Below are 55,235 nucleotides of genomic sequence, written 5' to 3'. Positions count from 1 at the left end.
TGGTGGCGGTCCCCGGTTCGATGGCCGCCTACGCGCGCGAGCCGTACGGGTTGCTGCGCGAGCTCGACCAGCAGGGGTGCGCCCTCATTGTCGCGTCCTTGCCGGGACCGGTCCCATCGCAAAGGGCCGCGACCACGGGCGGAAGGGCCTGTGGTCGCGGCGCCGTCCGTCTCCCGGCGTCCGCCGACGGCATCCCCGGTCCCAGGGCTGAGCGGGCGCCGGTCCGGGCCGAGCGGCCCTGTCACCGGTGCACGGTGAGCGGGATCGTGTCGACGGTGACTGGCTTGCCGTCCTTCGGTGAGTTGAAGTACGCCGTCAGCTGGCCGGGGCCGGTGCGTGCGGCCTTGAAGGGGAACGTCACGTCGAACGTGCCACGGGTCCCGGTTCCGGACGTTGCCCGTACCCGTACGTCGGCGGCCGTACGGCCGCTTGTGTCGGTGACCTTGAGCCGGAACACGGCCTCGAACGTGTTGGCGGTGCCCCACACGCGCAGTGGGGTGCGGACGGTGTCGCCGATGAGCGGGGATTCGATCAGGACGGCTGGGGTGAGGTCCTCGAAGTCGGCGCGGCCCAAGGGATGGTCGAGGACGATGCCCTCCCCGCCGAAGTGCTTCACCGGCTTGCCGTCGATTTCGAACCGCACCTTCTGCAGGGTGGAGAACCGGGTCACAGTGAACACGACCTGGGCGAGCCGCGCTCGCAGGGACAGGGTGCCGCCGCCGTCGTCGTACCGGCCGGACAGGTCGACGGTGGCGAGGTGGTCGCGGACCACCACGGAGTGCAGGGTCGTCCCGGACGGGATGGCCGTGCCGCGGCCGTTGTCCCGCTCGGAGCGGTTCGGTCCCGCCAGCAGGGCGCGGACGGCCCCGGAGACGGTCGAAGGGGCGGCGACGGTGCGCGGGGCGGCGGAGATGTGCTCCCCGTGGAGGAAGTACACGGCGGTGTGGATGCTCCGCGCCTGCGGCGCCGACGAGGCGCTCGTCGAGGGCGCGGTACCCGTCGTGGTGCTGGTGCCGCCTCCGGCGCCGGTGGACGGCGAGGGCGTTTGCGAGGTGCCTTGTGAGTTACCTCCCGCCGTGCCCCGCGAGGGTCCGGTTCCGGTCGTGGATTCGGTCGGTCGGCTGCTGCCATCCGGTGCCGTGGTGCCGTTGCCGGTCCCGCACGCCCCGACGACGAGGAGCGGCAGGCTCAGTGCCGCGACGTACATACGTGAACGGCGCCCGCGCAGGCGGGCAGCCGGGATCGTTCTGCTCATGGTGACCTCCTCCGACACCTCCAGCTAAGCGCCGCAGCAAGCCGCCCGCCAGGGACCGCACGGCACAGATGCGGAGGCCGTACGGCTCCATTGATCCGCGCGGTGGGATCGGCTCGCTCGCCGCGCCGGCGTCGGCCCGCGAGTTGGTCGACAGGGATGGCCCCCTTGATTCCGAGTCTGCGCAGACAAGCGCAGAAGGAGCGCGCCGAGTAGCCCTTGTCCGCCACCCCCCGCTCCGGGCTGATGCAGGGCCGGCGCGGGCCCCTTCAGACGTGGGCCAACATCGGTGACGTCGAGATGCCGTTCGGCGCGCTGGGTCTTTCCTTGCAGGCCTGGCCGGCCGCTGCGTCAAGGGCGCTCCGGACGACGCTCCGGCCCGGCCAGAACCTGCGCCGCGCCCTGCGGCCGAGGCCGGAGTCGTGCTCTCGGACGAACGCGGAGAGGCCGACCGCATCGGCGGACGACGTGCCGGACGCCACGACGGCTTGTCTCACTCCAATCGGCATCTGCTGCCCGGTCATGCTCTTGATCGACGATCACCGATACCCGCCTCTCCTCGCTCGTCTCCTGTCAGCAGCCGCGGGGCCAGAGGGTGAATGCGCCCGGTGTGTTCGTCCAGTCGAAGGTGGTGGCGCTGGAATGGCGTTGCTGGGCGAGATACCGGACGCATTGGGCTGCGGCGGTGGGATCGGGGTCGGTGTCGTCGAGTGTGGGGACGACGCTTTCGGCTGCCCCTTCGACAGTGAGGTAGCGGCCGCGGCAGTACCACGACATGGTGTAACCGTCGTTCAGCCAGTGGGTGGGCTTGGGTGTCGAAGATGGCAAACCAGGGACGCAGGGCGGCATCGTAGACGTGGCGGGGGTCGCCGTTCGGCTTCGTCTGGTCATAGCAGGCCACATCGAGGCCTGTTCGAGCCGGCCGGCTGCCGAGAGGTCGGCCAGGTGCTGGGCGTATTCCTGTTCGGTGGAGAGGTGGTCCAGGTCGTAGCCTGCGAGCCTGTTCTCTATGGTGCCGGTGATCGGAAAGACGATGAACTTTCCTCGGAGCTGGTTCCAGGTGGGCCAGGCTCCGGCCTTCGCCGTCGCGTCGAGGGTCGGGTAGGTGGTCCCGAGCATGTCCGCGGGGGTGAACAGGTTCTCGGAACCGAGGGTTCGCCATCCGCCGGTCCAGTTGGTCCGGTCCCATTCCCGCCTTGGCGCGGAAGCCCCATTTGAGCTCGAGTTTGAGGTAGACGGGGTCGTGACGGGGGTGCGCGTCACTCCAGGCCTTGAGATCGTCGAAGCAGGTTCTCAGGCTGCCGTTCTCCCATGTGGTCTTGAAGACGCCTGATCCGGTGGTGTAGGTGCAGTTGTTGTCGTTGACCAAGGGATCGGAATGGCTGACGGCCCATCCGCCGGGATTGTCGTACGTGCTGTAGGCGTCGATCTCCAGCAGGTGCGCTTCGAGGTCGAGGCCCCTGGTGATCGACTTGGACTTGCTCTTGTCGTAGGCGTTGTGCAGTCCGGATACGGAGATCTGGTCCATGGGAACACTGTTGAACGCGGAAGTGTCTGCTGCCGGCTTGACTGTGGCGGCGTGTCCGGGCGTCGTCCAGGCCCACGGCGAAGCCAGGCCGAGCAGTACGGTGGCGGCGAGACCACAGGCCTTGCGGCGCCATGAACGGGCTTCCGCGGGAGCGGAGGGCATGGGAGAACTCCTTACGTCTGGAGGAGTCGTGCGCGGGAGAGTGCCGGTGGCGCGCGATCTGCGGGCGGCGCTGCGGGGGACGTCAGCAGTACGCGCCTTGGGTTGCGGTGCCCATGCCATGCGGTAATTCATGGCGCCCAGCCATCGCGCGCCTGCTGACCAGTCGTCAGGTCAACGTCAGTACGACGGTGATGACGAGCTGCTGCGACGCCGAGCCCACGGCAGTGACGGACCCAGTCGGCGCCCGGCCCTGCGGCTCCGGCCGGTGCTGCCCCGCACGATCGGCCGGCGTCTGGGGCCATGCCCCGGCTGGTGGGGCTGCCGTGCCCCGAGCCGCTCGGCTGTCGTGCGACGGCCGTCCCGACGCGGCAACAGGTGCTGCCTGCCGTCGGCGATGCAGGGGGCAGGGCTTGCCACCGCACCGTTGTCGTGACTCGGCGGCGACCCAGGTGAAGATGCCCTGGGCCATCAGGGAGGACTCGGACTCGGCACGCGCCTGGCTGATGTCAGCGCGTGCGGCGTGCACCATGGCGTCGTCGGGGGCAGCCTGTACCGCGAACTCCGCGAGGTGGCCGGCGACCCTCAGCTCGCCCGCGTCGGCGTGGCGTCGGGCCGCGTCCGACAGGGCGTGGGCACCGCCTGCGAGGTCCGCCAACGCGGTGGCGAGTCGGCCCTCCCGAGCCGGTTTGAGGTGCGCAGGGTTGCCGTCGTACCACCCGGCATAGCGCCGCCACAGGTTGCGCACGATGAACTCCGGTTCGTCGTACTTGGCCTGCAGGTAGACGCGGTCGGCCAGATGGGCGGGCGGGCGTACGGAGTGGATCAGGTCGTCCAGCCGGGCACCGGAGTTGAGTCCGTCCAGCGTCTGCTGGACCAGACTCTCCAGCCATTCCGCGGTCTCGGCGAGGGCCCAGGTGGATCCGGTCGGCGCCGCAGACCGGTGCTCCGTGCGAGGGCAGCATGATCTCCGCGCCCAGGGCCGCCATGCGGCGCAGTGCGAGCGCCCACTCGCGTGGGTAGCGCTGAACCTTCTGGGGGTTGCCGCAGTTGGGGGTCACCCAGATGAACATGTCACCGGGGCACAGGATGCGGTGTTCGGGAATCCAGGCGACGGTCGCGTCGTCGGTCTCGCCCTTTACGTGGAAGAGCTCGAAGGTCAGCTCACCGCGCGTCAGGGTGAGAGCCTCCCGGTAGGTCAGGTCGGGCCTGCGGTACTGGGTCGGCCAGATCAAATCAGGTGCCTGGAACTGCCGTTGGTTGATGACGGCGTTGTAACCACTCGTCAGTGCGTAGCGGTCGAACCTTTCCCCGACCCTCTCGTGGGCGAGCACGGTCGGGCGTGGCGCGCTCTCCGCGTCGAAGGGACCCATCCCGAAGACATGGTCGATGTGACCGTGCGAGAAGACGGCGGTGGTCACCGGAAGCCGGCTCCATGCACGGACGGCCTGGTGGAGTCTGCCGGCGGCCAGCGGGTTGCTTGTGTCGAACAGGATGATCTCGCCGTCCGTGCGGAAGGTGATGACGTTGCCGTAGGCGGGGTGCCAGCCGACGCCGTCGACCACCTCGATGACGCCGGAGCCCGCCTGCCCGGCATGGACGATGCTGTCGTCGACGGCGCCGTGCCAGACCCGGTCTGCGTAGTCGGTGAGGGAGAAGCTCATGGTCCCCATGCCACCGTGAACCCATGCCCGGAGCAATCGGCCGCGGGGCCACCGACACTGCTCTTCCTCGCCATCGCGCTCATGGAGTCCTTCGGCACCACCGCTTCCGCCCGCTGATCCCACCTCTTCAGCAGAACCCGCACATGCGCGCTCATGAGCTGACCGGAGGCCGTACCTTCGGCGTCACCTTCGACCACGGAGAGGACTTCTTCGAGGCGCTGTCCTCCTTCTGCCGGGACAACGGCGTACGACAGGGCTACATCCCCTCGTTCATCGGAGCCTTCGCGGAGGCCGAGATCGTGGGCGCCTGTGAGAAGCTGGCGGACCCGGACGCGCCGGTCTGGGCGAAGACGTACGTCACCAACGTCGAGGCGTTTGGCGCGGGTACCCCCGCCCAAGACCCCGCCACCGGCGAGATACTTCCGCACATCCACATCTCCGCAGGCCCGAAGGCCCAGTCGGCCGACGGCAGGACGAGCCACCTCCTCAACGCCAAGGTCCAGTTCCTCAGCGAGCTGTGGATCGTGGAGGTCACGTCGCCCACGATGACCCGGCCTCGCAACCCCGACCTCTCCGACGTTCCGCTGATCACGTTCGGATGACCGGCTGGAGTCTGCGAAGCCACGGGTGGCTGGCCGCGATCACCTTGATCGCGCCCGCCAGCCAGGCGCGTGCCGGAGCGTCCAGCAGCGGCAGTACCGCCTCAAAGTCAGCCTCGTCCTTCTCCCGGGTCGCCTTCGCCTTGTAGAAGAGCTGCACCTCGGGCGCCAGATACGGGATACCCGTCTCGCTCGTCCGCCCGAGCCTGCCGATCGGGAGCCGGATCGCGGAGTGACGCCGCGAGACCCACTGGGTGCCCTCGGCCTCGTCCAGCATGATCTGGATGGACCAGGGCGCCACCGGCGTGCGGCGGCACCAGATGTCGTGGAGTGGCGACTGAAGGACCTCTCCGGGACGCCACGGTCGCAGCTCCCCCTGGCCGGGCGGGTCCGCCACGTACAGGTCCCAGCCGGCCAGGAGATCAGGTACGAGCATCTGGTCGCGGCGGAGGACCAGGACGTCAAGATAACTGTGCGGGCGCAGCTCGCGGCCGACCGCAAGCTCGATCGCGTATCCGCCGGCGATCCACCATGGGAAGTCAGCCCTGGCGAAAACTGCGGCCAAATCCTCGGGGCGATCAGGCACCCAATGCCCCAGTGCGTCTTCACCGGGTTCCTCCGAGGATGCCCCGGCCTTCAGGCCGGGGAGGAATCGGACTCCTGCGGAGCAGGGCAGGGATAGCCGGATCGCCGTCAGGGCGATCCGGCGTCCACCCCGCACGGCGGTGATGCCGCCCACGATGATCGAGAGCTCTCAACTGTCAGTCCTCTCGGGTAGGTTCGGATGCATGACGACAGAGGCGACCACGAAGGACACCGGGCATGCCCGGTACACCTTCCGTGTGCGCCTGTCGAACACGGCCAGGCGCCGGCTCGAAGCCGAGTGGGATCGCTGCCGCTGGATCTGGAACGAATGCGTGGCCAAGTCCCGGCAGGTCCACGTGCAGGGCAAAGCGGGTGGCGAGAAGCTGACGTGTGGTCCGGCTCAGCTCGACAAGATGCTGACCGAGGCCCGCAGGGTGACGCCCTGGCTCGCTGAAGGCGCGAGCGTGCCTCAGCAGCAGGTGATACGCGACTTCGCCACGTCCCGCGCGAAGGCCTTGAAGGACATCAAGGACCGGCTTCCGGCGCACCGCCGGGCCGGGATGCCCAGGTGGAAGAAGAAGCGGGAGGCGCGGTGCAGCCTCAACTACACGAAGCGCGGTTTCCGCCTCAGGGACGGCCGCCTGCACCTTGCGGGCCAGATCGTGCTGACGGTGGTGTGGTCGCGGGACCTGCCGGCCGACCCGTCGAGTGTGCGCGTGTACCAGGACAGCCTTGGCCACTGGTATGCGTCCTTCGTCGTTCCCGCGCAGAGCGAACCGCTCGCCCCCACGGGGCGCGTGCTCGGGGTGGACTGGGGTGTGAAGGAGACCGCCACCACCACCGACGACGCCTACGATCTCCCGCATGCCGAGCACGGCAAGCGGGCCGCGCAGCGGCTGGCGAGGTACCAGCGGATGATGGCCCGGCGCCGGCCTCCGAAGGGACAGCCCGCATCCGCCGGCTACCGCAAGGCCCAGGCACAGGCGGCGAAGCTGCACAAGAAGATCGCGAGGCAGCGGGAGGACACCGGCCGCAAGTGGGCCAAGCGGGTGATGCGCGGCCACGACGGGGTTGCGGTGGAGGACTTCAGGCCGAGGTTCCTGGCGAAGACCACCATGGCCCGCAAGGCGGCCGATGCCGCCATCGCCGCGACGAAGCGTGCCCTGTGCGAGATGGGCCGCAAGCACGCACGGGACGTCCGTCTCGTGCACCCGGCGCACACCACGATGGACTGTGCCACGTGCGGAGCGAGAACCAAGCACGCACTGCCTCTGTCGATGAGAACGTATACCTGCACCGCGTGTGGAGCGGTGTCCCCCAGGGACAAGAACTCCGCCCGCGTGATGCTGGTCCGGGCAGGTTGGAACCCGGACGGTGCCGAGGGCGTAAGACCACCTGAGCCGCCGGCTCCGGTGGCGGCCTGAGCCGTAAATCCCCGCACAGCCCTGAAGGGTGACGCATCCCCTCCCTCCAGGGAGGGGAGCCTTCAATCACCCGCCCATGTTCCCAGTAATCGGCGGGCGTAGGCGAAGGCCGGTGACAGTGCGGCGGTCTGTCCGGGGCGCCTTGTCCGACGCCCATAAACGCCCATGAGCATCAGGAGCACTGGCGGCCATCGTGGAATGCGTGACTCGCGTCCGGCCTTCTGGCTGGGACTTGAGACACCGTCCTCCCGGGACCACAGGGAACAGACGGTGCTCATCGGCCCCGAGCTCCTTGCCCGGGGCCGACAGGCGGGGGAACACCATCCGATGGACGGCTCAGTCCTTCACGCCGCCGCGGAGGTCGCCGAGGAAACCGTCGACCAGGGCGTCTACGTCGGCCGCTCCGGCCGCCGCTCCGTAGGCGTAGAAGTCCGGGCGGATGAGCACGGTGGTGGCCCCTGCATCACCGAGCCAGGCTCGGTAGTCGCCGTTCAGGTCGACGATGCCACCAGGGCCCGGCTCGTCGGCCAGCTCGAGCACGTGGATCCCGACTGCCGCCAAGGCGTCGCGACGGCTCTGGCTGAGCGACTCGGCGTCGCGAGGATCGCCGAGCAGGAGCACCCCGCCGCCACCGGTCACATCGTCCAGGAGGCCCGTACCGGAGTGGCCACGAACCATCGCCTGGATGCTGAGCAGGCCGGCCGCTTCCTGATCCCGGTACAGCCCGGGGCCGAGCCGTGGCATCGGCCGATCCGGCTCGATCCCCGTCTCCAAAGCGGCGCGCATCCGGCGGTCGCGCTGCTCGGCCTCGTCGGGATCGGTCACACAGATGACTTCACCAAGGAACATCGATGCCTCGACGAACTGCCGCACGTGCATGGCACGCTCGGGGCCGTATGTGTCGAGCAGTTCCTCGCCGGCCTTGCCCGCCAGCACCAGGTGAAGCTTCCACTCGAGATTCACGACATCGCGCAGCCCGGCGCACATGCCCTGCCCCATGAAGGGCGGCATCAGATGGGCCGCATCACCGGCCAGGAGGAGGCGTCCGCGGCGCCATTCGTCACACCATTGCGCCTGGAACGTGTACACCGTGTGGCGCTCCAGGGTCGCGTTCTGGGGCGTGATGTCCCACCGTTTGAGCAGACGCCAGGCGGTCGCTTCGTCGTTGAGCTCCTCCAGGGTCTCGTGCGGAAGACGCATGAACTCGAAGCGACGACGCCCCGGACCGCCGGGGACCAGTGTCGTGGGCCTCGCCGGGTCGCAGTGCTGCCAGGCCTGTGGCTCTGCCGCCGTCGTTCCGTGCGGGATGAGATCGACGACGAGCCAGTCGTGGAAGTAGCCGAGATCGGTCACGCCGCCACCGATCCAGGAACGCACCACACTGTTGGCGCCATCGGCGCCGATCACGTACCGGCCCTCGACGACGGCGCGGGTTCCCTCGGCGTTGCGCAGCTCGACGACGACCCCATCGTCCTGCTGCTGGTGTGACACCGCCTCCCAGTCCCGCATGATCGTGACGGAGTCGAGGCCGGCCACCTTCTCGTGGATGGCCGCCTCCAAGGAGGGCTGGTGGATGAAGTTGGCGACGTTCCAGCCCGAAGGCCCCGCTCCTGACCAGCTCAGCCGCAGAATCGTCGTTCCGTCAGCAGCCCGCCATTCGTAGTCGTCGTCGTAGGGTTCGTACAGGTGGGGAAGGTCTGCTGGGCCGACGCCCACGGACTGCAGGATGCGCGCGGTTTCGTCGTCGACGTGCACAGCGCGCGGCAGGGAGTACGTCGTCTTCTGACGCTCGACGACGAGGACGCGATGTCCTCTCCTGCCGAGCTTGAGCGCGAGCATCCGCCCCACCGGCCCGTACCCCACGACGACGACGTCGTAGGCATCGGGAGACGGTTGTGTCTGTGTGCCATGGTCCAGTACGGGCTGGGCCGAGGTTATCCCGCTTGTCATGGAAGTGTCCTGAAATCAGTCGAGGTTTGCGGGTGGGTGTGCTGCCACGTCCTACAGCGACGCGGCAGTGGAGGGATCTCGCACCACGAACCACACACCGGTCGCGGCGCGCTCGGTCTCGTTGACGCAGAGGTGGGGTCTTTGCGAGTCGAAGCGCAGCACGTCACCGGCTCGCAGAATGCAGGTCGCCTACTCCAGATGGAGCTTCAGCTCGCCCTTGATCAAGTAGCCGTACCGGACGTGAGGCGACATGAGCTGACGATCAGTCGAGCTGGGTCCGCCGGGGTGGTACGTGGACAGAATCGGATCCACGTACCCGTGACCACCCACCGCCAGCCGCTCCCGGACGATGCCGTGCTCCATGGTGAGCTTGCGGTTCTCGGTCGCACGCTGCACGACTGGGAAGGTGTCCTCGTGCGGGAACTCTTCTGACGCGTGTCCTGGTTGGGCATGTCGTCGAGGGAGATGCCGAGTTGCTGCACCAGCGAACAGAGTGGTGTCCCCACCGAAGGCTGCTTCTTCCCGTTCTCGATCCGGGACGGCAGGCTCGGGGAAATGTCTACCCTGACGGCCGGTGCACGCAGATTCACCCGGTCCCACGCGGGCGCGGCCCGGAGCCCAGTGCCGATCTCGGCGGGGTCCATCGCCGTCCTCCCCGTTCCCGGCAACCCACGAGCGAGCCTCAGGAACGCTCCTCGTCCAGGCGCCGCTTGAGCCAGTCCGCGCTGGGGCCGATGTGTTCGACCGCGCGGTTCGTCACACCGTGGTTCCCGTCCTCGAACATCCACAGTTCGCCGCGGGCAAGCGCCTCCGCCGTCCGTCGTCCGTGCGCATCCGCGTCCAGGAGGACGTCCGCCCCGCCGAAGATCACCAATGCCGGCACGCCGACGTCCTGGGCGACGCCGTCGAGGGTGAAGGGGCGGGCCTTGGCCACGGCGTCCGCCTCGTCGCGGGCGCGCAGTCCCCAGATGTACTTGTTGGCATACAGCGGCGGGAGGTGGCCGGCCTCCCACCACTCACCCAGGCTCCAGGGGCCGCAGTTGGCGACGACCGCCCGGATGCGCGGCTCGGCGGCCGCTGCCCGGATGACGTAGTAGCCGCCGAGACTGATGCCGGTGGCGCCGATCCGCTTGTGGTCGATGTCGGGCCGGTCGGCCAGGGCGTCGAGGAACGGGCTCACCGCCGCCTCGTAGTCATGGCGCATCGGCAGGCTCAGCCCCGTCTCGCCTTGACCAGGGCCGTCGATCGAGAGAGTCGCCATCCCGCGGCTGAGGAACGTCTGCTCCCAGAACGGGAACTCCTCCTTGGTGGACTCCGTTCCCGGGATCAGCAGCACCAGCGGCGGGCGCTCGACCCCCGCGGGCCGCCGCAGATTGCCGTGGAGTTGACCTCCGGCACTCGGGACGACGAGCCGCTCGAATGTCGGGTCGAGCGTCTGCAGACCGTGCCGGACCGCCTCCACTGAGCGGGTCGTCAGGTCGCGGTAGGACTCCGAAGACGCGACGGCCAGCGCCTTGCCGAAGTGGAAGGCCACGCCGGCTCGCAGGGCGAGCTCGCCCGCGCTGGTGTCGAAGCCCGACTTCCGGGACTGTTCCGACAACGACATGAACCGTTCGCCCAGGTGCGTCCAAGCCGACAGCCAGGACCCCCAGCTGTCGATGGCGTCGGACAGCCGGTCAAAACTCGGTTGGTCGATGCCCCGGAGAAGGCATCGGAAGCGCATCATCTCGTAGGCGGCTCGCGCCGGCATGCCGTGGGCGGCAGCCTCGGGGTCGTGTGTCTGCATGGCCGCCAACGTAGGAGGGGCACCACAGGCTGTCAACCATCACTGAACACTTTTGTTGAGCGTCTATGAACAGAGTGGTCACCAGGAAGGAACTTGCCGTGATCCGGCTCATCAGGCAGGACGGCATCGCCCTCCTCACGTTGGAGCCGCCCCCCGCGCAACACCAGGCGGCAGGCGGCTGCTCCGGTTCCACGGCCTCGTTGACGATCCCCGCTCGGCACCGCGGTCGGCGCAGAAGGGCTCGGCGGTCATGCTGTTCTCCAGCGCGTGTCTCGGGTGGACCAGCGGGTCGAACGGATCACGCGAGCCGCGCGGGCGGTATCGGCGCGCGGACGTCGAGCCGCGTACCGGGTCTTCGGAATGCCGTACGATGAGGGGCTGAAGAGCGCACTCGGAGAGGTCGTCGAACTGATTTCATGACGTCTTCATCGATCCCCGAAGCTCCGATGGGGTCACCGGAGCGAGCGGTCAAGCGAGCAGGCTCGCACACAGCGAGCGAAGCGGCGCAGCCGCTGGACACCCTGGGAAGGGCGCTTCGTCGACGCCGCAAGAGCTCCGGCCTGAGCCTGCGGGCACTCGCCGAGCGCGTCGGGATCTCTCCGTCGGCGTTGTCGCACATCGAGAACGGGCGGTCTCAGCCGTCGGTCACCACCTTGTTCGCGCTCGTGCGCGAGCTCGGCACGTCCCTTGACGAACTGTTCGCGGTCGGCCCCGCACCGGCACGACGAGAGCGTGCACCCTCCGTCGGCACCACCGTCGTCCAGTACGCCGACACCCGTGCGGCGGTCGGACTCCAGTCGGGAATCACCTGGCAGCCACTGGCGAGCGACGAGGAGCTGCAGTTCATTCAGCTGGCCTACGAACCCGGCGCGGCCTCCTGTCCCGACGGCTCGTATGTGCGGCACGCGGGCCGGGAGTACGGTCTGGTCCTGCGGGGTCGGCTGCGGATCACCCTGGGGTTCGAGGAGTTCGACCTCGGTCCGGGCGATTCCATCCGCTTCGATGCCCACCTCCCGCACCGCCTGGAGAACGTCGGTGACGAACCTCTCGAGGCGGTGTGGGTGATGGTCGGCCGTAACGGCGCGTCGCCGGCTGACGCGTGCTGAAGCGGAGCACGACGTCGGCGCCGGCGAGGGCCCTGCGGCTACCCCGAGCCCTCCGCGGCCAGGACGGCGTCGAGGAGCGACTTGGCGCCGGCCTGGCCGGTGAAGCCGCCGTCCACGGCGATCTCCGCACCTGACAGATACCGGGACTCGTCGCTGATCAGGTAGACGACCAAGTGCGCCACGTCTTCCGGCTCGCCGAGTATGCCGAGCGGATTGGCAGCGAGCTGGGCCTGCCGGAACGTGGGTGGAGCGTCGGCCACCATCGGGGTCTGGATGTAGCCGGGATGGATCAGGTTGGACCGGATGCCCAGCGGTCCGAGCTCGAGGCCGGCCACCTTCGCCAGCCCGCGTACGGCCCACTTGGAAGCGGTGTAGGCGGCCGTGAAGTTCGGCGTGAGCGCCGCGACGCTGCCGATGGTGACGATCGAGGCGCCGGGCGGCATGAGCGGGGCCAGCGCCTGGATGCCGAGCAGCGGGCCGGTGGTGTTGACGCGGAAGATCCCTTCCCAGTCGGCCAGCGTGACCTCCATCAGCCGCGCGAGGTGCGTGCGTCCCGCGTTGTTGACCAAGCCGTGCACGTGTCCGTACCTCGTGCGCAGCTCAGCCGCCAGCCGTGCCCAGCCCGCGGGGTCGGACACATCGAGTTGCCGGTAGACGACGGAGTCTGCGTGCCCGTCGAGTTCGCCGGGCGCGAGCGCGTCCGCGGCGACGATATCGGTCGCCACCACGGTCGCCCCTTCGGCGGCAAGCGCCCGCGCCTGGGCCGCCCCCTGCCCCCGCGCCGCGCCGGTGATGACGACGACCTTGCCCGCGACGCGGCCGACGGGTGCCGTGCCCTGCGGCGCGGGCCCGTGGATGCCGGAGCTGTCCGATTGCATGGGTCCTCCTGCGGTTGCTGTCGGGATGACGTCCCGGGTGTACGACGCCACCGCTCCGGGTGAGGCGGCCGCGAAGGGGTCACGGATCACGCGGTGAAGGCCGCCGCGAGCGCGTCGCTGCGCGCGGTCACCATCTGCCGGGTCTCCGGGTGGGTGAACACATGGAGACGCCCCGAGCGCATGGCGTCCACCACCATGGCGCCGACCTGGGTGGGCTCCAGCACCGTCATCGTCGGCAGGAAGTCCTCGGTGCGGGAGCCGCTCTCCCGGTGGCCGGGGCGCTTGACGGCGTTGGCGTTGATGTTCGTGCGCACCAGCCCGGGCAGCAGGATCGAGACGCCGACCTGCCCCGCTTGGTCCAGTTCGGCGGCCAGCACCTCGCTGACCGCGACCACTGCGGCCTTCGACGCCGCGTATGCCGTCGTTCCGGGGGCGGCCACGACGGCGGCGACCGAGGCCGTGTTGACGATGTAGCCGCCTTCCGGGTTGGCCTGGAGCAGGGGCAGGAAACTCTTCAGGCCGTGGACCACGCCCCAGAAGTTGACGTCCATGACCCAGTGGAAGTCGGCCGGCAGCAGGTCGTCGAACGTCGCGAGCGGGCCGACGCCGGCGTTGTTCACCACCACGTCGACCCGGCCGTGGCGCTTCACGACGCGATCGGCCAGCGCCTGGACGTCGGCAGCGTCGGTGACGTCGACCACCTCCGCGATCGCGCCGATGTCGGCGGCCGTCCGGCGCGCGGCCGCGGCGTCGACGTCGGCCACCACGACGGTGGCTGCGGCGGCCAGCAGGTTCTCCGCGATGCCGCGGCCGATACCGGAGGCGCCGCCGGTGACGACGGCGACCCGGCCGTCGAACCTGTCGATCCTCTTCACGTGTTCCTGCTTTCTCGCGAGGGTGCCGCATGCTTTGTGGCGGGCCGGTCCCGGGTGAGGGGAGGCCGGCCCGGCTCGATCCCGCTCGACGGCGGCTGGTCGATGAGGGGGGCGGGGATCTGCCCGGCCTGTTCGGTCGGTGTGGCCCCGCAGGGGGTGACCGACAGGTGCCCCTGGCTTCGCCGACGGCGGGAGACCCGGTCGGCGGCGGCGTCCGTTCCGGCGCGTAGCACTCCGACGATCCCGTTGGGCGCCACCACGATGACGGCGATGACCAGAACACCGCTGAGCAGGGCCTGCAGCACGGGCTGGTCGGCCAGCGCACGGTCGACGAGGTAGTAGATGACGAACGCTCCGATGATCGGTCCGGCGACCGTGCCCATGCCGCCGACGACGACCATGACCAACGCGGTGACCACCCAGTTCAGGTCGAACATCGAGTTCGGCTCGATGGCGACCTGGTTGAGGGCGATGGCACCGCCCAGCAGGCCGGTGAGGAACGCGCTGAGCACGAACGCCCGACGCTTCACCGAGCGGGTCGGCACTCCCAGCGCCGCAGCGGCCGACTCGTCGTCGCGCACCGCCATCAGGCGCAGGCCGAATGTCGAGCGAAGCACGACGGAGGTGACGGCGCAGGCGACGACGGTAAGCACCGCGATGACCTCGAACGCGGTCGCCCGGTCGGGGACGGCGTCGAGCGGGATGGCGAGACCCCGGCTCTCGCCGGTCCACGTCCAGGTGACCATCCAGGCCTGGGCGATCAGGGCCACCGCGGAGGAGCCGATGGTGAAGTAGACACCGGACAGGCGCAGCAGCAGATGGGACAGCAGCCAGGCGAGCGTGCCGGAGAGCACCCCACCGGCCAGCAGCGCGGCCGGCCATGGCGTCCCCGCCTTCAGGACGCACATCGCCAGCGTGTACCCACCGGCGCCGACGAAGGCGGATTGGCCGAGCGACAGTTGGCCCCCGATGCCGCCGATGAGGTTCCACGCCTGGGCGATGCCGACCCAGAGGATCAGGTTGAGCAGGATCTCCTGGGTTCCGCGGGTCACGTTGCCCGGCACCAGGAGGAGGACCACCAGGACGACCACCCAGCCGGCGATGCCGAGCCAGGCGCGGCGTGCCGAATTGATCACGGCAGGGCCTTCCTTCGCAGACGCGGGATCGAGAGCCCGCGTGGCCGGACCAGGAGCAGGACGAGCAGGAGCACGTTGACCGCGATCGAGGAGTAGACCGGCGCCGCCAGTGCGCCGACCGCCGTGGAGACGACGCCGACCAGGACGCCGCCCGCGAGGGTGCCGAGCACCGAGCCGACCCCGCCCATGACCACCACGGTGAAGCCGAGGACGAGCAGCGGCAGGCCCGCGTTGGGGTCCACCGAGAAGGCGGTGCCGTAGACGATCCCGGCCAGGGCGGCGATGGCGGCGGCGGCGCCGAAGGTCAGGGCGTGCATCAGGCCGATGTTGATGCCCAGCGTGCTGGCGGTCGCCGGATCGGTGGACGCTGCCCGCAGCGCTGTGCCGAGCCGCGTGCGGGTGAGGAGGAGTTGGACGGCGACGATGACGACGACGGCCAGCGCGAAGGCGACGACGTTGACCATCTGGACCGTCAGCCCGGCGACGGTCAGGCCGCTGCGGCCCCACGGGGCGGACAGGGACAGCGGGCCGGTGCCGAAGCCGAAGGTGAAGAACCCCTGACCGATGAGGAGCAGGCCGAAGGTCGCGACAAGCGGGGCCTCCAGCGAGTGGTCGAGCAGGCGCTGCAGCAGCAGTCGCTGGGTCAGGGCGGCGACGACGAACACCGCAGGCCCCACCCCCAGAAAGGCCAGCAGCGGGTCGACCGGCACCGACCGGGTGATCATGATGGCAAGGTATGCGCCGGCGAGCACGAGGATCCCATGTGCCAGGTTGACCACGCGCATGATTCCGAAGACCAGGGACAGGCCAAGGGCGACGAGGGCGTAGAGCCCTCCGAGCAAAGCCCCGTTCAGCAGTGCGGCGGCGGACATGTTCTGATCACCTGGCCAGTCCGGGGGCCGGTGCCTCGAACTTGCCGGTCGCCTGGTCCGGCGGCCACACCGTCACCTGCCGGTCGCCCTGCCACTGCACCGCGCTGACCGGTATCACCGCCCGGTGGTCGCTGCCGATGGTGATTCTCGCGAGTACGGTGCCCAGACCCTTGGTCTGGGCCAGCGCCTTGTTGATCGCATCCGGGTCGGTGCTTCCGGCCCGGGAGATCGCGTCGGCCATGATCTGCACCATCGCATAGCTCGCGAGGTAGCCGTCGGTGGCGGTCCCGTCGCCGAACTTGGCCTTGGCGGAGTCGTACAGCGCCTTCCCCCCGACGTTGCCGTTGGTAGGGGTCCAATACCCGAAGACCGACGCTCCTTCGGCCAGCGGACCCACGGCCTGAGGGAAGCCGACGCTCCCGCCCTTCTCCGGCCACGCCGTCACAGGGGCGTAGTGCAGCGCCTTCATCTGCTTCCACAGCGCTGCCGCGTCCGGCGGGGTGACCTGGGCGATCATGACGTCGGCATGCGCGTCCCTCGCGTTCTGGACGAACTGGCTGAAGTCCGTCGTCCCGACGGGGAACTGGGCGTGGTACGCGATGGTGTACCCGTGCTTGGCCGCCTGGCGCTCCCACAGGGCCCCCATCGCCTTGCCGTCCTCCTCAGTGTCGGTGAAGAGGGCGACCCGCTTGTTGGTCCGCACCTGGTCAGTGGCCTTGAAGTTGACCGCTGTCTGTTCGGCCTCGTCGGTGAAGACGTCGTAGGCGTATCTCCAGCCGCGCGGGCTTGCCGCCAACCACGCCCGGGTGGGAGTGAGGGACGACAGGGCCGGGACTCTTTCCTGCTCCGCGACGACGGAGAAGGGGATGGTGAGCGGTGGGGTGACCGAGCCGAGCAGAGCCGCGGCGTTGTCGTCGTTGATGAGCGAGCGGGCGGTCGAGGTCACCTCGGTCGGATCCGACTTGTTGTCCTTGACCACCAGCTTCAGCTGCCGGGAGGTCCCGCCGACATCGACGCCGCCCGCCTTGTTGATATCCGCCACCGCTTGTTCGTAGCCGGCCCGGATGACCGGGCCGAAGACGCCGAGGCCGCCGGTGAGCGGCAGCGTCGTGCCCAGCACGACGGGGCCGCTGCCGCCGTCTCCGGCCGAGCCGCCGCAGGCGGCGAGGACCAGTGTGAGGGCCGCCCCCAGGGCGGCAGCCAACAGAGTTCTCCTACGGGACATGGCTGTTCTCCTGCAGAACATGGCGCTCGGGCTCTTCTCGGCTCCAGCCCGGAGCGCGCGGATGGATCACGGAACTGATACGGAATGGACGGGGACGCGGTCGGGGAGCCGGCGCAGTGGGCTACCGGGCGGCCCCGAAGTACGCCTCGGAGAGGCGGTCGGGGTCGTCGAGCTCGCGCGCGGGACCCTCGTAGGTGATGCGGCCCCGGTCGAGCACGTAGGCGTGGTCGGCGATGGACAGACTCCGGTGGGCGTTCTGCTCGATGAGCAACACGGACGTGCCGGCCTCCCGGATGTCGGTGATCGCCTGGAAGACGGTGTCCACCGCGACCGGGGACAGGCCCAGCGACGCCTCGTCGAGGATGAGCAGCCGCGGCTTCGACATGAGCGCCCGCGCCATGGCGAGCAACTGCTGCTGGCCGCCGCTGAGCGTCCCGGCGCGCTGCGTCCGCCGTTCGGCCAGGACCGGGAACAGGGCACACAGCTCTTCGGCACGGGCGGCGCGCTCGGCGCTTGCGAGCGTGAAGCCGCCGAGCATCAGGTTCTCGTGCACCGTGAGCTCACCGAAAATCCGGCGCCCCTCCGGGCAACAGGCGACCCCGTGCATGATCCGGCGGTGTGCCGGCAGCCTGGTGAGCACGGTGCCCGACATCCGCACTTCGCCGGAGGAGACCGGCAGCAGCCCGGTGATGACGCGGGTGATCGTCGTCTTTCCGGCGCCGTTGGCGCCGAGCACCGAGACGACCTCACCTGGCTGTACCCGCAGGCTGACGCCGTCGAGAGCCAACGCCTTGCCGTACCTGGCGGTGACGCCGTCCAGTTCGAGCAGCGGCGGTTCGGCCGTCTCCCGCCGCTGCCTGTCCTGCCGGTGGACGGGAGCGCTGCCCTCGCCGAGGTAGATGTTCCGCACGGTGGGGTCGGCGGCCACCTCCTCGGTCGTGCCTCGGGCGACGACCTTGCCCCAGTCGATGACGACGACCCGCTCGGCGAGCTCCCGGATGACCGCCTCGACGTGCTCGACGATCACGAGCGCGACGCCCTCGTCGTGCACCCTGCGCACGATGTCGATCATCTGCTCGGTCTCGTGCGCCACGAGTCCGGCACCGACCTCGTCGAGAAACAGCACCCGCGGATGCAACGAGAGTGCGCGGGCCATCTCCAGGCGCTTGAGGTCGAGCAGGCCGAGGGTACCTGCCGGGCGCTGCGCCTGGCCGGCGAGCCCGCAGAGATCCAGCACATCCAGGGCCCGCATCCGGTCTCCCCGGGCCAGGGCGCCCACCTGGACGTTCTGGGCGACGGTCAGCCGAAGGAACGGCCGCGGAACCTGATACGCCAGCGCGACACCCGATCGTGCGATCCGATGCGTGGGCCAACCCAGGATCGAGCGACCGTCGAGCAGGACGTCACCGGAATCGGGCTGGATCTCACCGAGCAGCGTCTTGAGCAGCGTGCTCTTCCCGGCCCCGTTGGGCCCCATCACACCAATGACATCGCCCGGCTCGATCGAGAGGTCGAGGCCGTCCAGAGCGGTCACCCCACCGAAGCGTTTCGTGAGCCCCCGAGCCTCCAGCAGCGACATGGGTCAGCCCACCTCGATGCTACGGGCGAGCAGGGATGGGTTCTCGCTCGCAGCGGGCGGCCTGATCAACGCGACCGCCTCCGCGGCATGGATCTCGAGGCGATCGTCGACCGCCGTGCCCCGACCGAGTCCACCTCTGGCACGGGCCATCCAATGCAGTGCCGACGCAGGCCCCATGCCTGGTCGCCGCCCGCTGTTGTGCTGATGCATGCGGTCTCCTCAGAAAACCGTCGAGTGGCGAGAATGTACAGTGACACTCATGGAGGTGCCAGACTCTGTTCAGGATTACTGCACAAGTTCGCTTTGGCCTCTGCCGGTCCAGCAACGCGTCGCGGCTGTCTCCCGCTGGTCGACAGGAGACGACGGCACGGGGTGACGGTCCGCGAACGCCGCGGCGAGCGCTCGGACGTTCAGCCGCCACCGAAGGTCCCGGTCACCGACAGAGCGAGCGCAAACCGCACGTCCGGCACCTGATCCGGCTCGCCGTCGCGACGAGCTGGGCCATGACGGGCGGTCAGGGCCGGGCCGGCGCTGTGCGCCGCACTGTGCGCGGCATGGTCTGCCGCATTCCGGGCTCATCTCGTAATGTCGCAGCGAACGGCTTCAGCCCCGATCTGGTCCGGGGGCCGCTCGTACGCGGCAACCGGCTGACCGGTCGCCGCCTGGCGGGCACCCTCGTCCCCCAGCTGTGGGTGATGACGGAGAGCGGTCACGTCCGCCTCGACGAGGTACTCGGCGACTCCTTCGCTGTCCCGACCGCCGTACCGTCCGCAGGTCATCGCCGTATCGATGCGGCTCGGGTCCGCCAGTGGCGCTGACGGCAGGTCAGCCCGCGCGACGGGGGAGCCGTGTCCCCACGGATGGCCGACGCATGGCGTACCGGAACGCGCCGAGCGGGACACGACCCAGGCGCTCGGGTGCACGGATCGTCCGTCTCGGCAGCACTGATGCCGCCGAGGGCGAGACGGCTGTCACCGATGACGGGACCCTCGCCGCCAGGCTGCGCGCAGGCCGGGCCGACGCCGTCCTGCTGCGTCCCGACCGCGTCGTGTTGGACGTCGTGCCCACGGGCGGCAGCGACTTCACCGGGTTCCTCCGAGGATGCCCCGGCCTTCAGGCCGGGGAGGAATCGGACTCCTGCGGAGCAGGGCAGGGATAGCCGGATCGCCGTCAGGGCGATCCGGTGTCCACTGGGCACGGCGGTGATGTCGCCCACGATGATCGAGAGCTCTCAACTGTCAGTCCGCTCGGGTAGGTTCGGATGCATGACGACAGAGGCGACCACGAAGGACACCGGGCATGCCCGGTACACCTTCCGTGTGCGCCTGTCGGCTACCGCGCGGCGCGCACTCGAAGCGGAGTGGGATCGCTGCCGGTGGATCTGGAACGAATGCGTCGCGAAGTCCCAGCAGGTCCACGCGCAGGGCCGGGCGACGGGTGAGAAGTTGACCTGCGGTCCGGGGCAGTTGGACAGGATGCTGACCGAGGCCCGCGGGATGACGCCCTGGCTGGCTGAGGGCGCGAGCGTGCCGCAGCAGCAGGTGATACGCGACTTCGCCAGGTCGAGGGCGAAAGCGCTGAAGGACATCAAGGACCGGTTGCCGATGCACCGGCGGGCCGGGATGCCCAGGTGGAAGAAGAAGGGGGAGGCGCGGCCCAGCCTGAACTACACCCGGCGCGGTTTCCGCCTCAGGGACGGCCGGCTGCACCTTGCGGGCCAGATCGTGCTGAGGGTGGTGTGGTCGCGGGGCCTTCCGGCCGACCCGTCGAGTGTGCGGGTGTTCCAGGACACGCTCGGGCATTGGTATGTGTCCTTCGTCGTTCCCGCGCAGAGCGAACCGCTCGCTCCCACGGGGCGCGTGCTCGGGGTGGACTGGGGTGTGACGGAGACCGCCACCACCACCGACGACGCCTACGATCTCCCCCATGCCGAGCACGGCAGGCGGGCCGCGCAGCGGCTGGCGAGGTATCAGCGGATGATGGCCCGGCGTCGGCCTTCGAAGGGACAGCCCGCATCCGCCGGGTACCGCAAGGCGCAGGCGCAGGCGGCGAAGCTGCACAAGAAGGTGGCGAGGCGGCGGGAGGACACCGGCCGCAAGTGGGCCAAGTCCGTGATGCGCGGCCATGACGGGGTTGCGGTGGAGGACTTCAGGCCGAGGTTCCTGGCGAAGACCACCATGGCCCGCAAGGCGGCCGATGCCGCCATCGCCGCGACGAAGCGTGCCCTGTGCGAGATGGGCCGCAAGCACGGGCGGGAGGTCCGTCTCGTGCACCCGGCGCACACCACGATGGACTGTGCGCGGTGCGGAGCGAGAACCAAGCACGCACTGCCTCTGTCGATGAGAACGTATGCCTGCACCGTGTGTGGAGCGGTGTCCCCCAGGGACAAGAACTCCGCCCGCGTGATGCTGGTCCGGGCAGGTTGGAACCCGGACGGTGCCGAGGGCGTAAGACCACCCGAGCCGCCGGCTCCGGTGGCGGCCTGAGCCGTAAATCCCCGCACAGCCCTGAAGGGTGACGCATCCCCTCCCTTCAGGGAGGGGAGCCTTCAATGACACCGCAGCCTGGGCATCGCTGCTGTACTCATGCCGCAGCTGTGTCTCGGCTGTTTCGCCTACAGGTTCTCCAGGTTCTTTGGCGGTCTGAGTGAGGCCTTTGACCGATGGGTGGTCAGATGGCCGTGGAAGAGCACGCCGGACTCGTCGGGCGCGCTCTTCCAGCGGTTGCTCCACCGCTGCCGGCCGCAGCCGGTGGGGTCCCGGGGCAAGGTGGTTCGGCCCAAGCACGCAATGTGATCCCGAGCCAAGGATCACCCATCGCCCAGACATCCTCAGCTGGAACCGTCCTTGCGCGGTCACGACCGTATCGTCACCGCTCGAATCGCCTCGGACGCATATCGCTCTGGGTGCTCACACGGTGGTGGTGACTCCGTCTGCGTGCTCGCTCCGTGTCCCGGGCGCGGCGGTGTTCATGTGCGACTGGCTGTCGCGTTCGGTGGGCAATGGTCCACCGACCGCGTGGTATCGGCGGCCGGCCACCAGAAGTTCCTCGGCAGGGAACTTGGTGATCACCTCGCAACCGTCGGCGGTCACGACCACCTCCTCCTCGATGCGGGCGGCTCCCCATCCGTCCCGAGCGGGCCAGTAGGTCTCGAGGGCGAAGACCATGCCCTCTTCGAGAACCTCCGGCGCGTCGAAAGACGTCAGCCGGCTGAAGATCGGTTTCTCCCAGATGCTCAGGCCGACGCCATGACCGTACTGAAGCGCGAAGGCCGCTTCCTCGTCGGGGAAACCGAACTCTTCCGCTCGTGGCCAGAGCTCCACGATGTCCGCGGTAGTGGCGCCGGGCCGGACATGGGCGAGCGCGATGTCCATGTACTCCCGGCATCGTGTATAGGCGTCGCGCTGGGCAGTTGAGGCGCTGCCGACTGCGAAGGTGCGGTAGTAGCAGGTCCGGTAGCCCATGTAGCTGTGCAGAATGTCGAAGAACGCGGGATCGCCGGGACGAATGATCCTGTCGGAGAACACGTGCGGATGTGGTGAGCACCGTTCTCCGGAGATCGCGTTCACCCCCTCGACGTGCTCTGAGCCGAGATCGTAAAGCGTCTTGCTGACTCGACCGACGCACTCGTTCTCACGGATTCCCGGGCGGAGGAACTCGTAGAGGTCGTCATAGGCGGCGTCGACCATGGATGCGGCGTGGGTGAGCAACCCGATCTCGTCGCGGGTCTTGATCCTGCGCGCCTCAAGGCACACCTGCTGCCCGTCCACGACGTCCAGACCGAGGCTTTGAAGGGCGAACAGGACCGGGGGCTCCACGATGTCCACGCCGATCGGCGCGTCGACGAGCCCGTGTTCGGCCAGGACCTCGAACACCTTGGCAGCGACGTCCTCGGCGCGCCCGACCCGGGGGCCCAGCGCCCCGCGCAGCGTCGACAAGCCGGCACGTGCTCCGCGGCCGGTTCCGGAGGGGGACGAAAGGCCGCCGTCAGGGATGTGCCGAGCGTCGTCGACCGCGAGATCGCGGTGGCCGGCGTCGAGCCAGGGCGCGTAGAGCTGGTGGTGTCGCGCCGCGGAGCCGAAGTCCCACAAGACCGGTGCTCCGCCGCGGGGGAGGAGGGCGAAGCGGATCATCTTGTCCATCGCCCAGGTGCCGATGTGGGTGGAGGTCATGTACCGGATGTTGTGGAAGTCGAAGCAGAGCAGGGCACCCAGCGAACTCCTTTCGAGTTCGGCCGTGAGCCGCTTCAGCCGCTCCTCGCGGAGACGGCTGATGTCGATCCGGTTCTCCCAGTCGACGTTCATCGACCCGAAGGAGGGGGTGAGCATGGTCATCAGAGGTCCTTTCCCTGGAGAAGCTCCCGATCGACAGGGCCGGGTGGCGCGGGCATGTCCAGTTCGAACTGCATGAGGCGGTGGAACCTGGACAGCGCGTTCCACATCGAGATGCTCATCGTCAGCTCCACGATCTGCGGCTCCGTGAAGTGCGTTGAGACGTCCTCGCGAACTGTGCCGCTGAGCAGCCCCGCCTGCCGGCTCGGGGCGACGACAGGCGGGCTCGACGTCACCTCGCGGGCGAGCTCGAGAGCGCAGCGCAGCGGCGGATCGAAGCGGTCCCAGCGACCGCGGACCACGTCGAGGAGGCGGTCAGGGTCTGCGCCGCCCCGCAGGGCACCTGTCCAGCGATGGCTAACCGTGTATCGGCAGCCGTTGAGCCAGGCCACGAGGAGCGCGCTGAGATCCTTGATCTCCTGGTCGACCGCTCCCGGTCCGGCGACGGAGCGCAGGAAGGGCAGGTAGCTCTCGAAGATCTCGGGCCTGTGGAACAGCGAGCGCCAGGTGTTGAGGAGCTGCCCGTATTGCTCTTGGCCCGACTCGGCGACCCTGCGTGGGCCTTCGGGGAGGTCATCGATGTCAAGCAGGTGGACGAACGCCATGGTGCTCACCGCATCGTCGTAGGGACGGGAACATCGGAAGGGAGGCCGTTGGCGACCTGTAGCCGCGGAAGAAGGCTCAGGAAGTCCTTCTCGCCGAGGTTGTGTGCGATCGCGTCCTCAACCAGCTCACGCGTGTGGAGCAGGAGGGGGAGAGCCACGTTGTTCCGGCTCGCCTCACTGAGCGTCAGATCGAGGTCCTTGGCCAGGCCTCGAGTGGTGAACGTGGCCTCGTAGTCGCGTCGCACTGCCGCGTCCATCTTGTACCTGATGAAGGGCGAGGCGAGGACCGAGGTGTCGAGCGCGCCGGCGAAGCTGTCGCGCTCGAGCCCAGCGGCTTCCATGACGAGGATGATCTCGGCCAGCAGTTCGCACGTCCCGGCGAGCAACGCGTTGAGCCCGAGCTTCGCGAGTTTCGCGGATGTCGGATCCGATCCCAGGTCGACCAGGTTGGCGGCGAAGGACCGGAGGACCGGCCCCGCCACGAGCTTGGCCTGATCTGGTCCGGCGAGCAAGACGCCGGCGTGACCACCCCGGACCACCGCAGGATTGCCGCTGACCGCGCAGCCGAGCATGGGGCGGGTGGTCGTTGCGGCCAGGTCCGCCATCGTGCGGGGGCCGATCGTCGACGCCTCCACGAGGACTGCGTCGTTCTCGAGTTCAAGGGTGGTGACTACCTCGGTCACGGCAGCGTCGTCGCCGAGGATGGAGATGACGACGCCGCAGCCGGCGACGGCCTCGGCGGACGAGGCGGCGGCTACCACAGTGCCGCCTTCCAGGCTGCGTGCGCGTTCCAGGGTGCGGTTCCAGACCTTCACGTGGTAGCCGTGAGAGGCCAACCTCTCGGTGATCGCCGTACCCATCCGGCCTGCGCCGAGGACGGCCACGGGTACGGCGTCCGCATGCTCCATCGGTGCCTCCTGTTCTGCTGTCGTGACGAGCGCGCGCTGTGCAGCAACACTGAACCCAGACTGGAGCGCTGCCTGTCCTGATGTCGCACGCGCCTGCGCCTCTCCTGCCCACGTCAGGGCGGGTGGTGAGCCTGCGTTTCACCCGCACGTGGGATCAAAGCATCCGTGCAGTGTAACTGCACAGCCTCTGGATAGTTATGAATGAGACTGTACAGCCTGAGTCGTCAGTCGGGGGTTGAGTTGCAGCGCGCGTCAGGGCGGCGCCGGGCGACCGGAGACAGGAGTTGTGCCTCCGGTACCGCGGCCAGGTATCTGGGGAGATCGCAGGCAGGGCGGGGCCCGTCGGCCACCCCAAAAAGGCGGCGCCTGAGAAAACGCCCGGACTGCCACCACCACTGGATTGCTGTCCAGCGACAATCCGGGGTGAAGCAGAGGCCCGCAGCAAGCAAGAACTTCGGGAGATTCCTAGACGTCAGCAGAATCGCTGTTGCGCCCGATGATCACCCATACCGCCTGGAGCGGTCCGTCGCCGACGTTCTCCAGGCGGTGTGGGAGATGGGAGTCGAAGCGGATGGAGTCGCCTGGGCCGAGGTCGTATTCCTCGAATCCGAGGGTGACGCGGAGTCGGCCGCGCAGGACCAGACCGTACTCGCGCCCCGAGTGACGAACGTGCGAGCCGTTGGGGCAGGAGGCCCCGCCGGGTTCGTAGGTCAGTTGGATGAACTGCACCCCCTTGTCGCTGGCCAGTGGTTCCCACGTGATTCCCGATTCGAGCCCGACCGTCGTGCGCGTGTGCGCGTACTGGACGACGATCGGGCCGGAGGAGGTCGCGCGCTGTCGTGGTGCCGGCCTGGGGGAGGGGGCGAACAGTTCGTCAAGGGAGATGCCGAGCTCGCGCACGAGCGCGAACAGGGTGGTGACCGAAGGCTGGGACCGCCCGTTCTCGATGTGCGACAACGCCGATGGAGAGATGCCGGCGCGCTCGGCGAGCGCCCGCAGGCTCAACCCGGAGTTCTCTCGGCGCCGGCGAAGTGACCTTCCCATAGCCTCCCGTGGTGCGGCTCCCTCCCGCTCGGTCTCCGAGACCGATCGCCGGGCCGCCAGCCCCTGCGGACCTGCGGATGCGCGGGGCGCCGATGCTGACGTCATGAGAGCAGTTTGACGAACTCGCCGAGTCCGCTTTCCAGCGCCTCGTCGAAGGGCATCTGCAGGAACCGGTGAGCGGCTCGCCTTCCGCGGGCCAGCACCTCGGGGGCGGCTCGTGTGACACGCTCCACCCACCTGGCCACTGTGGCATCCAACTCCCCTGGCTCCACGACCTCGTTGACGATGCCGAGCTGAGCTGCGCGGTCGGCAGAGAAGGGTTCGCCAGTGAGGATGTTCTCCAGAGCGTGTCTCGGCTGGAGCCGCAGGAGAGGCGGCACCTGCGCGATCATCGGCCACATTCCCGCTTGCGCTTCGGTGGTTCCGAGACGGGCGCCCCGGGCAGCGACGGCGACGTCGGTCATCACCGCCAGCGCGAATCCGGACATCAGCGCGTCCCCGTTGATCGCACCGAGTACGGGCTTGCCCAGGCCGGGGAAGACACGCAGGAGGGACACAAGCGTACGAGCGAACTCGGCCGGATCGCCTTGCCGGACCTCGCCACCGTCGACGCCGCCGCAGAAGACCTCACCTGCGCCCCGCAGGACGATGGCTCGGACACTGGCGTCGCTGTCGCAGGCGAGCATCGCATCACGAAGCGAGATCATCAGTTCGGGGTTGAGGTAGTTGAGTGGGGGGCGGTCCAACGTGAGGTAGGCGGTGCCGTCCTGCTTGACGATTTGAATCATGAAAGTCCCTTTCGTATCCGGAAAGGCGGCGCTGTTCATTGTAGCTGAACATGACTGTTCACTCATCGTTGACAGGCGTGAGTGCTGCGCCTACGTTGACGGACATGACCACACAACACCCCGAGGATGCGGCGTACGGCATGCCGTCCCGCGCGGCCATGGGGATGATGCGCGCGCGATGCCTCCTTCGCGGTATCGACCACCCGAGCTTCGACGCGCTGTGCCAGGAGATCGACAGCTGGCGGTCATGGCCGTCGGCGTGGGCGCGCCTGGGCGAACGATTCATGTCCAAGGCCGAGGAGTGCCAGAAGGCGGGCTTCATGGCGAGCGCCGGCGAGCTCGCCCTTCGCGCAGGAGTCGCCTTTCACTTCGGTAAGGCGCTGGCTGTCGCTCCCACGGCGTCCTACCGCGATCTCACGAAGCGCTCTGTGGACTCGGTCCGGCGCGGTCTCCAGATGCTCGACCCCACGTTCGAGCGGGTGGTGGTCCCCGCAGGCGAAGGCCACCTGCACGCCAATCTCCGGCGGCCGCTGGGGGCCGAGCGTCCGCCGCTCGTGCTGCTGATTCCCGGGACTGAGTCGACGAAGGAGGAGTTCCCGTTCTGGGAGGAGACCTTCCTTCGTCGAGGAATGGCGACACTCTCGATCGACGGGCCGGGTCAAGGCGAGACTGGGTTGACCCTCCACATGCGCCATGACTACGAGGCGGCAGTGAGCCCGCTCCTCGACGCCCTGGCCGACCGGTCCGACATCGATCACCAGCGGATCGGGGCCACCGGGATCAGCCTCGGCGGCTACTACGCCATCCGCGCAGCGGCTGCCGAGCCGCGCATCCGGGCAGTCGTCGCCAACTGCGGCCCGTGGGCCCTCGCCGGGCAGTGGGAGGCCGGCCTCATGCCACCGTTGTACGCGCACAAGTACATCTGGGGGCTCGGCGCCGCCGACGAAACGGAGGCACGACTGAAAGCGCGCCCCTTCACCCTGGACGGCGTCGCGGAAAACGTCGACGTCCCGGCGCTGGTAATCTTCGGAGGGGCGGACGTCCTCCTCGACGCCGACGAACACGGACGGCGCACGGCAGAGGCGCTTGCGCGCGGTGAGTTGTGGATGTTCGAGGATGGGAACCACGGAGTCACCAATCGCGCGGTCGAACACATCGGCCCCAGCGCGGACTGGCTCAGGCGGCGCCTGGACGAGGCGCGTCGCTGAAGCGTCGCTCCTGGGGCCGCACGGAACCGGAGGACGATGATGGACCCTGTCGAGATCGGCACGCAACTTCGAACCCTGCGCGAGCGGGACGGAGTGAGCCTGCGGGGCCTGGCAGGCAGGGTCGGCATCTCCCCGAGCCTGCTGTCGCAGATTGAGACCGGAAAGACACAACCTTCGGTCGGAACGCTCTACGCGTTGGTGAACCAGCTCGGCATCTCCTTCGACGACCTGTTCGGTGGCGGCTCCAGTACGCAGGAGACCCCCACGCAGGAGGCCATTCCGGTCGTCCAGCGCTCCACCGACAACCCCCGGCTCACCATGGAGCACGGCGTCGTCTGGGAGCGGCTGGCGATGGGGGCTTCAGGACACGTGGACCCGCTGCTCACCACGTACCACCCGGGCGGGGCCAGTTCGAAGGACGGTCAGCTCATGTCTCATGACGGCACCGAGTACGGCTACCTGATCAAGGGAGAGCTGCGGCTGCATCTGGAGTCGGACTCCTACGTCATCCGAGCCGGTGACTCGCTGTGCTTCGACTCACGCAGACCTCACCTCTACGTCAACGAGACCGATCGTGCCGCGACCGGTGTGTGGTTCGTGGTACGCGATTCCCCCCAGGACGCCTCGATGTTCGGCTGAGCTCCTGCCCGACAACTTCCAGCTGAACCGGGCTTCCAGATGAGCCGGGTTCCCGCGGGCCGCCGCATGCTCGCGAGGTGTGCCTCCGCCTGCCCGGCGGGCGGAGGCTCCGCCCAGGCCAGCACCTGTTCCGGAAGCATCGGTTTCAGTTGTGACGGGGCGGGCGTGTCCCGAGTGCGTGGCAAAGTCAGGGGAATTGAGCTGTCTCAGCCACCGGATCGGCTTGTGAGGAACAACTCGGGATGACCGGTCAGCTCCACACGGGTGCGCCGGATGTGTCCGGCAGAGTTCGTCGTCGGCCAGGCCGACTGGGACGCCGCCGCCCCGAAGCTGCTCACCGGCATGTTCAGTCAACTGGTACTGGTCCGGGCGTTCGAGGAGTTCGTCCTCGAGCTCGCGGCCGAAGGGCTCATCCACGGTCCGGCACACTCCAGCATCGGGCAGGAAGGGGGCGCGGTCGGCTCCTGCATCGCGCTGACCTCCCGGGACACCGTGAACGGGTCGCACCGCGGACACCACCAGTTCCTGGCCAAGGTGCTCACCCACCTGCACCCGGAGGGCATCGATCCCACCAAGCGGTTCCCCGAGGACGTGCGCGATGCCCTGCTGCGTACGCTGCGGGAGATCTGCGGTCTGGACAAGGGCTTCAGCCACGGTCGAGGCGGCAGCATGCACCTGCGGTGGCCGGAGGCGGGGGCGATCGGCACCAACGCGATCGTCGGCGGCGGCGTACCCCTGGCGGCCGGCTCCGCCTGGGCCCACAAGCACGCCGGCACGGACGCGGTCGCGGTCACATACTTCGGTGACGGCGCCATCAACATCGGATCCACCCTGGAGACCTTCAACCTCGCCGCGGCATGGTCGCTGCCGCTGTGCTTCTTCGTGGAGAACAACCAGTACGCCGTCTCCACCCACGTCTGCGAGGTCATTGCCGAACCGCGACTGTCGGGCCGAGGCCCCGGGTTCGGAATCCGCAGCTGGAAAGTCGACGGGATGGACCCGCTCGCGGTCCACCTGGCGACCCGGGAGGCACTGGAGCACATGCGCAGCGGCCACGGTCCGACGCTGATCGAGGCCGACGTCTACCGCTACTTCCACCAGAACGGGCCGTTCCCCGGCTCCGCATGCCGCTACCGCACCAAGCAGGAGGAGACCGAGTGGCGCCGTCGGGATCCCCTCGACGCCACGGCCCGCCATCTCGTCAGGCGCGGGATCCTGACTCAGGAGGACGTGGAGGGCACGGTGACCCGCGCGAAGTCCTTGATGGCCGAGCTCGGAGAAGTGGTGCTGGAGCCCAGGCCTGACGGGAAGCCCGGGACACGCCGCATCAGGCCTTCCGAGTGGCCGGATCAGGGCTTCGTCGACGAGGGGATCAGGGGCGACCTGAGTGAGCTCTCCGACGTCGGGTTCACCGACTGCGGCGACTTCGAGGGGAAGCTGACCGACGTCAAGTTCATCAAGGCGGTCGCCGAGGTGATGGCCCGACGACTCGAGACCGACCCACGCGTAGTGGTCATGGGCGAGGACGTGCACCGGCTCAACGGCGGCACCAACGGCGCGACCCGCGGGTCGAAGGAGGCCTTCCCTGACCGCGTGCTGGGCACCCCGATCTCCGAGAACGCGTTCGCCGGACTCGGCGGCGGGATGGCGATGGACGGCCGCTTCCGGCCCGTAGTGGAATTCATGTACGCCGACTTCATGTGGGTCGCCGCCGACCAGCTCTTCAACCAGATCGGCAAGGCGCGGCACATGTTCGGCGGTGAAGGCGAGGCCCCCTTCGTCCTGCGGAGCAAGGTTGCGATGGGCACCGGCTACGGTTCGCAGCACTCCATGGACCCGGCCGGCATCTTCGCCACCGCGCCCGGCTGGCGCATCGTGGCCCCCTCGACTCCCTTCGACTACGTCGGGCTGATGAACACCGCACTCGCCTGCGACGACCCGGTCGTCGTGCTTGAGCATGTCGATCTGTACAACTCCACCGGGCCGGGGTTGCCGGACCACTACGACCATTACCTGCCTGTCGGGAAGGCGGCCGTACGGCGCGAGGGCGGCGCCGTGACGGTCCTGACCTACCTGGCGATGACCCAGTTCGTCCTTGACGCGGTTACGCAGACCGGGATCGACGCCGAGGTCATCGACCTGCGCTGGCTCGACAGTGCCAGTCTCGACTGGGAGACGATCAGCGCGTCGGTCAAGAAGACCAACAACGTCCTCATTGCCGAACAGGGTGCCGTCGGCACCTCCTACGGCGGCTGGCTCGCCGATGAGATCCAACGTCGGCTGTTCGACTGGCTCGACGCGCCCGTCGAGCGGGCCACCGGGCGTGAGGCCTCACCGACCATCAGCAAGGTCCTGGAACGTGCGGCCTTCGCCTCGACCGAGGAAGTCGTCGCCAAGCTGCAGCAGTTCGCGGGGGAGTGGCCATGCCCGACATCCTGCGTATGCCCGAGGTCGCCGCGAACACGCCGGAGGTGGTCCTGGCCACATGGAACGCCGAGGTGAACGCCCCGTACTCCGCGGGCGACACGATCGTCACCGTGGAGACCGAGAAGGCCGTCATCGACGTCGAGGCCGAGGCGGATGGCGTTCTCCTGCGGCTACTCGTCGACGAGGGGACGAACGTGGAGGTCGGCACTCCGATCGCGGTGTGGGGCTCGGTGGGCGACACCGACGCCGAGGCCGAGGTCCTGCTGGCCACCCTGGGACTCTCAAGCGTGGCGGAGGGGGTACCGCACCAGCCGACGGCCGATGAGGCGAGATCGCCGGCGTCCATGGTGTCCACGACCGCGCCCCTCGTCATCGCAGACGGTGAGCGCCTCTTCGCCAGCCCCCTGGCACGGCGGATGGCGCGCGACCTCGGAGTCGACCTCGCCTCGCTGGTGGGCACCGGTCCCGGCGGTCGCATCCGCCGACGCGACGTCGATGCGGCTGTCGCGGCCGGCGCGTCGCGGCCGACGCGGACGTCGGGCGAGGCCCTCCGGCCGGTGCCGACGGTCGAGGCCCCGGTGGCTGGCGTCGGATACGAGGACGTGCCCAACACCCGGATCAGGCAGGCCATCGCCCGACGGCTGACCGAGAGCAAGCAGACCACGCCCCATTTCTACCTGCGTGGCTCTGCCCGCGTGGACAGACTTCTCGCCCTCCGCAAGGAGATCAACGAGGGCGGAAAGGTCAGGGTCTCGGTCAACGACATGCTCGTGAAGGCGGTCGCCCGCGCCCACACGCTCGTGCCGGGCCTGAACGTGCAGTGGAACGTGGACTCGATCCGCCACTTCTCGGGCGTCGACATCGCCGTGGCCGTCGCCACCGACACCGGGCTGGTCACCCCGGTCGTCCGAGGCGTCGACTCGATGCCCGTGGGGCAGTTGGCCGAGTCGACCCGGGACCTCGTCACCCGGGCGAAGCAGCGCCGCCTCCAGCAGTGCGAGCTGGAGGGTGGCTCCATCACGGTGACCAACCTGGGTATGTACGGCACCGAGGAGTTCGCCGCGATCATCAACCCCCCGCAGGCCGCGATCGTGGCCGTCGGTGCCGTACGCCAGGAGCCGGTCGTCCAGGACGGCCAACTCGCAGTGGCGGCAGTCCTGCGCGTCACGCTCGCCGTCGACCACCGCCCGGTCGACGGTGCCACCGCCGCCGAGTGGATGAAGGCAATCGTGGATCTCCTTGAGCACCCGCTTCAGATTGTCCTCTGATCCGCCACGGGCCGCCCGTCGCGCGGGTATCAGTCGGCGAAGTCCTCGTCGCACCACAGCCCGTCCAGCCGGTCTATCACCCACATCGCCGTCGTACCGCCCGGATTGCTCGCCCGCGCGATCTGCGCGGTCAGAGAAGGGACTTGCTCACCGGAACGGAGACGGAGCGACAACAGCCACCTCGACAACTGCATCGATCTTCGCTGATCACGCTGGCGCACCGGGAAACTCAAGATCCCCGACAGAGTCAAGCCAGGGTGAGATCACACAGCGGGACTCTTCGGACGACGAGGGTGACGCTGGTAACGGGCTGTAGGGCGCGAGGATGAGCGCGGCTCGGCCAAGGCGAGCTTGCCAATGCCCTGCCAGAGCCTGGTCTGAGCCGGTCATTGACCGGGGCTCGGCCCGGCCGATGGGGCGGTGGCGACTGACAGTTGCTGTCGACGCACCTGGGCGCTGATCTTGAAGGCTCCCCTCCCTGAAGGGAGGGGATGCGTCGCCCTCCAGGGCTGAGCGGGGATTTACGGCTCAGGCCGCCACCGGAGCCGGCGGCCCCGGTGGTCTTACGCCCTCGACACCGTCCGGGTTCCAACCTGCCCGGACCAGCATCACGCGGGCGGAGTTCTTGTCCCTGGGGGACACCGCTCCGCACACGGTGCAGGTATACGTTCTCATCGACAGAGGCAGTGCGTGCTTGGTTCTCGCTCCGCACTTGGCACAGTCCATCGTGGTGTGCGCCGGGTGCACGAGACGGACGTCCCGCCCGTGCTTGCGGCCCATCTCGCACAGGGCACGCTTCGTCGCGGCGATGGCGGCATCGGCCGCCTTGCGGGCCATGGTGGTCTTCGCCAGGAACCTCGGCCGAAAGTCCTCCACCGCGACCCCGTCGTGGCCGCGCACCACGGACTTGGCCCACGTGCGGCCGGTGTCCTCACGCTGCCGCGCGACCTTCTTGTGCAGCTTCGCCGCCTGCGCCTGGGCCTTGCGGTAGCCGGCGGATGCGGGCTGTCCCTTCGGACGCCGGCGCCGGGCCATCATCCGCTGGTACCTCGCCAGCCGCTGCGCGGCCCGCCTGCCGTGCTCGGCATGGGGGAGATCGTAGGCGTCGTCGGTGGTGGTGGCGGTCTCCTTCACACCCCAGTCCACCCCGAGCACGCGCCCCGTCGGGGCGAGCGGTTCGCTCTGCGCGGCAACGACGAAGGACGCGTACCAATGTCCGAGCGTGTCCTGGTACACCCGCACACTCGACGGGTCGGCCGGAAGGTCCCGCGACCACACCACCCTCAGCACGATCTGGCCCGCAAGGTGCAGGCGGCCGTCCCTGAGGCGGAAACCGCGCCGGGTGTAGTTCAGGCTCGGCCGCGCCTCCCCCTTCTTCTTCCACCTGGGCATCCCGGCCCGGCGCTGCTGCGGCAACCGATCCTTGATGTCCTTCAGCGCTTTCGCCCTCGACCTGGCGAAGTCCCGAATCACCTGCTGCTGCGGCACGCTCGCGCCCTCAGCCAGCCAGGGCGTCACCCTGCGGGCCTCGGTCAGCATCTTGTCGAGCTGAGCCGGACCACACGTCAGCTTCTCGCCACCCGCTTTGCCCTGCACGTGGACCTGCCGGGACTTGGCCACGCACTCGTTCCAGATCCACCGGCAGCGATCCCACTCGGCTTCGAGCCGGCCCCTGGCCGTGTTCGACAGGCGCACACGGAAGGTGTACCGGGCATGCCCGGTGTCCTTCGTGGTCGCCTCTGTCGTCATGCATCCGAACCTACCCGAGCGGACTGACAGTTGAGAGCTCTCGATCATCGTGGGCGACATCACCGCCGTGCGGGGTGGACGCCGGATCGCCCTGACGGCGATCCGGCCATCCCTGCCCTGCTCCGCAGGAGTCCGATTCCTCCCCGGCCCGAAGGCCGGGGCATCCTCGGAGGAACCCGGTGAAGGAGACGTCAACGGCCACGACGCTCGCGTGGTCCTCCGGCACTCCGGCAGCGATCAGGCCGGCAATGGCGACAGGGACGGCCTGATCGTCCAGCCCCCTGTCCTGCACACTCTCCAGCAAGGCGACGATGAGGGCTTCCAGTCCGGCCCTGAGCGCCGTGGGCGGCACGTGGGAATGGAAGACACCTTCCAGCCGGCCTCTCTCCAGAATGGCGGTTGCCGCGTCTCGGATCGGAGCCAGGATCCCTCCCACACGGTCGACTCCCCCATGCCTGCCAGCCAGCGCCAGAAGCATCCGGTGCCGGTCTGCGACGGGCCACAGCGCAAGAAGCAGCCGGGCGAGAGCGTGCTTGGCCGGCTCATCCGGCCTCACGGCGTCGTCCATGGCCTCTCGCAGAGCTTCGGCAGCCTCGTCGACGAGTGTCTCCAGCAGCGCTGCCCGGCCGGGAAAGTGTCCGAAGAGAGTGCGCCGCACGACACCCGCGGCTCGTGCGAGCTCCTCCATCGTGACGTTCGGGTTCCGGCCGAGCTCTTGGCGAGCCGTGGCCAGGATACGAGCCCGGTTGGACTGTGCCCTGCTGCGCTGCGGAGCGTGAGTAGCGGACTTGGTCATGGGAAACCTCAGCGGATCCGTACTCGAGAGTGGCGACGTGCGGCCGTCAGGGCCGCCGCCGGCACCGCTCGATCCTTGTGAGACAGATTGACTCACACTGCACTTCGATACATACTGTCTCACAGAGGGGGCCCGCAGAGTGCGGGACCCGCGAGCGTTTGAGGAGTGGCCATGGACGGGACCGAGAACATCGTCGTCTTCCGCTTCACCGAGCAGGCCGCCGCCTATCAGGCACTCAGCGAGTTGAAGCAGCTGGGCGGCTCCACCGCGGAGGTCACCGGTGCGATGCTCGTCGAGCGCCGACTGGACGGGACGGTGCGGATCCCCGAGGGCGTCGATGCCAGGGCCGGAGAAGGCACGCTGGTCGGCGGCCTGGTCGGTTCGGTGGTGGGCTTGCTGGGCGGACCGCTGGGCGTGGTGCTGGGCTGGGGAGCCGGAGCCCTGATGGGCGGCGGCGCAGACTGGCGTCGGGCGGTGGACAGCTCCGGTCTGGTGGCCCTGGTGGCCGACGAGGTGAGCGCGGGCAGCACGGTGCTGGTCGCCGAGGTCGCCGAGCGGGACACGGCGACGATCGACCTGCTCGCCATGCGGTTCGGCGCGGTGCTGGAGCGCAGGCCGGCCGAGCGGGTGCACGCCGAGGTGAAGGCGGTCCGCGAGGCGCAGCAGGCGGCGGAGCGGGAGGCCGCGAAGGTGCGCCGTGAGCAGAAGAAGGCCCGCCTGGAAGGCACGATGGAGGCGCGCGGCAAGGCGCTGAAGCAGCGGCTCCAGCGCCCCGCTGCCTGACTTGCTCGCACGTCATCGCGGGTAGGGCCCAGGTCGCGTGGAGTCGGGCCATGTCGCTGTTCGGGTGATTTCCACCTTGCAGCAGGAGCCGGTGTTCGACATGTCAATCCCCTGGTTCATGGAGAACGTTGGTGGTGTGGCCCGGCTTTCCTGATCGGTCCGGGCTCGCGCTTCGTGGATGATCCAAGGACGTCGAGCACGCTTCGCCTACGTTGCTGTCGCGCGCGCCCGTGTGTCCCGATCTGGGAGATCGACGTGGATCAAAGGCCACCCGGCTGTCGCTGGCTGAGTGGACGTTGGTCGGCGACCGGCAACATGGTCAGTGGTACGTCCATCCGGGCACGGTCACCGGCGCAGGAGGCGGCAAGAACCGCGCGGACGCAGGCGTGGTCGACCGGACGCGGGTTGAGCGGCCGGCCTTGGACGACGATGTCCGCGGCCGCGTCGATCTCCTCGGCCGGAAAGCCGAGCGCGGACAAGGACTGCGTGGCTCCGATTTCGTTCCGCAGGTCCCAGATCGCACCCGCCGCGTGGTCGACCTGGCGGCCGGCCGCCAGGAACGCCGCCTCGACGGCCGCCATCGCCGCTGGCGAGGCGTGCGCGTTGACGGCCAGGGCGTACGGGATGACCGCGGAGTGGGACGGGGCATGCGGCAGGTCGTAGGTGCCACCGAGGGTGTGGCAGATCTTGTGGTGAATGCCCATCCCCGTGGTCCCGAGCGTCCAGCCGCCAAGCCAGGCGCCGTAGGTCACCTCGACGCGGGCGTTGATGTCCGACGGATCCGCCACCACCTTGGGCAGGCCCCCTGCGAGTGCCCGGATCCCTTCTTGTGCCATGAGCACGGCCAAGGGGGACACCTGCGGTGCATACAGGCACTCGGCGAGATGCGCCAGAGCGTTCATGCCGCTTGCGGCCGTGAGAGTCGGGGGTAGCGACACTGTGAGCTCGGGGCCGTAGATGACGACCCGGGGCAGTACGTGCGGGTCACGCCTGGTGGTCTTGCGCCTGTTGTCGGTGACCCCCCAGATCGGCGTCATCTCCGATCCCGCGTAGGTGGTGGGTACGGCGAGGATCGGCAGGTGCGTGTCCTTCGCGAGGGCTTTGGCGGTACCGATCGCGGAACCGCCCCCGACCACCACGACGGAGTCGGCGTCGGTGGCGCGTGCGGCGGCCACCGCCCGCGCGGCCACGTCCGTGGGCACGTGCATGGCCACTTCGTCGAAGCGACCGACGAGCAGTGCAGCCAGCAGGTCGGACAGCTCGCGGCCGGCTCTCAAGGAGGGGGTGCTGACCAGCAGCGGACGGGTCAGCCCGAGCCGGCCCAGCTCGGCGCCGAGCTCCAACCTGCTGCCGACACCGAACACGACCCTCGAGTAGGGGGCGTCATGAACGAACTGCATGGCGACACATCCTTGTCACAGCGTGCTCCTCGCACAGAGGTTGGCGGCGCCCCGAATGCCTCGGCAAGCACGGCGCCGCATCCGCCTGCAACGCGCCCGGTCTCCGGGTGGGTATGCACGGGCAGGCGCCCCGAGCGGATGGCGTCCAACGTTCCTCAAAGGCGCGCGTCTGAAGCGGCGACATGGGTCAGCCCACTGCGATGTCGTCGGCGAGCAGGGATGTGCGCAGGTGGCTCAGCACGCTATCCAGGTTCTGGGCGGCGCAGGCGTCGTACACATAGAAGTCCGGGCGGATGACGACCGCGTCGGCCTCCAAGTCGTCGAACCAGGCCGCGTAGGTGCCCTCATCGTCGGACACCGGCGCACCCTCGCCGACCTCGACGAAGCGAAGGCCGTAGCCTTTTGCCCAGGTACGGATCCCGTGCGGGAGTGAGGCGAAGGCGCCAGGCCGGCCCAGCACCGTCCAGCCGTAACCGATGATGTCGTCGAATCGGCCCCTGGCCCCGCCCGAAGTCACCTCCCCCTGGTAGGACAGGTAGCCGGCCTGGGGATGGCTGCCGGTCAGGCCGGCCCCGAGGCGGGGGAGCGGCGGGGGCGCGGGAGTAAGCTCGGGGTCCTGGAGCGCGGCCATCATCCGGGCGTCGCGGGCGGCGGCCGCCTGCGGGTCGGTCACGCAGATGACCTGCCCCAAGTTCACGCACAGCTCGATGACATGGCGGACGTGTTCGATGCGCTCCGGGCCGTAGGTGTCGAGCAGCGAATCGGGGGCCTTGCCTCGCATAACCGCGTCGAGCTTCCACCCCAGATTTTCGGCGTCGCGGATGCCGGCACACATGCCCTGGCCGGCGAATGGCGGCGTCAGGTGCGCCGCATCACCGGCGAGGAACAGTCGCCCGTCGCGCCACCGGTCGCACCAGCTCGCGCCGAACGTGTACACCACGTGCCGTTCGAGGACCGCGTTGTCCGGGGTCAGCCCGAATTCGCCGACCAGGCGCCACGCCGTCTCTGCGGTGTTGAGCTCCTGGATCGACTCCCCGGGGAGACGCATGAACTCGAACCGCTGTCGATGCGGGGACCCGCCGGGGATCACCGTGGTCGGCCGCTCGGGTCGGCACCACTGCCAGGCGCGCGCATCGTTCTGAAGCGGCTTGTGCGGGAGTAGGTCGACGATGAGCCAGTCGAACTCGAATCCGAGATCGGTCGTCGTCACCGCCATGCGGCTGCGCACGAACGAATTCGCGCCGTCGGCCCCGACGACGTACCGACACCGGAAGATCTGCGTCTCGGCGTCGGTGCCCCCTTCGTACAGGCGGGTCATCACCGTGGCGCTGTCGTCGTCCTGGACGATCTCGACCGCCTCCCAGCCGCGGAGGACCTGTGCCCTCGCCTCTGTGGCCACGATCGCGTTGATCTCGCGCTCAAGGTGGGGCTGGTAGAAGAAGTTGTTGACGTGCCACCCGGAGCGTCCGCGGCCGCGCCAGTCCAGCTCGAGCAGGACCTCCTTGTCCGCGTTCACCCAACGATAGGGGACGTTGAACTGTTGGATCGCGGGGTTGGTCGCGGCGTCCAGGCCGATGCTGTTGAACAGCCGGGCTATCTCGTCGTCGAAGTGGACCGCGCGTGGGAAGGCATAGGCCTGCGGGAACCGCTCGATGCAGACCGAGGTCCAGCCCAAGCACCCCAGCTTGTAGGACAAGTACTGCCCCACGGGGCCGTACCCGATGATGACGACGTCAACGTCGGTGTGCTGACTCATCTCCCGCACGCTCCCCTCTGATGGCACCTGGATGGGCGCCGGTTGGGCTGGGAGAGACCCACCAAAGGGGGGATGCTCATTCCAGGTCCCGCTTGTCTCCGGGCTGCTTTGTGACAGTTGGCCGTCATGGTGTGCTCCGGGTGAACAGGTTGGTGAATTCGGTCAGGGCCGCGTCCAGCGCATCGTTGTAGCGCAGGGACAGGAAGCGGTCGGCGGTGCGGCGGCCCGCGGCCAGCAAGTTCGATCTCGTGGCACGGGTGACCCAGGTCTCGGTGACGGCCGGCAGCCGGTCAGCGGGGACGACCTCGTTCACGACACCGATCTGGCGCGCTGCGCGTCGAACGGGTCACCGGTGAGGATGTTCTCGAACGCGTGGTGGCGGCCGAGGGTGTGCAAAACGGGAACGGAGGCGACCATGGGCCAGGCACCCAGGCTTGACTCCGTGGTGCCGAGCCTGGCTCCTTCGCGAGCGATCACGATGTCGCTCGCGCATACCAGTGAGAACCCGGACATGAGGGCGTCGCCGTTGACCGCGGTGATGACGGTGACGCCGAGAGTGGGAAGGGTTTTGAACAGTTCGACCATCGCGGCTCCGAACTCGGCCGGGTCGCCCTGGCTGAGCCGCGTGGCGTCCACCCCGCCGCAGAAGATGTCGCCCGCGCCGGTCAGCACCACCGCCTTGACGTCGGGATGCTCGTCTGCCGCACGCAGCGCGTCGAGCAGGCTGGCCACCAGCCCGGGGTACAGCGCGTTCGCGTCCGGATTGTCGAGGGTGATCCACGAGGCGCTGCCTCGCAGCTCGGTACGAATGCCGTCCATTGCTGTTCCTGTTCGATCCGTCGTTCAGAATTCTTCAGCGGACGATCGGGTCGTCACGTGGCCTTGTCGGCGACGTGACGACCCCTTACATGTGGGTCAGGAGCCAGTCAGCGCCGGGGCCGAGGTGCTCCGCGGCGAAGTTGGTGACCGCATGGTTGCCCCGCTCGAACATCCAGAGCTCACCCTTGGGCAGCGTCTGGGCGGTGCGCCTGCCGTGGCCGTCGGCGTCCAGGAGCACGTCCTGGCCGCCGAAGATGACCAGCGCAGGCACGTCGACCCGCTCGGCAACGCCGTCGAGCGTGAGGGACTTGGCACGCTCGCGGGCCGTCTCCTCGCTGCCGCCACCGAGGTTCCAGGCGTACTTCGCACGGTAGAGGGGCGGCATCCGCTCCCACTCCTCGCCGAGGTTCCAGGGGCCGCAGTTGGCCAGCACCGCCGTCACACGGGGCTCGAAGGCGGCAGAGCGGATGGCGTAGTAGCCGCCGAGGCTCACGCCGGCGGCCGCGATCCGCGTGAGGTCGAGGTCGTCGCGGCCGTCCAGGGCGTCGAGCAGCGCGGACACCGCTTGCTCGTAGTCGTGCCGGATGCCCAGGTCGAATCCGACCTCACCCTGGCCTGGGCCATCCACGGAGAGCGTGGCCATCCCGCGGCTGAGGAAGTCCTCTTCCCATTGCGGGAACTCCTCCTTGACGGATTCGGTGCCCGGCAGGAGCAGGACCAGGGGTGGTCGGTCCGTGCCGCGGGGCCGGCGGAGATTGCCGACGACCTTGTGCCCTTCGAAGGGAACCGCGATCCGTTCGAAGGTCGGGTCCAGGAGCCGCAGTCCGGCGGCGACAGCGTCGATGCTGCGGATCGTCAGGTCCCGGTAGCGGGCGTCATCCTGTACCGCCAGGGCTTTCCCGAAGTGGAATGCGACGCCTGCGCGCAGCCGTGCGGCACCGGCGCTCGTCTGCCAGCCTGCGGCCTGGTAGCGGTCGGCCAACCCCTCATAGTGCTCGCCCATTGCCGTCCACTGGTCCCACCAGTCGTCCCAGCCTTCGACCTTCTCGGACAAGCGCTGGTAGTCAGCAAGGTCGATACCTCTGATCAGGCATCGGGCCTGCATGGTCGCGAGCGCCACGCCGACGTCGCCACGAGGATCTGTCATGGAACTCCCCTGTCATTCGGATGCTGTCGCGGGATGGCGCCGCCGAAGCGCCCTCGGGACGACTGGCCACGCCATCACTGTCGGATAGCGGCCAACACGGAGCCGATGACGGGCTTCCACACGGTGATCTCCGCTTCGCTGATCACGCCGCCGGCGGCGGCGAAAGGGTCTTTCTGGATCAGTGACCGAACCTGGGCCTTGTCCGCGCGGAACAGCAGAAGGGCACCGCGCGGCTAGTCAGGCCCATAAGGCCCCGAGAGCAGCAGGACGCCCTGGTCGGCGAGTGCATGCAGCCAGTCACGATGCTCGGGCAGGACACGGTCGCGCCGGGCGACGTCATCGGTGTAGCGATAGGTGACGGCGACGATCGTCATCAGGTTCCCATCTCCGACTTCGCCGAAGGCTCCACGAAGCTCATAGCGGAGGTGATTCCACCGCCGCCCGAGCGGTCGGCGGGGAGGAGGGCATCGAAGAGCGCCTTGGCTCTGGCCTGGTTGGTGAATCCGCCATCGACGGCGATCTCCGCACCGGAGAGGTACCGGGACTCATTGCTGATCAGGTGGACGACCAGGTGCGCCACGTCCTGCGGCTCCCCGAGAATGCCGAGCGGGTTGGCAGCGAGTTGTGCCTCCCGGAACGCAGGTGGAGCGTCGGCCATCATCGGGGTCTCGATGTAACCGGGATGGATCAGATTCGAGCGTATGCCGAGCGGCCCCAGCTCCAGGCTTGCCAGCTTCGCCACACCACGCACAGCCCACTTCGACGCGGTATAGGCGGCCGTGAAGTTGGGTGTGAGCGCCGCGGCGCTGCCGATCGTGACGATGGATGCTCCAGGCGGCATCAGCGGAACCAGCGCCTGGATGCCGAGCAGCGGACCAGTGGTGTTGACGCGGAGGATTCGCTCCCAGTCCTCCAGTGGACCTCCAGCAGCCGAGCCAGGTGCGTGCGTCCCGCGTTGTTGACCAGGCCGTGCACGTGGCCGTGCAGAGCTTTCAGTTCGGCCGCCAGCCGGGCCCAGGCGGCAGAGTCGGTGACGTCGAGCTGCCGATACACGATCGCGTCACCGTGCCCGTCAAGTTCTCCGGGCGTCACCTCGTCCGGGGCGACGATGTCGGTGGCCACGACGATCGCTCCCTCGGCTGCCAGGGCACATGCCTGCGCAGCGCCTTGGCCGCGCGCCGCGCCGGTTATGACGACGACCTTGCCTGCGGTGCGACCAGTGGTGCCCTTGCCCGCCCCATGGAAGACAGTGCTGTCCCGTTGCATTGGGTCCCCTCGCCTCGACATCGAGTGCGTCACCAGCAGGCCCGAGTTGCCGATTTACGCAGAGTTGCGGAAATCAGCAGGACTGATGAATTCCTCAGAGACTAGGGCGCGCTACCACCCCTGTCCAGGTGCCGGATCGATTCCGCATCAGGATGCAGTGTGGCCGCCTCGTGCGCGAACTGGCTCGGGCGACGGTCGCCACCGCACGGCACGCACAGCAGTTGGCTCACCACCGTGGAAGCGCCGCCACAACACCACCCACGCCAAGATCCGCTGTCTCGGCGAGCAGGCCATGGCCACCCTCAAGGGGTGGCGCCTCCTGCGGAAGCTCCGCTGCAGCACCAACCGAATCACCGACGTCGTGAAGGCCATCCTCGTCCTTCATCTCGCATCAACGTGAGGTTGGAAAAGGCTCAGTAATGGCGAACGCAGACATGTACGGACCACTGGCCGGGGCGCCGCTCACCACTGTGGCCGGCGCGCCGGTTGAGGTCGATCGTATTCGGGTTCATGACCGCATCGGCACTGTCCATCAGCGTGCTGGAACGCTATCGGGTAAACGCAGCCGTTCCGCCGTAGTTGCCCGCCCCTGGGGCCGACGGAGACGTGTCCGTCGCGGCTGGGAGCGGCGAAGTCCTCCAGGGGGCGTTTCAAAGAAAAGCGCTGACACCTGACACCAACGGCTGACACCAGCAGCGGCGAACATGGCCGGACGGGAACGGTCCCCGGCGGTCGGTGGACCGTCGTAGGGCTGGATCCCTCCAGCTCTCAGGGAGTCCGTGATCGACCTGACAAGGATGAGGCCGGATCTCAAAAGGGAGTGCCGGCGCGGGCGTCGTCGCACGATTGATGGCGCTCCGCCACCTTGATGCAGTCAGGTGCGTCGGATGACCAGTACGGCCACGTCGTCGGCATGGTCCACCGCGACCGCTGTGTTGAGGACCCGGTCAGCGGTCCCCTCGGCGTTCAGCCCGTCCATAATTCCTGATAGACCCCCCGGCAGGCAACGTTCGCCACCGTCCGCGCGGGGGTCCGCGGGGCGGCGGTCCGCGGGGTCGGGCGGGGTCAGTCGGGCGTGGTCCTCGGCGTGCCGACCGAGCCGCGGGGCTGGGCCGTCGGCGACAGCACCTTGCGCCGGCTGCGCCTGCCTTCTGAGATCGACTTGATGGTACGTTCGACCACCAGGTCCACCAGCACGTCCACCGGCCAACGGTAGGTGGACAGCGGCGGGGTCAGCAGACGTGACAGTGGGTGGTCGTCGTAGCCCACCACCGAGATGTCGTCGGGTATTTCCTTGCCCAGCTCCCGGGCCGCCGCGTACACGCCGTAGGCCATCGAGTCGGCCATGCACAGGAAGGCGGTCGGCGGATCGGCAGTGGTGAGGACCTCACGGGCAACCGCAGCGGCGCCGTCCAGGTCGTGCGATGACCGGTGGAGCGTGACCTGCAGCCCGAGCCGGCGCGCCACCCGGTCGGCCACCACCTCGGCCGGGCGGTCAGGGGTGGTCAGGCCGCCGGGCGTCATGACCGCGATATGGCGGTGGCCGAAGTCGGCGAGGCCGTGCAGCGCATCGGTGATCCCAGCTTCGTTGTCGAAGACGACTTCGGCGTGGGCGGAGGCCCCCGGTAGCCCGTCGCCGATGGAGATCAGCACAGTGCGCCGCGCCACGTCCACCCAGTGCGCGGCGCCGGGGTCGACGGGCAGCACTATGAGCGCGTCCACCCGCTGGTCGGCCAGTTGCGAGGCGAGCTTCGCCTCCAGCGCGGGGTCGTTGGAGGCGTCGACGATCACAGCGTGCCGGCCGCAGTGGAGCAGTCTGCGCCCGAGGGCCGCGGCCGTGCCCTGCTGCCACACGTCGGTGAGCGACCTGCAGAGAACGCCGATGTAGCCGGTGCGGCCGGAGGCGAGGGCACGGGCGATCGGATCGGCCTGGTATCCCAGTCGTTCGGCCGCTTCGCGTACACGCTGCTGGGTCTCGGGCGGCACCTGGATCCCGCGCAGCGCGTAGGACACCGCGGCGATGGACAGCCCGGTCTCCTCGGCGACGTCGCGCTGGGTGACACGCTGCGGGCGATTCGGCACATCGTCAGTCTAGCCATCGGCGAGCCGTGGCTCCGGACCACGGCTCGATGCCGGCGGTGGTCCCGGCGGCGAGCCGCCCGGCGGACCCGCCGTCCGAGTCGCTCACGTCGCGGTGGCGGCCGACTCCTCCGGTCTTGACGGCCACGCCAGTTAAGCGGTTCACTGAAGCGCTTCAGTTAAGCGCTTCAGTGAAGTGAGGGGCATGTCCGAACACTGCGTCACCGACATTCACCAACATCTGTGGCCGACCGCCTTTATCGAGGAGTTGCGCGGGCGAACCCGCCCGCCTCTGCTCGACGGGTGGACCCTGCGCCTGGCCGGTGAGCCGCCCTACGAGGTGGTGCCCGAGGACCACGACCCGGTGCTGCGGGCCCGCCTGGACCCGGACGTGCGGCGGATCGCGGTCTCGCTGTCCAGCCCCCTGGGAATCGAGCTGTTGCCGCCCGACGAGGCCGCCCCGCTGCTGGACGCCTGGCACGCGGGCGTCCTGGACCTGCCGGAGCCGTTTTGGGGGTGGGCGTCGGTGCAGTTGACCGAACCGGACCTGGACACCCTGTCGGCGCTGCTCGCCGGCGACCTGGTGGGCCTTCAGGTGCCGGCGACTGCGCTGGTCACACCGCGGGCGCTGGAACGCCTGGCACCGGTGCTTGCGATCGCCGAGGCGGCGGACAAGCCCGTGCTCGTCCATCCCGGGCCGGAGCCCGCGGCGGCGGAATCGCTGCCGCCGTGGTGGCCGGCCGTGGTGGGTTACACCGGCCAGCTCCAGGCGGCGTGGTGGGCCTGGCACACGGCCGGGCGTGCGCTGCTGCCGCGGCTGCGGATCTGCTTCGCCGCGGCGGCCGGCCTGGCTCCGGTGCACCACGAGCGGCTGGCCATGCGCGGCGGCGGCCCGTTGACGCTGGATCAGGCAGTGTTCGTCGACACCTCGTCCTACGGCCGGCAGGCGCTCGACGCCGTGGTCCGGGTCCTGGGCATCGACGCCCTCGTCCTGGGGAGCGACCGGCCGTACGCCACCTGGACCGATCCGCACCTGGGCGCGGCGGCGGAGTTCGCCGTCCGCGTCAGCAATCCACTCCATCTGCTCGAAGGGGTTCGACCGTGACCACTGCTTCATCGTTCGAGGACCACGACACCGTCCCGGTCCTGCGTGCCGAGTCCTCGTCCGGCATCTCCGCCTCCGTCACCCTCGAGACCCTGCCCGACCGTGACCTCGACAAGCGGGAGCTGCTGGAACTCGCCTGCTCCATAGCGCGGGATCCTGCTCTGTGGCGTGAGCACGTGGCCTTCAGCGACGACCGACGGCACTACGTCTCGCTCCACCGTAACGCCCATGTCGACGTGTGGGTGCTGTGCTGGACACCGCAGAACGACACTGGTTGGCACGACCACGACATCTCCTCCGGTGCCGTGGCGGTGGCCGAGGGAACGCTCATCGAGCACAACCTGGCCGTGGGCGTGCCGAGCCTGGCCACCGAGGTCCCCGCCGGACAGGTCTTCTGCTTCGGTCCGGAGCACATCCACCGGCTCACCGGACGCGACGCGGGCAGCGTGTCGATCCACGCGTACTCCCCGCCGCTGTGGCGGATGGGCCAGTACGCCGTCAGCCGCGACGGGATCCTGCGCCGCACCTCGGTGTCCTACGCGGACGAACTGCGCCCATTGGACGACATGGTGTGAGGGCTCCCCCCCATGACGGTGGCCCGCAACGCGTGCGCGTTGCGGGCCACCGTCATGTGCACCGGTCACCCGGTCTTGGCGAGGTCTCCGATCTCCTTGAGGCCGTACTTCTGCGCCGTCGCCTTGGTGACCACGATCGCGTCCCGGTCCTCGGCCGTGGACTGGTCGAGGACGGTCAGCGTGGCCGGAACGGCCTTCTGGAGCGCCGTGTACACGTCCGCGGAGGACGCCGCGGTGGCGGTCTTGTCGAAGTACTGCAGCAGCACGCCGCTGTATTCCGGGATGAGGTCGATCGAACCGTCCTTGAGGCCGGGGATGTAGGTCTCCCGGCTGCCGATGTTCAGCTTGGTGCTGATCTTGGCGCCCTGGGCGCTGAGCGCTTCGGCGTAGATCTGCGCGAGCAGGACGTTCTCCTGGAAGTTGGCCGAGCCGACCTTGATCGACACGCCCGAGGCGGAGGTGCCCTTCTTGTCGAGGCCCTCCTGGTGCAGCCACTCCTTGGCGACGGCGGCCGGGTCCTGCTTGTCGGAGATGACCTTGGCATCGAGTTCCGCGAGGGTCGCGGTGTCGAGCTTGTCCGAGACCGCCTTCAGGGTCGCGCGGACACCCGGGGTCGCCTTCGCCTTGTTGATCAGCGGCAGCACGTTCTGCGCGGTGTAGAGGCTCTTGGGGTCGTCCAGCACCACGAAGCCGTCGGCCTTGATGGAGGGATCGGTGGTGAAGATGTCTCCGGCGTCTATCTGGCCGTTCTTCAGAGCGTTGATGGTCAACGGACCGCCTGCGTCGAGCGCCTTGAAGGTGCCGAAGGCGACGCCGTAGATCTTCTGCAGGCCGGGGAGGCCGTCGGCGCGCGTCTTGAGCTCCGGAGGACCGCCGAGTGTCAGCTTGCTCGCAATGGTGGCCTTGCCTCCGCTCCCCGTCGACGCCGTGTCGGTGCTTCCGCTGCTGCCGCTGGCTCCGCAGGCGGCGAGGGCGAGGGAGGAAGCTCCGGCCACCGCAAGCGTGATGATCCGCTTCCCGATGCCGTTCATGACGACTCCTTGTGGTGATCGATGGAATGACTCATGCCGCCGCGTCACTTCGCTGCGGCTTCCGCGGAGGCAACGTCGGCTCCGATGGCACCGGTGGTGGTCCGGCTCGAGAAGCGGCCGGACACCCCCCTCGACACGGCGTACCGTTGCGCGAGGGCGAGAGAGAGGTCGACGGCGACCGCCAGCACGGCGACGAGCAGCGCACCGGAGTCGCGTTGCGGGTGGTCCTGGCTGGCCTGGCCGTCGTAGACGAACCGTCCGAGTCCGCCCAGGCCGAGGTAGGCGGCGACGGTGGCCGTGGCGATCACCTGGAGGGTGGCGCTGCGCAAGCCGGAGAAGATCAACGGCAGCGCATTGGGGAACTCTACCCGGCGCATCACCTGCCCGCCGCGCATCCCCATCCCGGATGCCGCGTCCCGTACGGCCGCATCGACGTTCTCGACACCGGCGTAGGTGCTGGACAGGATCGGTGGAATCGCCAGCAGGACCAGCACCGTCTCCGTCGGGACCAGATACGATGCGCTGCCCCGGCTGTGGATGTGCGGCGCCACCGCCACGTACAGCAGGATCAGCAGGCCGACCACGGGCAGGGCGCGCACCGCGTTCGCCGCCGAGATGATCCACCGCCCCCGGCCGGTGTGACCGATGAGCAGACCGGCCGGCAGCGCCACCACCACGGCGATCGCCAGAGCGATCAGGGAATACAGTAGATGTGCGCCGAGCTGGTCAAGGATGCCCCCGCTCCTGGTCCAGTTGAGCGGATCGTTGAGCCACCGGATCATGCGCTCTTCACCGCCCTGCGCCACGGGGTCGACAGCCTGCTCGCCAGCACGACGAGGAGGTCCAGCGCGCAGGCGAGCAGGACACACAGCACGATGCCGAGCGCGATCGGCGGATAGTACGGGCCGTCGACCGACAACTGGAACCCGGTGGTGAACAACTGGCCGAGCTCGGGGACGCCGATCGTGCCTGCGACCGCCACGAGGCTGACGTTCGCCACCACCGCGACGCGGACGCCGGAGGCGATCACCGGTACCGCGAGCGGCAGTTCCACCTTCAGCAGCCGCTGCCGACGGGTGAGGCCCATGGCGGTCGCCGCCTGCGCCACGTCGTCGGGCACCGCCGCCAGTCCGTCCGCCACCACGCGTACCAGCAGAGCGACGGTGTAGACGGTCAGCGCCACCGCCACGTTGACCGGGTCGAGGATCTGGGTGCCGATGAGGCTGGGCATGGATACGAACAGCGCGATCGAGGGAATCGTGTACAGCAGCCCGGTCAGGGTGATCAGCGGTGGATAGGCCCACCGGTGGCGGTGGGCCAGCCAGCCCAGCGGGAGAGAGACCAGGAGGCCCAGCACGACGGGGACCGTCGACAACCAGGTGTGGTACCAGAGCCAGCTGAGCACGTCGTGCTGGTGGTCGCTGAAGTAGTCGAACATCTTCAGGGGTGAGGGGTTGGAGTCGGCAAGGTGGTTCGTCGTCACGGGGCAGCCTCCACGCCTTGCCGGGAGCCGTCGGCGGAGCGGTGCTGCTCGATCCGCGAGAGCACCTGCGAGGCGGTGACCGTGCCGAGCAGCCGGCCGCCCTCGTCGACGACGACGCCGCGGCCGCTCGGTGACGACAGCGCCGCGTCCAGGGCCTCGCGCAGCGTGCCGCTCTCGACGGCGAGCGTTCCGCCGAGGTTGAGCATGTCCGGCGCCACCTCCGTGGCGAGCGCGGAGTCGGCCAGCCCGTCGAGGCACAGCCAGCCCTGTGGCTGCTCGTCATCGTCGGCCACGAGTACCCAGCCGTCCTCGGCGTGCTCCTTGGCCTGGGTGAGCGGCTGGCCGAGACGGGCGGTGCGCTCGCGCTGGAGCGGCAGGCTGCCGGCGACGGTGAACCCGAGCGCGCGGTAGCCGCGGTCGCGGCCGACGAAGCCCGCCACAAACGCGTCGGCGGGCCGGGACAGCAGTTCGGCCGGGGGCGCCAGTTGGGCCAGCCGGCCGCCGACGCGGAGCACGGCCACCTTGTCGCCCAGTTTGATGGCCTCGTCGATGTCGTGGGTGACGAAGACGATCGTCTTGCCGAGTTCGGCCTGCAGCTGCAGGAACAGGTTCTGCAACTGCTCGCGCACCACGGGGTCGACGGCGCTGAAGGGCTCGTCCATCAGCATCACCGGCGGATCGGCGGCCAGCGCGCGGGCCACGCCCACGCGCTGCTGCTGGCCGCCGGAGAGCTGCGCAGGGTACCGCTTGGCGAAGTGCGAGGGCAGGCCGACTCGTTCCAGCAGTTCATAGGCGCGCTCCCGGGCCGCCTTCTTGTCCACGCCGAGCAGGTGGGGCACGGTCGCCACGTTGTCGAGGATCGTGCGGTGCGGGAACAGGCCGGCGTGCTGGATGACGTAGCCGATGCCGCGGCGCAGCTCGTGCGAGGGCACCGAGGCGGTGTCGCGGTCATCGAGCCAGACCCGGCCGCTGGTCGGCTCGATCATGCGGTTGATCATCCGCAGGCTCGTGGTCTTGCCGCAGCCCGACGGCCCCACGAAGACCGTGATCTCACCCGAGGGCGCCACCAGATCGAGCTCGTCGACCGCGACCGTCCCGTCCGGGTACTTTTTCGTGACCGATTCGAAGCGAATCACCAGCTGTTCACCTTTCCGGTCCGGTCGTGATCGGACCACGGCTGTCGACTCCGAGCTGATCGGCCAGCGCCTGCGCCTCGCAGGCGAGGATCAGGCCGTAAGCGCGTACCGCGTCGTCGTCGATGCGATAACTCGGGCCGAGGAGGCTGAGCGCGCCGACGATTCCGCCGGGGCGCGGGATGGGTGCCGAGATGGCGGTGACATCCGGCTCCAGCAGGCCGCGTCTGGCGACGTAGCCCTCCGCAGGCGTCAGTCCTCGCAACGCCGTGCCCACAGCGAGTTCGGCGAGCGGCACGGCCCGGCCCACCCAGCTGGTGTGCCGCACGGAGTGCGTCCCCTCGACCATCGAGACGTAGATCGCGGTGTCCTCGGGCCCTGCGATGCTGAGGTACGTGGACTCGCCGGTGGCCGCGACGATGCGCCGCAGCGCGGGTTCGGCCAGCCGCACAAGCTCCTGCCGGCCGAGCGCTGCCGCGCCGAGTTGGATGAGCCGGGATCCCGGCCGGTACGCGCCCGAGTCGTCGCGGCTGACGAGGCCCGACGCCTCAAGCGTGCGCAGGAGCCGCAGCGCCGTGCTCGTCGGCAACCCGGCGCGTCGCGCGCATTCGGAGAGCGTGATCTCTCCCTCGGCACAGACCTCGCTGAGCAGGCCTATGGCGCGGTCGACAGTTCGAGTGGACGCCGGGGCCGGCACGTCGGAAGACCGGTCACTCCGTTCCGGGAAAAGGCTGGTGGGCGGATCAGGGGGAGGGTCTTCGTTCATCTCGCACTCCGTAGAGTTTCACCAAGTGAAACTGTGTTCCATTGGCCGGTACAGTGACATGCCGAGCGGCGAGCGGCAAGGCCGTCCAGCGGGTGCGCCATGGATGACACAGGGGTTTAATCACCGGTTAACACTTTGAGTGTTGACCCTCTGGTGGCCGCGATGGGGGCGCGTCGGCCGCATGGCGGCGCCCCGATGCCGAGACCGGTTCGATCATGAACTCCACACCCTACCCATCCTGCATACCGTCATGCAGAGTTGCGTGAAGCTGAATGGAAGTCAATGCTTCCGTTCGGCATGTCCACGATGTGAGACCGCAAGGCGGTTCTCGATACGCAGGTGGAGTGGGTGATCCAAAGACGGTGTCTCACATACTGACCGTGTCCGACGTCTGTGGTCCACGCTGCATGCGATGCCCCGGCCGACGGTGACGGGTTCGTATCAGACGTGGCTGGCGCTGCCGCCTCGCCTGCCGCTTGCGGCATCCCGGCGGGCGATGGCCGCAAGCTCCAGTGCGGGGCCGAGGAGTTTGCGGCCGCGCGGGTGGACCATCCGCAGGTCGCGGTGAAGCTCGAAGTCCTGGACGGGTACCGCGAGGATGCTGCGGTTGGCCAGGTCGGCGGCCACGGCCAGGGAGCTGAGGACGGCCGGCGCGATGCCGTCGGCGACCGCGGTCTTGATGGCGGTGGTGGAGGGCAGTTCCAGGAGCGGGGCCGCCAGCGGGGTGCTGGTGCGCGCGGCGAGGGCGCGCTCGAGGTAGCGGCGGGTGCCGGAGCCGTGCTCGCGGGCGATGAGCGGGGTGGCGGCCAACTCGTCGGCGGTGATGCCGGAACGACGGCGGGCCCAGGGGTGCCTGGGGGCGACGATGACGGCAAGCTGGTCTCGGGCGACCTGCTTGCTGCTGAGTCCGCTCGGGATCTGGGGGCCTTCGACGAACCCCAGGTCGGCTCGCCCGTCGAGCACGGCTGCGGCCACGTCGTCAGAGTTGCCGGCCGTCAGCGCCACCGCCGCGTCCGGGACGGACGCCTGGAAGGCCGCCAGCCAGTGCGGAAGAAGGTACTCGGCCACGGTCTGGCTGGCCGCCACCCGCAACCGAGACTGCGCGCTGCCGCGCAGCGACAGCAGTCCGGCATCCATTGCGGCGGCCGCCTGGACCGCCTCGCGCGCCCAGTCGGCGACCAGCGCGCCGTGCTCGGTCAGCCGCGATCCGCGGGGAGAGCGTTCCAGCAACTGCAGGCCGAGTCTGCGCTCCAGGTGGCTCAGGCGTGAACTGGCCGCGGGCTGGGTCATGCCGTGAGCCCGGGCGGCTGCGCCGACGCTGCCCAGCCGCGCCACGGACAGCAGCAGGTCGAAGGAGGTCAGGTCGTTCACCCGGGCGGAGAGAGGCATAAGGCCACCTTATGTGGTCATCCGGAATTGATTTCTACCGTTGGTCGTCGGTGGGCGCGACGGTGGCTTCATGACATCAACGCTCCCACAGATGCCTCCCGTGGCAGCAGTTCCCCGTAGGTTGCCGGCGGGCCTGCTGTGGGATCTCGACCATCCTTCGCAGTTGTTCGAAAACCTCGGCCCGAACTGGTACGCGTCGGTCATGGGCACTGGCATCGTGGCCATTGCCGCGGCACTGCTGCCCGTGCAGGTTCCCGGCCTGCGAACGGCCGCCACCGCGGCCTGGGCGCTGGCCGCTTTCCTGCTGGTCGCCTTGAGTGCCGCGTGGACCGTGCACTGGACGCGCCATCGCGACCGGGCCCGGGCGTATGCGGCGCATCCGGTGATGGCCCACTTCTGGGGCGCGCCCGCCATGGCCCTGCTCACGGTCGGCAATGGGGCCCTCTCTCTGGGACGGGACTGGATCGGCCTGCCCGCCGCACTCGGCATCGACATTGTTCTGTGGACTGCGGGCACGCTCTTGGGTCTGGTCACCGCGGTATGGATTCCGTACCGGGCCATGACCAGCCACCGCGTCGGCCCGGACGCGGCCTTCGGCGGCTGGCTCATGCCGGTGGTCCCACCCATGGTCTCGGCCGCCACCGGCGCCGCGCTGGTGCCCCACCTGCCGGCCGGGCAACCCCGCCTTGCGCTGCTGCTGGCCTGCTACGCCATGTTCGGCATCAGCCTCTTCGCGAGCGTGGCGATCACCGCCCAGATCTGGTCGCGACTGATGCACCACGGCCCCGGCCCGGCAGGCATGGTGCCCACCGTGTGGATCGTCCTCGGCCCCCTCGGGCAGTCGGTGACCGCCGCCAACCTGCTCGGCAACGCCGCCACCACCACCCTTCCGCGGCCCTACGCCACCGGAGCAGCGGTCTTCGGCGCCCTGTACGGCGTGCCGACCTGGGGCTTCGCCATGATGTGGCTCCTCCTGGCCGCCTCCCTCACCCTGCGCGCCGCGCGCCGCGGCCTGCCGTTCTCGCTGACCTGGTGGAGCTTCACCTTCCCCGTAGGCACCTGCACCACCGGCACAAGCACCCTCGCCGAACGCCTGCACTCCACTGCGCTGACCGCGGCCGCCGTCGCCCTGTACGTCCTGCTGCTCACCGCCTGGGTGACGGTCGCCGTCCGCACCGCCCGCGGCAGCCTCCGTGGCGGTCTCTTCCTCCCGGCACCCGTGGGGGTGGGAACTGCTGCTGATTGACAGCACTGGGGCGCGTTCTGGCGTGTATCGACAGCTGTTCCCGGGCACCTGCAGCTCCCAGACGATGGATGGGGTTTTCGGCACCCGCAGCGTCAGTCGGCCGCCGAGGGCTGTAGTCGGCTGTGACCCGTGTCGGGAGCGTCCTGGGGAGGAGCTGGTGGACCGCTGGACGAGGGCGAATGAGACCAGCAATGAGCCCAGACGGATCCGCAGGCCGAGGTCTGCCCGGCTGTGGCAGCGGTGGACTTCGACGGCGTACGTGTTGACGCATGTGTGGACGTAGGGGACAGGGACAGACGAAGTTCGTGAACGGGCGGCGGCACCGTGGGCCGTGTCTACCGGCTTCCCGCCAGCCGGAGTGCGGCGATAGAGCACCGCCCGTCCGGACCGGGCGCGTGCGACGAGACCCGCCCGCCCGTCGTGGCGCCGATCCCGCGGCCGCCCAGGATCCGGTCGAGCTGGCTGCGGCTGCTGACGCCGAGCACCAGCTGGGTCGCGTGCTGGGCGCGCACGAACGCCAGCAGCGCGGAGGGGACGTCGTCCCCGACGACCGTGTGGAAGGTGCCGCCGAGGGACTCGGTCAACTCCCGCTGGGCGGCCAGCGCCTGAGGCGAGGACCCGCCGCCGAGGCCGTCACCCCCCACCACATGGACCGCGAGCAGATCACCGCCCTCGACCCGCGCAGCCCGCCGGATCAGCGCCTCGCCCTCCGGCCCGCCGGGCAGGGCGACCATCACCCGCTCCCGGGACTCCCACACCTCGGTGCTCTCGTTCTCGGTACGGTACTTGTGCTGGGCCTCGTCGACCCGTCCCGCCATCCACAGCACCGCCAGCTCGCGCAGCGCCGTGAGGTTGCCGGGGCGGAAGAAGTGCGTGAGGGCCGAGTCGACCAGCTCCGGCGGGTAGATCCCGCCGTGCACCAGGCGGCGGCGCAGCGCCTCGGGGTCGACGTCGACCAGTTCGACCTGGTCGGCCCGGCGCACGATCTCCTCGGGCACGGTCTCCGGGGGCGCCATCCCGGTGATCTTCTCCACCACGTCCGACAGCGACTCCAGATGGTGCACGTTGACCGTGGTGACCACGTCGATCCCGGCCGCCAGCAGGTCCAGTACGTCCTGCCACCGTTTGGCGTTGCGCCCGCCCGGGATGTTGGTGTGTGCCAGTTCGTCGACGAGGGCCGTCTCGGGGCGCAGGGTAAGGAGTCCCTCCAGGTCCATCTCGCTGAACAGGCGCCCCCGGTACGACCGCACCTGGCGCGGGACCACCAGCAGCCCGCGCAGCATCTGCTCGGTACGGCGCCGACCGTGGCAGTTGACGTAGGCGACCACCACGTCCGTGCGCCGCTCCGCCCTGCGCTGCCCCTCGTCGAGCATCCGGTACGTCTTGCCGACGCCCGGCGCGGCACCCAGACAGACCGTGAGCCTGCCGGGCCGGCCGGCGTCCGTGTCGGCCGGCCCTTCGGCATCTGCCATGGGCACTCCTTCGGGTCAACTCAGCTTGCTCAGCGTCAGGTTGATCTCGACCACGTTGACGTGCTCCTCGCCGAGGAAGTCGAGGATGCGGCCCTGGACGTGATCGTCGACGAGTTGCTTCACCTTCGCCTCGTCCAGGCCGCGAGCCTCGGCGACCCGGGCGATCTGCTGGGCGACGGATGAGCGGGTAGGTGGGATGGGAGCCAGAACGGCAGCGGCATGGGTTGGAACCTTCCTCGGGGCGGCGAACAGACCACCAGCGGGCGGACGTCGGAAGCTGCGGGAAAAGCGCAGACAGAAAGGGTTTTGGGACTTTTGGGACCGTCCACACGCGCTCGACTTTCGTCGTTCTGACTAACTGTCAGGTAGGTAGCTCACATCGGTGACTTGTGGCCATCGGCCCGGCTGGGAGGCAGACGCGAAGGAAGCATCGGCGGTGCTTATGTCGCCCGCTGTGAGGGACCCGCCGATGCTTCCGGATCCGACCGTACCCGCATCCCTGCTCGCTGTGCTGGGCGCTTTGCGCGGCAGTTTCACCTCGCCGACCTTCTCCACGTTCGCCGCGCTGGTCCAGGGCTAATCGCGAACACCGGCCGGGGCACGGTCACCGGGATGCTGCTGGGCGCGAACTTGACGCGTCACTGGTCTCACGACCGGGCCCACTCGTTCTTCGCCCGCGCCTGCTGGGAGCCGCAGACGCTGGGCGCGTCGCTGTCCCACCTCGTGGTGCGCTCGCTGGTGCCCGACGGCACCCCGCTGACGGTGGCGGTGGACGACACGCTGTTCAAACGGGGCGGGAAGAAGGTCTTCGGCGCCGCCTGGCAGCACGACGGCTCCGCAGCCGGCCGCGACGGGATCGGCTACGGGACCTGCTTCGTCGTGCTCGGCCTGATCGTGGACCTGCCGTTCCTGCCCCGTCCGGTGTGCTTGCCGGTGGCCGCCCGGCTGCACCGCCCGAAAGGCGAGCAGACCAAGGTCGAACTGGCCGCTTCCATGATCCGGTTCCTGGCCGCCTGCCACTGGGGCCGGCGAATCGATGTGGTCGCGGATGCCGCCTACCACGGCAAGGCACTGCGTGACCTGCCCGTATCTGTCACTTTCACCGGGTTCCTCCGAGGATGTCCCGGCCTTCAGGCCGGGGAGGAATCGGGCTCCTGCGGAGCGGGGCAGGGATAGCCGGATCGCCGTCGGGGCGATCCGGTGTCCACTGGGCACGGCGGTGATGTCGCCCATGATGATCGAGAGCTCTCAACTGTCAGTGCTCTCGGGTAGGTTCGGATGCATGACGACAGAAGCGACCACGAAGGAGACCGGGCATGCCCGGTACACCTTCCGTGTGCGCCTGTCGAACACGGCCAGGCGCCGGCTCGAAGCCGAGTGGGATCGCTGCCGCTGGATCTGGAA

52 protein-coding genes and 3 pseudogenes are annotated in these 55,235 nt (G+C 69.0%); 17 read left to right on the top strand and 38 right to left on the bottom strand.

Annotated features, from left to right (window positions below; translation table 11 throughout):
- Window positions 1-241: 241 nt before the first annotated feature.
- The 4 genes and pseudogenes from ACIBJF_RS32510 to ACIBJF_RS32495 all read right to left on the bottom strand — a co-directional run.
- Window positions 242-1,255 (bottom strand): GerMN domain-containing protein, encoded by a 1,014-nt coding sequence (locus ACIBJF_RS32510; RefSeq protein WP_399179103.1) that lies wholly within the window; start codon window positions 1,253-1,255, stop codon window positions 242-244.
- A 570-nt stretch (window positions 1,256-1,825) separates the two neighbouring features.
- The gene (locus ACIBJF_RS32505; RefSeq protein ID WP_399179102.1) at window positions 1,826-2,371 is read right to left on the bottom strand and encodes a hypothetical protein; all 546 of its coding nucleotides are present in this window, start codon (window positions 2,369-2,371) and stop codon (window positions 1,826-1,828) included.
- 737 nt (window positions 2,372-3,108) lie between these two features.
- Window positions 3,109-3,765 (bottom strand): alkyl sulfatase dimerization domain-containing protein, encoded by a 657-nt coding sequence (locus ACIBJF_RS32500; RefSeq protein ID WP_399179121.1) that lies wholly within the window; start codon window positions 3,763-3,765, stop codon window positions 3,109-3,111.
- Between the two features lie 184 nt (window positions 3,766-3,949).
- A pseudogene (locus ACIBJF_RS32495) lies at window positions 3,950-4,432 on the bottom strand (MBL fold metallo-hydrolase); the annotation flags it as partial.
- Between ACIBJF_RS32495 and ACIBJF_RS32490 the strand changes: the two are divergent.
- Window positions 4,322-4,720: a hypothetical protein gene (locus ACIBJF_RS32490; RefSeq protein WP_399179125.1), complete on the top strand. Its 399-nt coding sequence runs from the start codon at window positions 4,322-4,324 to the stop codon at window positions 4,718-4,720. The pseudogene ACIBJF_RS32495 and the gene ACIBJF_RS32490 sit on opposite strands and share 111 nt — an antisense overlap.
- 26 nt (window positions 4,721-4,746) lie before the next feature.
- Window positions 4,747-5,205, top strand: coding sequence for a PPC domain-containing DNA-binding protein (locus tag ACIBJF_RS32485; RefSeq protein WP_399179100.1), 459 nt, complete (start codon window positions 4,747-4,749; stop codon window positions 5,203-5,205).
- Here the strand turns inward: ACIBJF_RS32485 and ACIBJF_RS32480 are convergent.
- Window positions 5,192-5,767, bottom strand: a complete 576-nt coding sequence (locus ACIBJF_RS32480) for a nucleotidyltransferase domain-containing protein (protein WP_399179099.1) — start codon at window positions 5,765-5,767, stop codon at window positions 5,192-5,194. The genes ACIBJF_RS32485 and ACIBJF_RS32480 overlap by 14 nt on opposite strands.
- Before the next feature lie 223 nt (window positions 5,768-5,990).
- On the opposite strand from ACIBJF_RS32480, the gene ACIBJF_RS32475 reads away from it, so the two are divergent.
- The gene (locus tag ACIBJF_RS32475) at window positions 5,991-7,211 is read left to right on the top strand and encodes an RNA-guided endonuclease InsQ/TnpB family protein (protein WP_399179097.1); all 1,221 of its coding nucleotides are present in this window, start codon (window positions 5,991-5,993) and stop codon (window positions 7,209-7,211) included.
- A 336-nt stretch (window positions 7,212-7,547) separates the two neighbouring features.
- Here ACIBJF_RS32475 and ACIBJF_RS32470 read toward each other — a convergent pair whose 3' ends face one another.
- The 3 genes from ACIBJF_RS32470 to ACIBJF_RS32460 all read right to left on the bottom strand — a co-directional run bounded on the left by ACIBJF_RS32470 (window position 7,548) and on the right by ACIBJF_RS32460 (window position 10,947).
- Window positions 7,548-9,161: a bifunctional 3-(3-hydroxy-phenyl)propionate/3-hydroxycinnamic acid hydroxylase gene (locus ACIBJF_RS32470; RefSeq protein WP_399179095.1), complete on the bottom strand. Its 1,614-nt coding sequence runs from the start codon at window positions 9,159-9,161 to the stop codon at window positions 7,548-7,550.
- Window positions 9,162-9,350: 189 nt separating this feature from the next.
- Window positions 9,351-9,557: a hypothetical protein gene (locus ACIBJF_RS32465; protein WP_399179094.1), complete on the bottom strand. Its 207-nt coding sequence runs from the start codon at window positions 9,555-9,557 to the stop codon at window positions 9,351-9,353.
- Between the two features lie 286 nt (window positions 9,558-9,843).
- Window positions 9,844-10,947: an alpha/beta hydrolase family protein gene (locus ACIBJF_RS32460; RefSeq protein ID WP_399179092.1), complete on the bottom strand. Its 1,104-nt coding sequence runs from the start codon at window positions 10,945-10,947 to the stop codon at window positions 9,844-9,846.
- A gap of 416 nt (window positions 10,948-11,363) precedes the next feature.
- Between ACIBJF_RS32460 and ACIBJF_RS32455 the strand changes: the two genes are divergently transcribed.
- Window positions 11,364-12,053, top strand: a complete 690-nt coding sequence (locus ACIBJF_RS32455) for a helix-turn-helix domain-containing protein (protein WP_399179090.1) — start codon at window positions 11,364-11,366, stop codon at window positions 12,051-12,053.
- 38 nt (window positions 12,054-12,091) lie between these two features.
- Here ACIBJF_RS32455 and ACIBJF_RS32450 read toward each other — a convergent pair whose 3' ends face one another.
- From ACIBJF_RS32450 to ACIBJF_RS32425, 6 genes are all read right to left on the bottom strand, one after another.
- Window positions 12,092-12,931: an SDR family NAD(P)-dependent oxidoreductase gene (locus ACIBJF_RS32450; protein ID WP_399179088.1), complete on the bottom strand. Its 840-nt coding sequence runs from the start codon at window positions 12,929-12,931 to the stop codon at window positions 12,092-12,094.
- Between the two features lie 86 nt (window positions 12,932-13,017).
- Entirely contained in the window at window positions 13,018-13,806 is a 789-nt protein-coding gene (locus ACIBJF_RS32445; protein WP_399179087.1) for an SDR family NAD(P)-dependent oxidoreductase, read from the bottom strand.
- Window positions 13,803-14,942, bottom strand: coding sequence for a branched-chain amino acid ABC transporter permease (locus ACIBJF_RS32440; RefSeq protein WP_399179085.1), 1,140 nt, complete (start codon window positions 14,940-14,942; stop codon window positions 13,803-13,805). Before ACIBJF_RS32440 ends, ACIBJF_RS32445 begins: the two co-directional genes overlap by 4 nt.
- Window positions 14,939-15,814 (bottom strand): branched-chain amino acid ABC transporter permease, encoded by an 876-nt coding sequence (locus tag ACIBJF_RS32435; protein WP_399179083.1) that lies wholly within the window; start codon window positions 15,812-15,814, stop codon window positions 14,939-14,941. The genes ACIBJF_RS32440 and ACIBJF_RS32435 overlap by 4 nt, the downstream gene beginning before the upstream one ends.
- A gap of 7 nt (window positions 15,815-15,821) precedes the next feature.
- Window positions 15,822-17,039: an ABC transporter substrate-binding protein gene (locus ACIBJF_RS32430; RefSeq protein WP_399179080.1), complete on the bottom strand. Its 1,218-nt coding sequence runs from the start codon at window positions 17,037-17,039 to the stop codon at window positions 15,822-15,824.
- 121 nt (window positions 17,040-17,160) lie between these two features.
- Window positions 17,161-18,618 carry an ATP-binding cassette domain-containing protein gene (locus ACIBJF_RS32425; RefSeq protein ID WP_399179078.1) on the bottom strand — a complete coding sequence of 486 codons (1,458 nt, stop codon included), beginning with the start codon at window positions 18,616-18,618 and terminating at the stop codon, window positions 17,161-17,163.
- Window positions 18,619-19,121: 503 nt separating this feature from the next.
- Here ACIBJF_RS32425 and ACIBJF_RS32420 point away from each other — a divergent pair.
- The 3 genes from ACIBJF_RS32420 (at window position 19,122) to ACIBJF_RS32410 (ending at window position 21,104) form a co-directional block, all read left to right on the top strand.
- Window positions 19,122-19,436 carry a hypothetical protein gene (locus tag ACIBJF_RS32420; protein WP_399179077.1) on the top strand — a complete coding sequence of 105 codons (315 nt, stop codon included), beginning with the start codon at window positions 19,122-19,124 and terminating at the stop codon, window positions 19,434-19,436.
- A 53-nt stretch (window positions 19,437-19,489) separates the two neighbouring features.
- Window positions 19,490-19,777 (top strand): hypothetical protein, encoded by a 288-nt coding sequence (locus ACIBJF_RS32415; protein ID WP_399179075.1) that lies wholly within the window; start codon window positions 19,490-19,492, stop codon window positions 19,775-19,777.
- Window positions 19,778-19,883: 106 nt separating this feature from the next.
- On the top strand, window positions 19,884-21,104 hold the full coding sequence (locus ACIBJF_RS32410; RefSeq protein WP_399179073.1) for an RNA-guided endonuclease InsQ/TnpB family protein: 1,221 nt from the start codon (window positions 19,884-19,886) through the stop codon (window positions 21,102-21,104).
- Window positions 21,105-21,527: 423 nt separating this feature from the next.
- Here the strand turns inward: ACIBJF_RS32410 and ACIBJF_RS32405 are convergent, their stop codons facing one another.
- The 5 genes from ACIBJF_RS32405 to ACIBJF_RS32385 form a co-directional block, all read right to left on the bottom strand.
- Window positions 21,528-22,946: a M24 family metallopeptidase gene (locus ACIBJF_RS32405; protein WP_399179119.1), complete on the bottom strand. Its 1,419-nt coding sequence runs from the start codon at window positions 22,944-22,946 to the stop codon at window positions 21,528-21,530.
- A gap of 5 nt (window positions 22,947-22,951) precedes the next feature.
- Window positions 22,952-23,554 carry a carboxymuconolactone decarboxylase family protein gene (locus ACIBJF_RS32400; protein ID WP_399179072.1) on the bottom strand — a complete coding sequence of 201 codons (603 nt, stop codon included), beginning with the start codon at window positions 23,552-23,554 and terminating at the stop codon, window positions 22,952-22,954.
- Between the two features lie 5 nt (window positions 23,555-23,559).
- The gene (locus ACIBJF_RS32395) at window positions 23,560-24,462 is read right to left on the bottom strand and encodes an NAD(P)-dependent oxidoreductase (RefSeq protein WP_399179070.1); all 903 of its coding nucleotides are present in this window, start codon (window positions 24,460-24,462) and stop codon (window positions 23,560-23,562) included.
- Between the two features lie 465 nt (window positions 24,463-24,927).
- Window positions 24,928-25,506, bottom strand: coding sequence for a helix-turn-helix domain-containing protein (locus ACIBJF_RS32390; protein WP_399179068.1), 579 nt, complete (start codon window positions 25,504-25,506; stop codon window positions 24,928-24,930).
- A gap of 101 nt (window positions 25,507-25,607) precedes the next feature.
- Window positions 25,608-26,333: an enoyl-CoA hydratase/isomerase family protein gene (locus tag ACIBJF_RS32385; RefSeq protein ID WP_399179067.1), complete on the bottom strand. Its 726-nt coding sequence runs from the start codon at window positions 26,331-26,333 to the stop codon at window positions 25,608-25,610.
- 65 nt (window positions 26,334-26,398) lie between these two features.
- Between ACIBJF_RS32385 and ACIBJF_RS32380 the strand changes: the two genes are divergently transcribed.
- The 4 genes from ACIBJF_RS32380 (at window position 26,399) to ACIBJF_RS32365 (ending at window position 31,836) form a co-directional block, all read left to right on the top strand.
- Window positions 26,399-27,502 carry an alpha/beta hydrolase family protein gene (locus ACIBJF_RS32380; protein WP_399179065.1) on the top strand — a complete coding sequence of 368 codons (1,104 nt, stop codon included), beginning with the start codon at window positions 26,399-26,401 and terminating at the stop codon, window positions 27,500-27,502.
- Window positions 27,503-27,538: 36 nt separating this feature from the next.
- Window positions 27,539-28,141 (top strand): helix-turn-helix domain-containing protein, encoded by a 603-nt coding sequence (locus ACIBJF_RS32375; protein WP_399179063.1) that lies wholly within the window; start codon window positions 27,539-27,541, stop codon window positions 28,139-28,141.
- A 273-nt stretch (window positions 28,142-28,414) separates the two neighbouring features.
- Window positions 28,415-30,643 (top strand): thiamine pyrophosphate-dependent enzyme, encoded by a 2,229-nt coding sequence (locus tag ACIBJF_RS32370; protein ID WP_399179062.1) that lies wholly within the window; start codon window positions 28,415-28,417, stop codon window positions 30,641-30,643.
- Window positions 30,565-31,836 carry a dihydrolipoamide acetyltransferase family protein gene (locus ACIBJF_RS32365; protein ID WP_399179061.1) on the top strand — a complete coding sequence of 424 codons (1,272 nt, stop codon included), beginning with the start codon at window positions 30,565-30,567 and terminating at the stop codon, window positions 31,834-31,836. The genes ACIBJF_RS32370 and ACIBJF_RS32365 overlap by 79 nt, the downstream gene beginning before the upstream one ends.
- A gap of 29 nt (window positions 31,837-31,865) precedes the next feature.
- On the opposite strand, the gene ACIBJF_RS32360 is transcribed toward ACIBJF_RS32365, so the two are convergent.
- The 3 genes from ACIBJF_RS32360 to ACIBJF_RS32350 form a co-directional block, all read right to left on the bottom strand.
- Window positions 31,866-32,009, bottom strand: a complete 144-nt coding sequence (locus tag ACIBJF_RS32360) for a hypothetical protein (RefSeq protein ID WP_399179059.1) — start codon at window positions 32,007-32,009, stop codon at window positions 31,866-31,868.
- A gap of 355 nt (window positions 32,010-32,364) precedes the next feature.
- Complete coding sequence (locus tag ACIBJF_RS32355; protein ID WP_399179057.1) at window positions 32,365-33,585, bottom strand: RNA-guided endonuclease InsQ/TnpB family protein; 1,221 nt, start codon at window positions 33,583-33,585, stop codon at window positions 32,365-32,367.
- Window positions 33,586-33,595: 10 nt separating this feature from the next.
- The gene (locus tag ACIBJF_RS32350) at window positions 33,596-34,381 is read right to left on the bottom strand and encodes a TetR/AcrR family transcriptional regulator (RefSeq protein WP_399179056.1); all 786 of its coding nucleotides are present in this window, start codon (window positions 34,379-34,381) and stop codon (window positions 33,596-33,598) included.
- Window positions 34,382-34,552: 171 nt separating this feature from the next.
- Here ACIBJF_RS32350 and ACIBJF_RS32345 point away from each other — a divergent pair, with 171 nt between their 5' ends.
- Window positions 34,553-35,164 (top strand): histidine kinase, encoded by a 612-nt coding sequence (locus ACIBJF_RS32345; RefSeq protein WP_399179054.1) that lies wholly within the window; start codon window positions 34,553-34,555, stop codon window positions 35,162-35,164.
- 260 nt (window positions 35,165-35,424) lie between these two features.
- Here the strand turns inward: ACIBJF_RS32345 and ACIBJF_RS32340 are convergent, their stop codons facing one another.
- The 7 genes and pseudogenes from ACIBJF_RS32340 to ACIBJF_RS32310 all read right to left on the bottom strand — a co-directional run bounded on the left by ACIBJF_RS32340 (window position 35,425) and on the right by ACIBJF_RS32310 (window position 41,552).
- Entirely contained in the window at window positions 35,425-36,564 is a 1,140-nt protein-coding gene (locus tag ACIBJF_RS32340) for a maleylacetate reductase (protein ID WP_399179053.1), read from the bottom strand.
- A gap of 187 nt (window positions 36,565-36,751) precedes the next feature.
- The gene (locus ACIBJF_RS32335; protein WP_399179051.1) at window positions 36,752-38,320 is read right to left on the bottom strand and encodes a bifunctional 3-(3-hydroxy-phenyl)propionate/3-hydroxycinnamic acid hydroxylase; all 1,569 of its coding nucleotides are present in this window, start codon (window positions 38,318-38,320) and stop codon (window positions 36,752-36,754) included.
- A gap of 124 nt (window positions 38,321-38,444) precedes the next feature.
- Complete coding sequence (locus tag ACIBJF_RS32330) at window positions 38,445-38,633, bottom strand: hypothetical protein (RefSeq protein ID WP_399179049.1); 189 nt, start codon at window positions 38,631-38,633, stop codon at window positions 38,445-38,447.
- Complete coding sequence (locus ACIBJF_RS32325; RefSeq protein WP_399179047.1) at window positions 38,630-39,139, bottom strand: enoyl-CoA hydratase/isomerase family protein; 510 nt, start codon at window positions 39,137-39,139, stop codon at window positions 38,630-38,632. The genes ACIBJF_RS32330 and ACIBJF_RS32325 overlap by 4 nt, the downstream gene beginning before the upstream one ends.
- A gap of 85 nt (window positions 39,140-39,224) precedes the next feature.
- Window positions 39,225-40,286: an alpha/beta hydrolase family protein gene (locus tag ACIBJF_RS32320; RefSeq protein WP_399179045.1), complete on the bottom strand. Its 1,062-nt coding sequence runs from the start codon at window positions 40,284-40,286 to the stop codon at window positions 39,225-39,227.
- Between the two features lie 233 nt (window positions 40,287-40,519).
- Window positions 40,520-40,660 (bottom strand): YciI family protein, encoded by a 141-nt coding sequence (locus ACIBJF_RS32315; protein ID WP_399179043.1) that lies wholly within the window; start codon window positions 40,658-40,660, stop codon window positions 40,520-40,522.
- Window positions 40,660-41,552: pseudogene (locus ACIBJF_RS32310) on the bottom strand (SDR family NAD(P)-dependent oxidoreductase). Before ACIBJF_RS32310 ends, ACIBJF_RS32315 begins: the two are co-directional and overlap by 1 nt.
- A 229-nt stretch (window positions 41,553-41,781) precedes the next feature.
- Between ACIBJF_RS32310 and ACIBJF_RS32305 the strand changes: the two are divergent.
- Window positions 41,782-41,952 (top strand): annotated as a pseudogene (locus tag ACIBJF_RS32305) (transposase family protein); the annotation flags it as partial.
- A 665-nt stretch (window positions 41,953-42,617) separates the two neighbouring features.
- On the opposite strand, the gene ACIBJF_RS32300 reads toward ACIBJF_RS32305, so the two are convergent.
- Window positions 42,618-43,634: a LacI family DNA-binding transcriptional regulator gene (locus tag ACIBJF_RS32300; RefSeq protein ID WP_399179041.1), complete on the bottom strand. Its 1,017-nt coding sequence runs from the start codon at window positions 43,632-43,634 to the stop codon at window positions 42,618-42,620.
- 202 nt (window positions 43,635-43,836) lie between these two features.
- On the opposite strand from ACIBJF_RS32300, the gene ACIBJF_RS32295 reads away from it, so the two are divergent.
- Both ACIBJF_RS32295 and ACIBJF_RS32290 read left to right on the top strand, forming a co-directional pair.
- A complete protein-coding gene (locus ACIBJF_RS32295; RefSeq protein WP_399179040.1) occupies window positions 43,837-44,736 on the top strand; it encodes an amidohydrolase in 900 nt (299 codons plus the stop codon).
- A complete protein-coding gene (locus ACIBJF_RS32290) occupies window positions 44,733-45,311 on the top strand; it encodes a cysteine dioxygenase (RefSeq protein WP_399179038.1) in 579 nt (192 codons plus the stop codon). Before ACIBJF_RS32295 ends, ACIBJF_RS32290 begins: the two co-directional genes overlap by 4 nt.
- 65 nt (window positions 45,312-45,376) lie before the next feature.
- Here the strand turns inward: ACIBJF_RS32290 and ACIBJF_RS32285 are convergent, their stop codons facing one another.
- From ACIBJF_RS32285 to ACIBJF_RS32260, 6 genes are all read right to left on the bottom strand, one after another.
- A complete protein-coding gene (locus tag ACIBJF_RS32285; protein ID WP_399179036.1) occupies window positions 45,377-46,342 on the bottom strand; it encodes a glycine betaine ABC transporter substrate-binding protein in 966 nt (321 codons plus the stop codon).
- Window positions 46,343-46,386: 44 nt separating this feature from the next.
- On the bottom strand, window positions 46,387-47,124 hold the full coding sequence (locus tag ACIBJF_RS32280) for an ABC transporter permease (RefSeq protein WP_399179034.1): 738 nt from the start codon (window positions 47,122-47,124) through the stop codon (window positions 46,387-46,389).
- A complete protein-coding gene (locus ACIBJF_RS32275) occupies window positions 47,121-47,825 on the bottom strand; it encodes an ABC transporter permease (protein WP_399179033.1) in 705 nt (234 codons plus the stop codon). The genes ACIBJF_RS32280 and ACIBJF_RS32275 overlap by 4 nt, the downstream gene beginning before the upstream one ends.
- Complete coding sequence (locus ACIBJF_RS32270; protein WP_399179031.1) at window positions 47,822-48,961, bottom strand: ATP-binding cassette domain-containing protein; 1,140 nt, start codon at window positions 48,959-48,961, stop codon at window positions 47,822-47,824. Before ACIBJF_RS32270 ends, ACIBJF_RS32275 begins: the two co-directional genes overlap by 4 nt.
- A 7-nt stretch (window positions 48,962-48,968) precedes the next feature.
- Window positions 48,969-49,724 (bottom strand): IclR family transcriptional regulator, encoded by a 756-nt coding sequence (locus tag ACIBJF_RS32265; RefSeq protein ID WP_399179028.1) that lies wholly within the window; start codon window positions 49,722-49,724, stop codon window positions 48,969-48,971.
- 441 nt (window positions 49,725-50,165) lie between these two features.
- A complete protein-coding gene (locus tag ACIBJF_RS32260; protein ID WP_399179026.1) occupies window positions 50,166-51,113 on the bottom strand; it encodes a LysR family transcriptional regulator in 948 nt (315 codons plus the stop codon).
- A 163-nt stretch (window positions 51,114-51,276) separates the two neighbouring features.
- On the opposite strand from ACIBJF_RS32260, the gene ACIBJF_RS32255 reads away from it, so the two are divergent.
- The gene (locus ACIBJF_RS32255) at window positions 51,277-52,359 is read left to right on the top strand and encodes a TDT family transporter (RefSeq protein WP_399179024.1); all 1,083 of its coding nucleotides are present in this window, start codon (window positions 51,277-51,279) and stop codon (window positions 52,357-52,359) included.
- A gap of 335 nt (window positions 52,360-52,694) precedes the next feature.
- On the opposite strand, the gene ACIBJF_RS32250 is transcribed toward ACIBJF_RS32255, so the two are convergent.
- Both ACIBJF_RS32250 and ACIBJF_RS32245 read right to left on the bottom strand, forming a co-directional pair.
- The gene (locus tag ACIBJF_RS32250; RefSeq protein ID WP_399179022.1) at window positions 52,695-53,831 is read right to left on the bottom strand and encodes a hypothetical protein; all 1,137 of its coding nucleotides are present in this window, start codon (window positions 53,829-53,831) and stop codon (window positions 52,695-52,697) included.
- A gap of 15 nt (window positions 53,832-53,846) precedes the next feature.
- Complete coding sequence (locus ACIBJF_RS32245) at window positions 53,847-54,029, bottom strand: potassium-transporting ATPase subunit C (protein WP_399179117.1); 183 nt, start codon at window positions 54,027-54,029, stop codon at window positions 53,847-53,849.
- A 414-nt stretch (window positions 54,030-54,443) separates the two neighbouring features.
- Between ACIBJF_RS32245 and ACIBJF_RS32240 the strand changes: the two genes are divergently transcribed.
- The gene (locus tag ACIBJF_RS32240; RefSeq protein ID WP_399179020.1) at window positions 54,444-55,007 is read left to right on the top strand and encodes a transposase; all 564 of its coding nucleotides are present in this window, start codon (window positions 54,444-54,446) and stop codon (window positions 55,005-55,007) included.
- The last annotated feature ends 228 nt before the right edge of the window (window positions 55,008-55,235 follow it).

Source organism: Streptomyces sp. NPDC050743 (genome assembly GCF_044456925.1).
Lineage (GTDB): Bacteria > Actinomycetota > Actinomycetes > Streptomycetales > Streptomycetaceae > Streptomyces.
The sequence above is the reverse complement of the archived record's forward strand: the minus strand, read 5'-3'. Positions and strand labels throughout refer to the sequence as shown.

Excerpts from the sequence above, each read along its gene's own strand:
- ACIBJF_RS32410 (WP_399179073.1), top strand. The coding sequence starts at position 19,884 with ATGACGACAGAGGCGACCACGAAGGACACCGGGCATGCCCGGTACACC.
- ACIBJF_RS32505 (WP_399179102.1), bottom strand. The coding sequence starts at position 2,371 with ATGCTCGGGACCACCTACCCGACCCTCGACGCGACGGCGAAGGCCGGA.
- ACIBJF_RS32400 (WP_399179072.1), bottom strand. The coding sequence starts at position 23,554 with ATGGCGTTCGTCCACCTGCTTGACATCGATGACCTCCCCGAAGGCCCA.
- ACIBJF_RS32375 (WP_399179063.1), top strand. The coding sequence starts at position 27,539 with ATGATGGACCCTGTCGAGATCGGCACGCAACTTCGAACCCTGCGCGAG.
- ACIBJF_RS32395 (WP_399179070.1), bottom strand. The coding sequence starts at position 24,462 with ATGGAGCATGCGGACGCCGTACCCGTGGCCGTCCTCGGCGCAGGCCGG.
- ACIBJF_RS32335 (WP_399179051.1), bottom strand. The coding sequence starts at position 38,320 with ATGAGTCAGCACACCGACGTTGACGTCGTCATCATCGGGTACGGCCCC.
- ACIBJF_RS32420 (WP_399179077.1), top strand. The coding sequence starts at position 19,122 with ATGACGGGCGGTCAGGGCCGGGCCGGCGCTGTGCGCCGCACTGTGCGC.
- ACIBJF_RS32250 (WP_399179022.1), bottom strand. The coding sequence starts at position 53,831 with ATGGCAGATGCCGAAGGGCCGGCCGACACGGACGCCGGCCGGCCCGGC.
- ACIBJF_RS32285 (WP_399179036.1), bottom strand. The coding sequence starts at position 46,342 with ATGAACGGCATCGGGAAGCGGATCATCACGCTTGCGGTGGCCGGAGCT.
- ACIBJF_RS32430 (WP_399179080.1), bottom strand. The coding sequence starts at position 17,039 with ATGTCCCGTAGGAGAACTCTGTTGGCTGCCGCCCTGGGGGCGGCCCTC.
- ACIBJF_RS32380 (WP_399179065.1), top strand. The coding sequence starts at position 26,399 with ATGACCACACAACACCCCGAGGATGCGGCGTACGGCATGCCGTCCCGC.
- ACIBJF_RS32470 (WP_399179095.1), bottom strand. The coding sequence starts at position 9,161 with ATGACAAGCGGGATAACCTCGGCCCAGCCCGTACTGGACCATGGCACA.
- ACIBJF_RS32370 (WP_399179062.1), top strand. The coding sequence starts at position 28,415 with ATGTGTCCGGCAGAGTTCGTCGTCGGCCAGGCCGACTGGGACGCCGCC.
- ACIBJF_RS32405 (WP_399179119.1), bottom strand. The coding sequence starts at position 22,946 with ATGCTCACCCCCTCCTTCGGGTCGATGAACGTCGACTGGGAGAACCGG.
- ACIBJF_RS32425 (WP_399179078.1), bottom strand. The coding sequence starts at position 18,618 with ATGTCGCTGCTGGAGGCTCGGGGGCTCACGAAACGCTTCGGTGGGGTG.
- ACIBJF_RS32340 (WP_399179053.1), bottom strand. The coding sequence starts at position 36,564 with ATGCAGTTCGTTCATGACGCCCCCTACTCGAGGGTCGTGTTCGGTGTC.
- ACIBJF_RS32355 (WP_399179057.1), bottom strand. The coding sequence starts at position 33,585 with ATGACGACAGAGGCGACCACGAAGGACACCGGGCATGCCCGGTACACC.
- ACIBJF_RS32350 (WP_399179056.1), bottom strand. The coding sequence starts at position 34,381 with ATGACCAAGTCCGCTACTCACGCTCCGCAGCGCAGCAGGGCACAGTCC.
- ACIBJF_RS32345 (WP_399179054.1), top strand. The coding sequence starts at position 34,553 with ATGGACGGGACCGAGAACATCGTCGTCTTCCGCTTCACCGAGCAGGCC.
- ACIBJF_RS32315 (WP_399179043.1), bottom strand. The coding sequence starts at position 40,660 with ATGACGATCGTCGCCGTCACCTATCGCTACACCGATGACGTCGCCCGG.
- ACIBJF_RS32240 (WP_399179020.1), top strand. The coding sequence starts at position 54,444 with ATGCTGCTGGGCGCGAACTTGACGCGTCACTGGTCTCACGACCGGGCC.
- ACIBJF_RS32260 (WP_399179026.1), bottom strand. The coding sequence starts at position 51,113 with ATGCCTCTCTCCGCCCGGGTGAACGACCTGACCTCCTTCGACCTGCTG.
- ACIBJF_RS32455 (WP_399179090.1), top strand. The coding sequence starts at position 11,364 with ATGACGTCTTCATCGATCCCCGAAGCTCCGATGGGGTCACCGGAGCGA.
- ACIBJF_RS32475 (WP_399179097.1), top strand. The coding sequence starts at position 5,991 with ATGACGACAGAGGCGACCACGAAGGACACCGGGCATGCCCGGTACACC.
- ACIBJF_RS32415 (WP_399179075.1), top strand. The coding sequence starts at position 19,490 with ATGGCGTACCGGAACGCGCCGAGCGGGACACGACCCAGGCGCTCGGGT.
- ACIBJF_RS32265 (WP_399179028.1), bottom strand. The coding sequence starts at position 49,724 with ATGAACGAAGACCCTCCCCCTGATCCGCCCACCAGCCTTTTCCCGGAA.
- ACIBJF_RS32450 (WP_399179088.1), bottom strand. The coding sequence starts at position 12,931 with ATGCAATCGGACAGCTCCGGCATCCACGGGCCCGCGCCGCAGGGCACG.
- ACIBJF_RS32510 (WP_399179103.1), bottom strand. The coding sequence starts at position 1,255 with ATGAGCAGAACGATCCCGGCTGCCCGCCTGCGCGGGCGCCGTTCACGT.
- ACIBJF_RS32320 (WP_399179045.1), bottom strand. The coding sequence starts at position 40,286 with ATGACAGATCCTCGTGGCGACGTCGGCGTGGCGCTCGCGACCATGCAG.
- ACIBJF_RS32385 (WP_399179067.1), bottom strand. The coding sequence starts at position 26,333 with ATGAACAGCGCCGCCTTTCCGGATACGAAAGGGACTTTCATGATTCAA.
- ACIBJF_RS32365 (WP_399179061.1), top strand. The coding sequence starts at position 30,565 with ATGCCCGACATCCTGCGTATGCCCGAGGTCGCCGCGAACACGCCGGAG.
- ACIBJF_RS32460 (WP_399179092.1), bottom strand. The coding sequence starts at position 10,947 with ATGCAGACACACGACCCCGAGGCTGCCGCCCACGGCATGCCGGCGCGA.
- ACIBJF_RS32490 (WP_399179125.1), top strand. The coding sequence starts at position 4,322 with ATGGTCGATGTGACCGTGCGAGAAGACGGCGGTGGTCACCGGAAGCCG.
- ACIBJF_RS32325 (WP_399179047.1), bottom strand. The coding sequence starts at position 39,139 with ATGGACGGCATTCGTACCGAGCTGCGAGGCAGCGCCTCGTGGATCACC.
- ACIBJF_RS32280 (WP_399179034.1), bottom strand. The coding sequence starts at position 47,124 with ATGATCCGGTGGCTCAACGATCCGCTCAACTGGACCAGGAGCGGGGGC.
- ACIBJF_RS32435 (WP_399179083.1), bottom strand. The coding sequence starts at position 15,814 with ATGTCCGCCGCCGCACTGCTGAACGGGGCTTTGCTCGGAGGGCTCTAC.
- ACIBJF_RS32295 (WP_399179040.1), top strand. The coding sequence starts at position 43,837 with ATGTCCGAACACTGCGTCACCGACATTCACCAACATCTGTGGCCGACC.
- ACIBJF_RS32485 (WP_399179100.1), top strand. The coding sequence starts at position 4,747 with ATGCGCGCTCATGAGCTGACCGGAGGCCGTACCTTCGGCGTCACCTTC.
- ACIBJF_RS32390 (WP_399179068.1), bottom strand. The coding sequence starts at position 25,506 with ATGGGAAGGTCACTTCGCCGGCGCCGAGAGAACTCCGGGTTGAGCCTG.